General features: G+C 60.2%; 48 protein-coding genes (2 of these 48 only partly in view). 20 read left to right on the top strand and 28 right to left on the bottom strand.

Features of this window, described 5'->3' with window-relative positions; all coding sequences use genetic code 11:
• Window positions 1-705, bottom strand: the start of a protein-coding gene (locus tag BLU01_RS27405) for an EAL domain-containing protein (RefSeq protein WP_092281364.1). 831 nt of this gene lie to the left of the window's left edge; only the first 705 of its 1536 coding nucleotides appear in the window; the start codon lies at window positions 703-705; its stop codon lies beyond the left edge, outside the window.
• A 363-nt stretch (window positions 706-1068) separates the two neighbouring features.
• On the opposite strand from BLU01_RS27405, the gene hppD reads away from it, so the two are divergent.
• On the top strand, window positions 1069-2145 hold the full coding sequence (hppD, locus tag BLU01_RS27400) for a 4-hydroxyphenylpyruvate dioxygenase (RefSeq protein ID WP_092281362.1): 1077 nt from the start codon (window positions 1069-1071) through the stop codon (window positions 2143-2145).
• A 151-nt stretch (window positions 2146-2296) separates the two neighbouring features.
• On the opposite strand, the gene rarD is transcribed toward hppD, so the two are convergent.
• From rarD to BLU01_RS27385, 3 genes are all read right to left on the bottom strand, one after another.
• The gene (rarD, locus tag BLU01_RS27395; protein WP_092281360.1) at window positions 2297-3184 is read right to left on the bottom strand and encodes an EamA family transporter RarD; all 888 of its coding nucleotides are present in this window, start codon (window positions 3182-3184) and stop codon (window positions 2297-2299) included.
• Window positions 3185-3418: 234 nt separating this feature from the next.
• A complete protein-coding gene (locus BLU01_RS27390; RefSeq protein ID WP_092281358.1) occupies window positions 3419-4432 on the bottom strand; it encodes an aldo/keto reductase in 1014 nt (337 codons plus the stop codon).
• A gap of 188 nt (window positions 4433-4620) precedes the next feature.
• A complete protein-coding gene (locus BLU01_RS27385) occupies window positions 4621-5931 on the bottom strand; it encodes an MFS transporter (protein WP_092281356.1) in 1311 nt (436 codons plus the stop codon).
• Between the two features lie 170 nt (window positions 5932-6101).
• Here BLU01_RS27385 and BLU01_RS27380 point away from each other — a divergent pair, with 170 nt between their 5' ends.
• The 4 genes from BLU01_RS27380 to BLU01_RS27365 all read left to right on the top strand — a co-directional run bounded on the left by BLU01_RS27380 (window position 6102) and on the right by BLU01_RS27365 (window position 11850).
• Complete coding sequence (locus BLU01_RS27380; RefSeq protein WP_092281354.1) at window positions 6102-7214, top strand: sugar diacid recognition domain-containing protein; 1113 nt, start codon at window positions 6102-6104, stop codon at window positions 7212-7214.
• A gap of 295 nt (window positions 7215-7509) precedes the next feature.
• On the top strand, window positions 7510-8649 hold the full coding sequence (locus tag BLU01_RS27375) for a glycerate kinase (protein WP_092281352.1): 1140 nt from the start codon (window positions 7510-7512) through the stop codon (window positions 8647-8649).
• Window positions 8650-8996: 347 nt separating this feature from the next.
• A complete protein-coding gene (locus BLU01_RS27370; RefSeq protein WP_092281350.1) occupies window positions 8997-10622 on the top strand; it encodes a methyl-accepting chemotaxis protein in 1626 nt (541 codons plus the stop codon).
• A gap of 40 nt (window positions 10623-10662) precedes the next feature.
• Window positions 10663-11850 carry a pyridoxal phosphate-dependent aminotransferase gene (locus BLU01_RS27365; protein WP_092281348.1) on the top strand — a complete coding sequence of 396 codons (1188 nt, stop codon included), beginning with the start codon at window positions 10663-10665 and terminating at the stop codon, window positions 11848-11850.
• A gap of 107 nt (window positions 11851-11957) precedes the next feature.
• Here BLU01_RS27365 and BLU01_RS27360 read toward each other — a convergent pair whose 3' ends face one another.
• From BLU01_RS27360 to BLU01_RS27340, 5 genes are all read right to left on the bottom strand, one after another.
• A complete protein-coding gene (locus BLU01_RS27360; protein WP_092281763.1) occupies window positions 11958-12935 on the bottom strand; it encodes a 2-hydroxyacid dehydrogenase in 978 nt (325 codons plus the stop codon).
• Between the two features lie 44 nt (window positions 12936-12979).
• A complete protein-coding gene (locus BLU01_RS27355; RefSeq protein WP_092281346.1) occupies window positions 12980-14278 on the bottom strand; it encodes an MFS transporter in 1299 nt (432 codons plus the stop codon).
• A gap of 107 nt (window positions 14279-14385) precedes the next feature.
• On the bottom strand, window positions 14386-15360 hold the full coding sequence (locus BLU01_RS27350; RefSeq protein WP_092281344.1) for a sugar kinase: 975 nt from the start codon (window positions 15358-15360) through the stop codon (window positions 14386-14388).
• Entirely contained in the window at window positions 15353-16135 is a 783-nt protein-coding gene (locus tag BLU01_RS27345) for a sugar phosphate isomerase/epimerase family protein (protein ID WP_092281342.1), read from the bottom strand. Before BLU01_RS27345 ends, BLU01_RS27350 begins: the two co-directional genes overlap by 8 nt.
• A gap of 146 nt (window positions 16136-16281) precedes the next feature.
• Window positions 16282-17307, bottom strand: a complete 1026-nt coding sequence (locus tag BLU01_RS27340; RefSeq protein ID WP_092281340.1) for a LacI family DNA-binding transcriptional regulator — start codon at window positions 17305-17307, stop codon at window positions 16282-16284.
• 251 nt (window positions 17308-17558) lie between these two features.
• Here BLU01_RS27340 and BLU01_RS27335 point away from each other — a divergent pair, with 251 nt between their 5' ends.
• The 3 genes from BLU01_RS27335 to BLU01_RS27325 all read left to right on the top strand — a co-directional run bounded on the left by BLU01_RS27335 (window position 17559) and on the right by BLU01_RS27325 (window position 23431).
• Window positions 17559-18419: a hypothetical protein gene (locus tag BLU01_RS27335; RefSeq protein ID WP_092281338.1), complete on the top strand. Its 861-nt coding sequence runs from the start codon at window positions 17559-17561 to the stop codon at window positions 18417-18419.
• A 211-nt stretch (window positions 18420-18630) separates the two neighbouring features.
• On the top strand, window positions 18631-20742 hold the full coding sequence (locus BLU01_RS27330) for a hypothetical protein (RefSeq protein WP_092281336.1): 2112 nt from the start codon (window positions 18631-18633) through the stop codon (window positions 20740-20742).
• Window positions 20743-20986: 244 nt separating this feature from the next.
• On the top strand, window positions 20987-23431 hold the full coding sequence (locus BLU01_RS27325; RefSeq protein ID WP_092281334.1) for an autotransporter outer membrane beta-barrel domain-containing protein: 2445 nt from the start codon (window positions 20987-20989) through the stop codon (window positions 23429-23431).
• Between the two features lie 97 nt (window positions 23432-23528).
• Here BLU01_RS27325 and BLU01_RS27320 read toward each other — a convergent pair whose 3' ends face one another.
• The 6 genes from BLU01_RS27320 to BLU01_RS27295 all read right to left on the bottom strand — a co-directional run bounded on the left by BLU01_RS27320 (window position 23529) and on the right by BLU01_RS27295 (window position 30916).
• Entirely contained in the window at window positions 23529-24047 is a 519-nt protein-coding gene (locus BLU01_RS27320; protein ID WP_092281332.1) for a hypothetical protein, read from the bottom strand.
• 198 nt (window positions 24048-24245) lie between these two features.
• Entirely contained in the window at window positions 24246-24851 is a 606-nt protein-coding gene (locus tag BLU01_RS27315; RefSeq protein WP_092281330.1) for a LysE family translocator, read from the bottom strand.
• A gap of 51 nt (window positions 24852-24902) precedes the next feature.
• Complete coding sequence (locus tag BLU01_RS27310; protein WP_092281328.1) at window positions 24903-25742, bottom strand: AraC family transcriptional regulator; 840 nt, start codon at window positions 25740-25742, stop codon at window positions 24903-24905.
• A gap of 77 nt (window positions 25743-25819) precedes the next feature.
• Window positions 25820-26461, bottom strand: a complete 642-nt coding sequence (locus BLU01_RS27305) for a DUF1345 domain-containing protein (protein ID WP_092281326.1) — start codon at window positions 26459-26461, stop codon at window positions 25820-25822.
• 183 nt (window positions 26462-26644) lie between these two features.
• The gene (locus BLU01_RS27300) at window positions 26645-29743 is read right to left on the bottom strand and encodes an efflux RND transporter permease subunit (RefSeq protein WP_092281324.1); all 3099 of its coding nucleotides are present in this window, start codon (window positions 29741-29743) and stop codon (window positions 26645-26647) included.
• Window positions 29744-29758: 15 nt separating this feature from the next.
• Window positions 29759-30916 (bottom strand): efflux RND transporter periplasmic adaptor subunit, encoded by a 1158-nt coding sequence (locus tag BLU01_RS27295; RefSeq protein ID WP_092281322.1) that lies wholly within the window; start codon window positions 30914-30916, stop codon window positions 29759-29761.
• A gap of 269 nt (window positions 30917-31185) precedes the next feature.
• Between BLU01_RS27295 and BLU01_RS27290 the strand changes: the two genes are divergently transcribed.
• Together BLU01_RS27290 and BLU01_RS27285 are read left to right on the top strand one after the other, a co-directional pair.
• Window positions 31186-31887, top strand: coding sequence for a response regulator transcription factor (locus BLU01_RS27290; protein ID WP_092281320.1), 702 nt, complete (start codon window positions 31186-31188; stop codon window positions 31885-31887).
• Between the two features lie 4 nt (window positions 31888-31891).
• A complete protein-coding gene (locus tag BLU01_RS27285; RefSeq protein ID WP_092281318.1) occupies window positions 31892-33193 on the top strand; it encodes an ATP-binding protein in 1302 nt (433 codons plus the stop codon).
• 1117 nt (window positions 33194-34310) lie between these two features.
• Here BLU01_RS27285 and BLU01_RS27280 read toward each other — a convergent pair.
• From BLU01_RS27280 to BLU01_RS27270, 3 genes are read right to left on the bottom strand one after another with little or no spacing between them, the layout of a single operon-like run.
• A complete protein-coding gene (locus BLU01_RS27280) occupies window positions 34311-35087 on the bottom strand; it encodes an anti-sigma factor family protein (RefSeq protein WP_092281316.1) in 777 nt (258 codons plus the stop codon).
• On the bottom strand, window positions 35084-35581 hold the full coding sequence (locus tag BLU01_RS27275) for an RNA polymerase sigma factor (RefSeq protein WP_167370458.1): 498 nt from the start codon (window positions 35579-35581) through the stop codon (window positions 35084-35086). Before BLU01_RS27275 ends, BLU01_RS27280 begins: the two co-directional genes overlap by 4 nt.
• A gap of 54 nt (window positions 35582-35635) precedes the next feature.
• On the bottom strand, window positions 35636-36166 hold the full coding sequence (locus BLU01_RS27270) for a tetratricopeptide repeat protein (RefSeq protein ID WP_092281314.1): 531 nt from the start codon (window positions 36164-36166) through the stop codon (window positions 35636-35638).
• 214 nt (window positions 36167-36380) lie between these two features.
• On the opposite strand from BLU01_RS27270, the gene BLU01_RS27265 reads away from it, so the two are divergent.
• Together BLU01_RS27265 and nudC are read left to right on the top strand one after the other, a co-directional pair.
• Complete coding sequence (locus BLU01_RS27265; RefSeq protein WP_092281312.1) at window positions 36381-37193, top strand: crotonase/enoyl-CoA hydratase family protein; 813 nt, start codon at window positions 36381-36383, stop codon at window positions 37191-37193.
• Between the two features lie 6 nt (window positions 37194-37199).
• Complete coding sequence (gene nudC / locus BLU01_RS27260; RefSeq protein ID WP_092281310.1) at window positions 37200-38030, top strand: NAD(+) diphosphatase; 831 nt, start codon at window positions 37200-37202, stop codon at window positions 38028-38030.
• Here the strand turns inward: nudC and BLU01_RS27255 are convergent.
• Window positions 37998-38777, bottom strand: a complete 780-nt coding sequence (locus BLU01_RS27255; RefSeq protein WP_092281308.1) for a TSUP family transporter — start codon at window positions 38775-38777, stop codon at window positions 37998-38000. The genes nudC and BLU01_RS27255 overlap by 33 nt on opposite strands.
• 100 nt (window positions 38778-38877) lie before the next feature.
• On the opposite strand from BLU01_RS27255, the gene sfnG reads away from it, so the two are divergent.
• The gene (gene sfnG, locus BLU01_RS27250; RefSeq protein ID WP_331716160.1) at window positions 38878-39957 is read left to right on the top strand and encodes a dimethylsulfone monooxygenase SfnG; all 1080 of its coding nucleotides are present in this window, start codon (window positions 38878-38880) and stop codon (window positions 39955-39957) included.
• 116 nt (window positions 39958-40073) lie between these two features.
• Here the strand turns inward: sfnG and BLU01_RS27245 are convergent, their stop codons facing one another.
• Together BLU01_RS27245 and BLU01_RS27240 are read right to left on the bottom strand one after the other, a co-directional pair.
• Complete coding sequence (locus BLU01_RS27245; protein ID WP_092281306.1) at window positions 40074-40553, bottom strand: nuclear transport factor 2 family protein; 480 nt, start codon at window positions 40551-40553, stop codon at window positions 40074-40076.
• A gap of 57 nt (window positions 40554-40610) precedes the next feature.
• Entirely contained in the window at window positions 40611-41171 is a 561-nt protein-coding gene (locus BLU01_RS27240; RefSeq protein ID WP_092281304.1) for a TetR/AcrR family transcriptional regulator, read from the bottom strand.
• Between the two features lie 193 nt (window positions 41172-41364).
• On the opposite strand from BLU01_RS27240, the gene pssA reads away from it, so the two are divergent.
• Window positions 41365-42708 carry a CDP-diacylglycerol--serine O-phosphatidyltransferase gene (gene pssA / locus BLU01_RS27235; RefSeq protein ID WP_092281302.1) on the top strand — a complete coding sequence of 448 codons (1344 nt, stop codon included), beginning with the start codon at window positions 41365-41367 and terminating at the stop codon, window positions 42706-42708.
• 219 nt (window positions 42709-42927) lie between these two features.
• Here pssA and efeO (BLU01_RS27230) read toward each other — a convergent pair whose 3' ends face one another.
• From efeO (BLU01_RS27230) to efeU, 4 genes are read right to left on the bottom strand one after another with little or no spacing between them, the layout of a single operon-like run.
• Entirely contained in the window at window positions 42928-43752 is an 825-nt protein-coding gene (efeO, locus tag BLU01_RS27230; protein ID WP_092281300.1) for an iron uptake system protein EfeO, read from the bottom strand.
• Window positions 43753-43799: 47 nt separating this feature from the next.
• Window positions 43800-45098, bottom strand: coding sequence for an iron uptake transporter deferrochelatase/peroxidase subunit (gene efeB / locus BLU01_RS27225; RefSeq protein WP_092281298.1), 1299 nt, complete (start codon window positions 45096-45098; stop codon window positions 43800-43802).
• A 19-nt stretch (window positions 45099-45117) separates the two neighbouring features.
• Window positions 45118-46317: an iron uptake system protein EfeO gene (gene efeO, locus BLU01_RS27220; protein ID WP_092281296.1), complete on the bottom strand. Its 1200-nt coding sequence runs from the start codon at window positions 46315-46317 to the stop codon at window positions 45118-45120.
• An 8-nt stretch (window positions 46318-46325) separates the two neighbouring features.
• Window positions 46326-47165 carry an iron uptake transporter permease EfeU gene (efeU, locus tag BLU01_RS27215; RefSeq protein WP_092281294.1) on the bottom strand — a complete coding sequence of 280 codons (840 nt, stop codon included), beginning with the start codon at window positions 47163-47165 and terminating at the stop codon, window positions 46326-46328.
• 249 nt (window positions 47166-47414) lie between these two features.
• Between efeU and BLU01_RS27210 the strand changes: the two genes are divergently transcribed.
• The 6 genes from BLU01_RS27210 to BLU01_RS27185 all read left to right on the top strand — a co-directional run bounded on the left by BLU01_RS27210 (window position 47415) and on the right by BLU01_RS27185 (window position 54397).
• Window positions 47415-48431 carry an AraC family transcriptional regulator gene (locus BLU01_RS27210; RefSeq protein ID WP_092281292.1) on the top strand — a complete coding sequence of 339 codons (1017 nt, stop codon included), beginning with the start codon at window positions 47415-47417 and terminating at the stop codon, window positions 48429-48431.
• A gap of 277 nt (window positions 48432-48708) precedes the next feature.
• On the top strand, window positions 48709-50373 hold the full coding sequence (locus BLU01_RS27205; RefSeq protein WP_092281290.1) for an AMP-binding protein: 1665 nt from the start codon (window positions 48709-48711) through the stop codon (window positions 50371-50373).
• Window positions 50374-50389: 16 nt separating this feature from the next.
• Window positions 50390-51157 (top strand): SDR family NAD(P)-dependent oxidoreductase, encoded by a 768-nt coding sequence (locus tag BLU01_RS27200; protein WP_092281288.1) that lies wholly within the window; start codon window positions 50390-50392, stop codon window positions 51155-51157.
• Window positions 51158-51170: 13 nt separating this feature from the next.
• Window positions 51171-52364, top strand: a complete 1194-nt coding sequence (locus tag BLU01_RS27195) for an acetyl-CoA C-acyltransferase (RefSeq protein WP_092281286.1) — start codon at window positions 51171-51173, stop codon at window positions 52362-52364.
• A gap of 118 nt (window positions 52365-52482) precedes the next feature.
• Window positions 52483-53610, top strand: a complete 1128-nt coding sequence (locus tag BLU01_RS27190; RefSeq protein ID WP_092281284.1) for an acyl-CoA dehydrogenase — start codon at window positions 52483-52485, stop codon at window positions 53608-53610.
• A gap of 13 nt (window positions 53611-53623) precedes the next feature.
• Window positions 53624-54397 (top strand): enoyl-CoA hydratase, encoded by a 774-nt coding sequence (locus BLU01_RS27185; protein ID WP_092281282.1) that lies wholly within the window; start codon window positions 53624-53626, stop codon window positions 54395-54397.
• 212 nt (window positions 54398-54609) lie between these two features.
• Here BLU01_RS27185 and BLU01_RS27180 read toward each other — a convergent pair whose 3' ends face one another.
• The 3 genes from BLU01_RS27180 to BLU01_RS27170 all read right to left on the bottom strand — a co-directional run.
• Window positions 54610-55761, bottom strand: coding sequence for an acyl-CoA dehydrogenase family protein (locus tag BLU01_RS27180; RefSeq protein WP_092281281.1), 1152 nt, complete (start codon window positions 55759-55761; stop codon window positions 54610-54612).
• Window positions 55762-55764: 3 nt separating this feature from the next.
• Entirely contained in the window at window positions 55765-56871 is a 1107-nt protein-coding gene (locus tag BLU01_RS27175; RefSeq protein ID WP_092281279.1) for an enoyl-CoA hydratase/isomerase family protein, read from the bottom strand.
• A gap of 305 nt (window positions 56872-57176) precedes the next feature.
• Window positions 57177-57671, bottom strand: partial view of an HPP family protein gene (locus BLU01_RS27170; RefSeq protein ID WP_092281277.1) — the 3' portion only. It continues 201 nt past the right edge of the window; 495 of the gene's 696 nt are visible here — the last part of the coding sequence; its start codon lies off the right edge, out of view — the gene reads right to left on this strand; it ends in the stop codon at window positions 57177-57179.

The following is a 57671-nucleotide window of genomic DNA, read 5'->3' as shown; positions in this document are numbered from 1 at the left end:
CGGTGGGTACTCGCTGCTTATATAACGCCAGGTTTCGCCTTCGGGGAAACCGGCTTCCACGGTAAACGCGTAACGCTCCGACACCCGCGTGCTTTGCGCTACGGGTAACGCGGGCAGGGCACCTTGACGCACTTTGCCATCAGCGGATAACCAGTTGTTGCCGACTTGCAGTAACAGCAAAGTCTGCCGGCCGATCATGCGCAAGACGTTGCTCAGGTGATAACCGTCGAGTGTGGTCAACGCGCCTTTTTTGCCGTCGCTGAGGCGATACACCAGTAGCGCAGTGTTCGGCGTTACCGGGTTGCCATTCATCAACCACAACTGGCCGTGGGTGTAATCGCCGGCGTTGACCGCTTCCTGGTAGTCGCCGAACAGCGAGCTGCAATATAGGTTGTTGTCCCACACCAGATTGGTCGAGCGCACAAACGGGCGGCGCGTGACTTGTTCGCGCAATGCCAGTTTCGCGTTTTCGCAGCGGTTGCCGGCCAAGGGCAGCAATACCCGCGCCGCTTCTGCGGTGTTGTCGAGCATCAAGTTGAATTGGCGCAGCGCTTCGTCGGCGGTTCGTTCGGCGTTTTGTTCCAGCGCGCGTCCGGCTTGCATATAAAGGATGGCGCATCCCAGCAGTATCGGCAGCGCGCCGCTCAAAATGGTCACAGCAATGCGGGTGCTGCGTTTGCGGCGGGACTTGACGGTGAGCGGCATGGGCAAAACCTGAGCGGATGAATAAGCATCATAGATGGCGGATGTAGCTTGTGTCGGCAGATTTGCCTGTGCAACAAAGCGCTTGCGCCGGGAGCGCAAAAGGCGATTTGATACAGAAGGCAGACAACCCCTTTTACGCTGTGTAGAATCCGGTTACGCATACAATAATAAATGACTTCTGATACCAGAAGCCTCGCCCGCAAGAGCCTTGGGTCGACAATGAAGAGTTTTGGGTTCCAACTGATCTACGGTGACTTTCTCGCCCGCAGCGTGCGGGGCATCTCCTGTGCGCCACCCGCCATTCTCAGTATTGCTAGCAACTAACGATCCGTTAATTCTAAGAATGATGATGAGGCGCCAACCATGGCAGATTTATACGAAAACCCAATGGGCCTGATGGGCTTTGAATTCATCGAGTTTGCATCGCCGATCCCCAATACGCTGGAGCCGATCTTCGAGATCATGGGCTTCACCAAAGTCGCGACCCACCGCTCCAAAGACGTGCACCTGTATCGCCAGGGCCAGATCAACCTGATCCTCAACAACGAACCAAACAGCGTGGCCTCGTATTTCGCCGCCGAGCACGGCCCGTCGGTGTGCGGCATGGCGTTCCGGGTCAAGAATGCCCAGCAGGCATTCGCCCGTGCTCTGGAACTCGGCGCGCAGCCGATTCACATCGAAACCGGCCCGATGGAACTGAACCTGCCGGCGATCAAAGGCATTGGCGGCGCGCCGCTGTACCTGATCGACCGTTTTGGCGAAGGCAGCTCGATCTATGACATCGACTTCGTGTTCATCGAAGGTGTGGACCGCAATCCGGTCGGCGCCGGCCTGAAGATCATCGACCACCTGACGCACAACGTGTATCGCGGGCGCATGGCTTACTGGGCGAACTTCTACGAGAAGCTGTTCAACTTCCGCGAAATCCGTTACTTCGACATCAAAGGCGAGTACACCGGCCTGACCTCCAAAGCGATGACCGCGCCGGACGGCATGATCCGCATCCCGTTGAACGAAGAATCGTCGAAGGGCGCCGGGCAGATCGAAGAATTCCTGATGCAGTTCAACGGCGAAGGCATCCAGCATGTCGCGTTCCTCAGCGACAACCTGATCGATACCTGGGACCGCCTGAAGAAAATCGGCATGCGCTTCATGACCGCGCCACCGGAAACCTATTACGAAATGCTTGAAGGCCGTTTGCCGAACCACGGCGAGCCGGTCGATCAACTGCAATCGCGCGGGATTCTGCTGGATGGTTCGTCGGAGTCGGGCGATAAACGCCTGCTGCTGCAGATCTTCTCGGAAACCCTGATGGGGCCGGTGTTCTTCGAGTTCATCCAGCGCAAGGGCGATGATGGTTTCGGCGAAGGCAACTTCAAGGCGCTGTTCGAATCGATCGAGCGTGATCAGGTTCGTCGTGGCGTACTGTCCACCGAGTAAGCCGCAACACATATAGAAAAGCCCGGCCAGTATTACTGCTGACCGGGCTTTTCTTTGGCTGATACATCCCCCTGTTGGAGCGAGGCTTGCCCGCGAAGCTTTTTGGCGCCTTCAAGGACGCCTTCGCGGGCAAGCCTCGCTCCTACATTATTTACATAGGCTTGCGGCGCTGCCGGACCAGATGCTTGAACCCTTCAAACACCAGCACCACTACCGCCATCCAGATCGGGATGTAGGTCAGCCATTCCCCGGGCTTGATGCTTTCCCCAAGCAGCAGCGCCACGCCGAGCAACAACACCGGTTCGACATAACTCAGCAACCCGAACAGGCTGAACGGCAGCAGGCGGCTGGCGATGATGTAGACCACCAGCGCCGATGCACTGATCAGACCGAGCAATGGGATCAGCAGCGACAGCCACGGATACTGGTCGAACACGGCGAAACCCTGTTCGCCGCCCCAGACAAACCAGCACGCCACCGGCAGCATCAGGGTCATGTCCATCCACAACCCGCCGAGGTTGTCGGTCGCCAGCCATTTGCGCAGCACGAAGTAGGTCGGGTAACCGACGACCACCAGCAACGTCGCCCAGGAAAAACCGCCGACCTGATACAGCTCGTTGAGCACGCCAAGCGAGGCGAAAAACACCGCGACTTTCTGCAGATAGGACAAACGCTCGCCATAAGCGATGCGCCCGGTCAGCACCATCGCCAGCGGCAACAGGAAATACCCCAGCGACACGTCGAGGCTGTAACCGTTGAGCGGCGCCCACATGAACAGCCACAGCTGCAACCCAAGCAAAATCGCCGAGGCGACCAGGCCGATGAGCAGCTTGGGCTTGCCGATCACCAATTTGACGATGGCGACGGCGCGCCGCCATTCGCCGGACACCAGCATGAACACGGTCATGCAGGGCAAGGTCAGGAGCATCCGCCAGCCGAAGATTTCTACGCCGCTCAATGGGGTGAGCAACGAGGTGTAGTAATACATGACGGCAAACAGCACCGAGGCTGTGACCGATAAAGCGATACCTTTAGACAAACTGTCCTCGCGAGGTTGAACGTGAAACGGGGGGCGGAGGATACGTGGTTTTAGCTTAGAACACTGTTCGATTGATCAACCGTGCTCACAGGTGATCGTTCCTACGCTCTGCGTGGAAATGCTTCCTGTGACGCTCAGCGTCACTTTCCTGAAAGGAACGCGGAGCGTCGCGTGCAGCATTCCCACGCGGAGCGTGGGAACAATCAGTGCTAGCCAGTTGCGGGTCAGTCCGGGTCAGTTTTTGCGAGGGTTGCGGCCGGAGACGAAGTGGCTGATGTCGTTGAAGCCCGGCGTCGAGGAATGCCCCGGTGTCACCAGCGAATTGATAAACGCCTCATCCTCGGCGCTGATCTTCACGGCTTGAGCCTTGGTGTAGGCGTCCCACTGTTCTTCGGTGCGCGGGCCGACGATGGCCGAGGTCACGGCGCTGTTGTTCAGCACCCAAGCGATCGCGAATTCGACGATGCCGACACCACGGGCCTCGGTGTATTGCTGGATTTGCTGGGCGATGCGCAACGACTCGACGCGCCATTCGGTTTCGAGGATGCGCTTGTCCTGCCGGCCGGCGCGGCTGTTCACATCCGGAGTGACGTCCGGCGCGTATTTGCCGCTGAGCACGCCGCGCGCCAACGGGCTGTAAGGCACGACGCCGAGGCCATAAGCGTGAGCGGCGGTGATTTGTTCCGATTCGGCCTGGCGGTTGACGATGTTGTACAGCGGCTGACTGATCACCGGGCGGTCAACGCCGAGTTTGTCGGCGACGCGAATCACTTCGGCGATGCGCCAGCCACGGTAGTTGGACAGGCCCCAATAACGGATCTTGCCTTGGCGAATCAGGTCGCCGATGGCCGAGACCGTCACTTCCAGCGGCGTGTTGTGGTCTTCGCGGTGCAGGTAATAGATGTCGACATAATCGGTGTCGAGCCGCGTCAGGCTGGCATCGATGCCGTTGAAAAGGTGTTTGCGGCTCAAACCGCTGCGGTTCGGCACGCCGTCCACCGGGCCGAAACCGACTTTGGTGGCGATCACCCATTCATGCCGATTGCCGGCGACGGCTTCACCGACGATCTCCTCGGAACGGCCGTTGGTGTAGACGTCGGCGGTGTCGATGAAGTTGATACCCTGATCCCAGGCCTTGTCGATGATCCGCAGCGAGTCTTCGGTGCTGGTCTGTTCGCCGAACATCATGGTGCCGAGGGTCAGCGTGGACACCTGCAATCCGGAATGGCCAAGGGTGCGATAGCTCATGAACGAAGTCCTTTTGTCGGTGCGGAAAAGGCTTCAATCAAATACCAGAATGGTTGCCCGGAGCAACCGGAATATCGACGCGAATCCCTGTGGGAGCCGAGCTTGCTCGCGATAGCGATAGCACAGACACCATCAATCTTGACTGTGCAGCCGCCATCGCAAGCAAGCTCGCTCCCACAAAAGGCAGATCAGACGCGCAGCGTTCGCGTCATCCGCAACGCCAACACACTGCCGCAGACAATCACGCCCGCCAACAGATACAACGCCGCATCCGTCGAGCCGGTGCTGTCCTTGACCCAGCCAACCAGATAAGGGCTCAAGAACCCGGCCATCTGCCCCATCGAGTTGATCAGCGCCAAACCACCGGCCGCCGCACCCGCGCTGAGCAGCGCCGTCGGCACCGGCCAGAACATCGGCAGGCCGGTGAGGGCGCCCATGGTGGCGATGGTCAGACCGAGAATCGCAATCGCCGGCGTCGTCGCGAAGTTGACCGCGATCAGCAAACCGACCGCGCCCATCAGCATCGGCACCACCAAATGCCAGCGCCGCTCCTTGCGCAGATCCGCCGAACGACCGACCAGCAACATGAACACCGCCGCCAGCAGATAAGGAATCGCACTCAACCAGCCAATCACCAGGTTATCGCTGAAACCGAGGTTCTTGATGATCGATGGCAGCCAGAAGTTGATCGCGTAAACGCCGCTCTGAATGCAGAAATAAATCAGCCCGAATGCCCAGATCGCCGGGTTCTTGAACACCGCCGTCAACGAGTCGGTGGTGGTTTTCGGTTTGTTCGCCAAGTCTTCTGCGTGGTCGGCTTCCAGCACCGAACGCTCGAACGGCGTCAGCCACTTGGCATTTGCATAACTGTCGCTGAGCAGGAAATAGGCGAGGGCGCCGAGAATCACCGTCGGAATCCCTTGCAGCAAAAACATCCACTGCCAACCGGCCAAGCCACCTTGGCCAGCGGCGAAGTGGTTGAGAATCCAACCGGAAAACGGGCTGCCGAGCAGACCGGAAACAGGAATCGCCGACATGAACAGCGCCATGATCCGGCCACGGCGGAACGTCGGGAACCACTGCGAGAGATACAGCACCACGCCCGGGAAAAACCCGGCTTCGGCCGCGCCAGTGAACAGGCGCAAAGTGTAGAACTCGGTCGGCGTGGTGACGAACAGCAGGCACGTCGAGAGCGTGCCCCAGACGATCATCATCAGCGCGATCCAGCGCCGTGGGCCGAATTTGCTCAGCGCCAGGTTGCTCGGCACGCCACACAAGACGTAGCCGATAAAGAAGATCCCGGCGCCGAGGCCGTACACGGTCTCGCTGAATTTCAGCGCGTCGAGCATCTGCAACTTGGCGAATCCAACGTTCACCCGGTCGAGGTAGTTGAACAAGTAGCAGATGAAAATGAAGGGGATCAAACGTAAGGTGATGCGCTTGTAAACGGCGCTTTTTTCGTCAGCATTGGTCTGGGTAGCGGCTGCGCTCTGTGACATGGCGGGCTCTCTCTTTATTATGATTTTTTGCGATGCAAAGGGTAACGTTGATCGCCCCGTGAGTCTCGGCCACCGCTTGGGTGATTGTCTTTGTGCCTGAGCACAGCGTTTGCCGGACAAGCCTGTGCGGGTGAACAACCCGTCCCACCTCGTTTTCAAGGATCTGCGCAATGTTTGAACTCGATCACGACCTGGCCCAGGACATCGTCGACCGGGCCATGGCCATCCTCCCGTACAACGTCAATGTCATGGACAGTCAGGGGCTGATTCTGGGCAGCGGCGAACCGGAGCGGATCAACACGCGCCACGAAGGCGCGCAATTGGTCCTGGCCAACGGGCGGGTGGTCGAGATCGACGCGCAAACCGCGATACACCTCAAAGGCGTGCAACCGGGGATCAACCTGCCGCTGTTGCTTGATCAGCGCCTGATCGGCGTGCTCGGCATCACCGGCGAACCCGAGCAATTGCGCACCTACGCCGAACTGGTGCGCATGACCGCGGAAATGCTCGTCGGCCAGCGCAATCAGCAGGCCGAGCAGCAATGGCGCCGGCAACGTTGCGATGACCTGCTGGCGTTGCTGCTGACCGATGCCGGGGACTCGCCGCGCTTGGTCGATGAAGCGCAGCAACTGGGGCTCAAACCACAATTGACGCGGGTGCCGTATCTGTTCGAATTGGGCCTGGAGCACGGGCCGGGGCAGACCGTCGAAGCGCTCAGCGCGTGGTTGATCAGCCGTTATCCGGACAGTTGGTGCGTCAGTTCGGCGAAATCTTCGCTGCTGTGGTGCCGGCCGGGGAATCAGCCGATCGAGCACGAACGCTTGCTGGAAAAACTCGATGGCCTCGGTTGGAACATCCTGCGCATTGCCGTCGGTGGCCAGGCTGATGGCTTGCCGGGGTTGCGCCGCTGCTATCGGCGCGTTGCCGATCTGTTGGCATATGGCCGCGACGTGCTGCCGCGCTCGCGGTTGCTGACGCTGAACCGTTATCGATTGCCGGTGATGCTGTGGCGGCATCGCAACGACGATGCGCTGGATGAATTGCTCAAGCCATTGCGCAAAGTCATCGCCAAGGACAACAACGGCCAATTGCTCGCGACCCTGCGCAGTTGGTGTGATCACGACGGGCAGAGCCAGGCCTGTGCCGATGCGCTGGGGATTCACCGCAACAGTTTGCGTTATCGCATGGAGCGGATCGCCGAGTTGAGCGGGGTCGATCCGTTAAGGCTGGACGGGATGTTGGCGTTGTACCTCGGGGTGCAACTGCTGCCGCAGACGGATTAAACAAGTGATTTCAAGGACGCCATCGCGAGCAAGCTCGCTCCCACAGGGGAATGCATTGCAAATGTGGGAGGAGGCCTGCTCACACAGGGGACTGCATTGCAAATGTGCGAGCGAGTTCGCTCCCACAGGGAACGCGGCGCTCTTGTGGGAGCGAGCTTGCTCGCGATGGGGCCAGCCCTGCCATCGCGCAACTTTGTATAAATGAACAATAAACACCATCCCAACTTGTGCACCGGACAGGGGCCAGCGCTGCAGGCAACTGGCAGCATGGAGGCACAAGAACTGGAGAATGCTCATGAAAATCGTCATCGCCCCCGATTCGTTCAAGGATAGTTTGAGTGCGCAGGGCGTGGCCGATGCCATTGCGCTAGGTCTGGCCGAGGTGTGGCCGGACGCGCAGTTGATCAAATGCCCGATGGCCGACGGCGGCGAAGGCACGGTCGAATCGGTGCTGGCGGCGTGCGAAGGCGAACTGCGCCGCACTCAGGTGCGCGGCCCGCTGGGCATCAGCGTCGAAGCGGCGTGGGGCTGGTTGCCGCACAACCACACCGCGATCATTGAAATGGCCGAAGCCAGCGGCTTGCAACTGGTTGCGCCGGGCCAGCGCGATGCGTGCGTCAGCAGCACGTTCGGCACCGGTGAGCTGATCCGCGCGGCGCTGGATGCCGGCGCGCAACGGGTGATCCTCGCCATTGGCGGCAGCGCCACCAATGATGCCGGTGCCGGGGCGATGCAGGCGCTCGGTGTAAAACTGTTCGACGCGCAAGGGCAAATCCTCGCGCCCGGCGGACTGGCGTTGGCGCAACTGGCGCGCATCGACCTCAGTGACATCGATCAACGCTTGAGCGCGGTGCGTTTCGACATCGCCGCCGACGTCAACAATCCGCTGTGTGGGCCTCACGGTGCTTCGGCCATCTTCGGTCCGCAGAAAGGCGCTTCGCCGAGTCAGGTCGAGCAACTGGATAAAGCGCTTGGGCATTTCGCCGATTTGTGTGCGCAGGCGTTGGACAAAGACGTGCGCGACGAGCCGGGCAGCGGCGCGGCAGGTGGTTTGGGTTTTGCCGCGAAAGCTTTCCTCGGCGCGCAATTCCAGGCCGGCGTTGAGGTGGTTGCCGAGTTGGTCGGGTTGGCTGACGCCGTCGAGGGCGCCGATCTGCTGATCACTGGCGAAGGTCGTTTCGACGCGCAGACCTTGCGCGGCAAAACCCCGTTCGGCGTGGCGCGAATCGCTCGCGAGGCCGGCGTACCGGTCATCGTCCTCGCCGGGACCTTGGGCGAGGGTTATCAGGCGTTGTATGCGCACGGCATCGACGCTGCGTTCGCCCTCGCCAGTGGACCGATGACTCTGGAACAAGCCTGCAGCGAAGCGCCGCGACTGCTGCGCGAACGCGCCACCGACATCGCCCGCGTCTGGAACATCGCCCGTAAGGCCTGAACCGGATCTGCCGCCACTGGCGCGCAAATCCAGCACAAACCCTGTGGCGAGGGAGCTTGCTCCCGTTCGGCTGCGCAGCAGTCGTCATCCCGCCAACGCGGTCCTCTGAAGGGAACGCAAGCTCAGGTGTCGCGGCTGCTGCGCAACCCGACGTGAGCAGTTCCCTAGCCTCACTGAAATATATTTCGATTCCCGCCGCAGAAAACCTCAAGCCCCGCCGATAACCCTCATAGGCGCACACAAACCAAATACAACACTGGCGCCACGCTTTTGCGGCCGGCGCCTGCCTGCCCGATTTAGCGACTATCGCAAGGATGCTCGAAGCTCACCCACCCGAGAGTCATCCTATGTCCTTGCGTAATCTGAATATCGCGCCACGAGCCTTCCTCGGTTTCGCGTTCATCGCCCTGTTGGTGATCGTGCTGGGTGTGTTTGCCGTCAGCCGGATGTCGATCATCCGCCAGTCCTCCGTCGACATGGGCAGCACGCAACTGCCGAGCGTCAGCTACCTCGGCAACGTCACCGAAAACATCCTGCGCATGCGCATTCTGTCCTTCCGGATTCTGGTCAACCGCGAGCCGGCGAGCCTGCAGGAGGCCGAAGCCCGTATCGGCGTGCTCAACGACAAGGCGCGCAAGGCCCAGGCCAGTTACGCCGAGTTGCCGGCGGGCAAGGATGAGAAGGCGCTGTACCAGACCTTCAGCACTACGCTCGACAACTACATGCAGGCCCAGCGCGAAATGCTCGACCTGTCGCGGCAGAACAAGGTCGATGAAATGCGTGTGTTGATCAACACGCGGATCAAGGACGGCACCGACCTCATGGGCGAACAGCTGAACAAACTGGTGGCGTTCAACCTCCAAGGGGCGAAAGCGGCTGGGGTAATTGCGGAGAATAACTACAACACGGCGGTCAACGGCATCGTGATCGTTTCGGTGGTGGCGGCGCTGATGACCGTGTTGCTCGCATGGCTGCTGACCCGCAGCATCGTCACGCCGTTGAACCGCGCGGTGCAGGCAGCCGAAACCATTGCCGGCGGCAACCTGACCAAAACCATCGAAATCGACGGCAAGGACGAACCGGCACGTTTGCTCGGCGCGTTGGCGGCGATGCAGGCCAACCTGCGCAAAACCATCGAGCAGATCGCCGGGTCCGCGACCCAGTTGGGCGCTGCCGCCGAAGAACTGAGCACGGTTACCGAAGAAGCCTCGCGCGGGCTGCAACAGCAGAACAACGAAATCGAACAAGCCGCCACTGCCGTCAACGAGATGACCGCAGCGGTCGAAGAAGTCGCACGCAATGCGGTGTCGACCTCCGAAGCCTCCAGCCAGTCCACCCAGGCCGCTCGCGAAGGGCGCAACCGCGTGGTCGAAACTGTCGAGGCGATTCAGGTCATGACCCACGACGTGCAAAACACCTCGGTGATGATCGAAGGCCTGGCGACTCAGGGGCGTGACATTGGCAAAGTGCTCGACGTAATTCGCGCCATCGCCGAACAAACCAACCTGCTGGCGCTCAACGCGGCGATTGAAGCGGCGCGTGCCGGTGAAGCCGGGCGCGGGTTTGCGGTGGTGGCGGACGAGGTTCGCGCATTGGCCCATCGCACCGCACAGTCGACCCAGGAAATCGAAAAAATGGTCGCCGGGATTCAGAACGGCACTGGCGAAGCGGTCTCCTCGATGCAACAAAGCAACCAGCGCACCCAAAGCACGCTGGAGATGGCTCGCGCTGCCGGCGTCGCGCTGGAGCAGATCACCCAATCGATCCATTTGATCAACGAGCGCAACCTGGTGATCGCCAGTGCTTCGGAAGAGCAGGCGCAAGTCTCGCGCGAAGTTGACCGCAACCTGGTGAACATCCGCGACCTCGCCACTCAGTCCGCTGCCGGCGCCAACCAGACCAGCGCCGCAACCCACGAATTGTCGCGCCTGGCGATGGATTTGAATGCGATGGTGGCGCGTTTTGTAATTTGAGATAGGGTTGTGTCAGGAACACGCGCGACAGGAGAGTTACATGCGCTATTCAGCCCTGACCCAACGCATCGCCGGAGACGGAGCGGCGGCCTGGAAGATTCATGATCGAGCGCTGGAGATGCGCGAGCAGGGCATTGATGTGTTGCTGCTGTCGGTCGGCGATCCGGATTTCGACACGCCGAAACCGATCGTCCAGGCGGCCATCGACAGCCTGTTGGCCGGCGACACGCATTACTCGGACGCGCGCGGCACTCGCGCCTTGCGCGCCAGCATCGCCAGCCGCCACCGTCGGCGCAGCGGGCAAGCGGTCGAGGCTGAGCATGTGATCGTGTTGCCCGGCGCGCAATGTGCGGTATACGCGGTGGCGCAGTGCTTGCTCGATCCGGGCGACGAGGTGATCGTCGCCGAACCGATGTACGTGACGTATGAGGCGGTCTTTGGCGCCTGCGGGGCGAAAGTGCTGCCGGTGGCGGTGCGCCCGGAGAACGGTTTTCGCGTCGATCCGGCCGACGTCGCGGCGCTGATCACCGCCAGAACCCGCGTCATTCTCATGAACAGTCCGAACAATCCTTCCGGCGCCAGCCTGTCGTTGCCGATCTGGCAGGCGTTGGCGGCGCTGTGCATTCGCCACGATTTGTGGCTGATCAGCGACGAGGTCTACAGCGACTTGCTGTACGAAGGCGAGCACATCAGCCCGGCGCATCTGCCGGGCATGGCCGAGCGCACCGCAACCATCAACAGCCTGTCGAAATCCCACGCCATGAGTGGCTGGCGCGTCGGTTGGGTGATTGGCCCGAAACTGTTGGCCGAGCACTTGATGCATTTGTCGTTGTGCATGCTCTTCGGCATTCCGGATTTCGTCCAGAAAGCCGCGCAAGTGGCGCTGGACGGCGACTTGCCGGAAGTGGCGATGATGCGCGAAGAATATCGTCAGCGCCGCGATCTGGTGTGCGCGCGGCTGGGTAATTGTCTGGGGATTCGGCCGATCAAACCCGATGGCGGGATGTTTGTGATGGTCGATATCCGCCAGACCGGGTTGTGTGCGCAAGGCTTCGCCGAGCGCTTGCTTGATGGTTATGGTGTGTCGGTGCTGGCCGGTGAGGCGTTCGGGCCGAGCGCGGCCGGGCATATCCGGATTGGCTTGGTGGTGGATCAGGTGAAGTTGGCGGATGCGTGTCGGCGGATAGCCCTGTGTGCGGCGGACTTGCTGGAAGCGCGGCGGGCTTGAGGGCCTCATCGCGAGCAAGCTCGCTCCCACATTGGATCTGCGGCGTACACAAATTCGCTGTGGGAGCGAGCTTGCTCGCGATAGCTGCCTGACAGGCAGCAGATTTCTCAAGCCTTCCACGCCCCGGCATTCACCAGGTTCACCGGGCGTTCACCGGCCAACGCCATCAGCAGATTGTCCACCGCACAGGTGGCCATCGCTTCGCGCGTTTCGTGGGTCGCCGAGCCGATATGCGGCGTCGCGACCACGTTGTTCATTTGCATCAGCGGCGAGTCAGCATTCAGCGGTTCACGCTCAAACACGTCCAGCCCCGCCGCGCGAATCTGCCCGGAACGCAGCGCTTCGACCAGCGCCGCTTCGTCCACGACTTTGCCCCGGGAAATATTGATGAAAATAGTCTCCGGGCGCATCAACGCAAACTGTTGCTTGCCGATCAAACCCTCGGTTTCGGCAGTCAGCGGCAATGTCAGGCAAACAAAATCAGCCTGTTGCAGCAACTCCGGCAAGCTGCGGTATTGCGCGTTGAAAAGCTGTTCCACTGCCGGTTTCGGCGAGTGGCTGTGATAGATCACCGGCATGCCAAAACCGAAATGCCCGCGCTGCGCCAACGCTTCACCGATCCGCCCCATGCCGATAATGCCAAGCGTCTTGCCGTGCACATCAGTGCCGAACTGCGCCGGGCCGACGTTGCGTTTCCATTCGCCGGCGCGAACCATGTTCGCCAGCTCGACCACACGCCGGGCGCTCGCGAGGATCAGCGCAAAACCGGTGTCGGCAGTGGTTTCGGTGAGCACGTCCGGGGTGTTGCTGAGGAGGATTCGGCGCGCGGTCAGGTACTCGATGTCGTAGTTGTCGACGCCCACCGAAACACTGGCGATCGCTTGCAGGTTGGGCGCCAGATCCAGCAGTTGCGCGTCGAGCTTGAGGCTGGCGCCAAGCAGTCCGTGGGCGCGGGGCAGGGCGTCACGCAACTGCGCGAGGCCATCGGCGTTGAGGTTGTCGATCAGCGTGACGTCGGTCTGCTCATGCAGGCGAGCCATCAGCAACGGCGAGAGTTTCTTGTACAGCACGACCTGCTTTTTCATCGTCATGTTTCTCACTCAATGCAATCAATTCAGTTCAATTCAATTCAGGAATGCGCCGCCACCGGGCTTTTCGCGGCAGTCTTGGCAACGGTGCGGTCACTCGCGCCGGGCTTGAGGAAAATCGTCAGCACTACGGAAAGCATCAGTGCGCCGCTCATCAACAGGTATGAAGCGCCGGGCGAACCGGTGGTGCTGTTGAGGTAACCGACCAGATACGAACCGCCAAACGACCCGAGCGCGCCCATGCTGTTGATCAGCGCCATGGCGCCACCGGCGACGTTGGCCGGGAGGATTTCCGGGACGATCGCAAAGAACGGTCCGTAAGGCGCGTACATGCAGGCGCCGGCAATCACCAGCAAGGTGTAGGACCACCAGAAATGCTCGGCGCCCAACGCGTAGGAGCCGTAGAACGCAATCGAGGCGATCAGCAGCGGCGGCCAGACAAACCGTTTGCGCTTCTGCAACTTGTCCGAGCCCCACGACACCACGAGCATGCCAATCACCGCCGCCAGATACGGCAGCGCCGACAGCCAACCGGCTTCGACCATGTCCATCTGCAAACCGGATTTGAGGATCGACGGCAACCACAGCACAAAGCCATAGACGCCGATGCTCCAGCAGAAAAACTGCAAGGCCAGCACGATGACTTTCGGCGAGCGGAAGGCTTCGGCGTAGTTTTTCACGGCTTTGATGCCGACCTGTTCGGCAGCCAGGACGCTTTCCAGATCCTGCTTTTCCTCGTCGCTGAGCCATTTGGCTTGCGCCGGACGGTCATCCGCCAAGCGCCACCAGATAAATGCCCAGAGCACTGCCGGCAAGCCTTCGATGATGAACATCCAGCGCCAGCTGAAATGCTGCACCAGGTAGCCGGAAACCACCGACATCCAGAGCATGGTCACCGGGTTGCCGAGGATCAGGAAGGTGTTGGCGCGTGAGCGTTCGGCGCGAGTGAACCAGTGGCACAGGTAAACCAGCATCGCCGGCATCACCGCGGCTTCGACCACACCGAGCATGAAGCGGATGACGATCAGCCAGTAGGCGTTGGAGACGATGCCGGTGAGGGTGGCGAGGCCGCCCCAGAGGATCAGGCTGACGAAGATCAGCTTCTTGACGCTGTGTTTCTGCGCGTAGATCGCGCCCGGCACCTGGAAGAAAAAGTAGCCGAGGAAAAACAGCGCGCCGAGCATCGACGACAGTCCCGGCGTGATCATCAAGTCTTCGGCCATCCCGGAGGCGGCGGCGAACCCATAGTTGGCGCGGTCCAGATACGCCAGGCTGTAGGTGATGAACACGATGGGCATGATGTACCACCAGCGGCGGGCGGCGAGTGTTGGAGTTTTCATGATGGTGCTCCTGAGCTTGTTGTTTTTGTCGCAGCAGGTAACGGGTCAGATCTTTAGTGAATGTACCGGCACCTTCGCGGGCAAGCCTCGCTCCTACAGGAATTGCGCTAACCCTGTAGGAGCAAAGCTTGCTCGCGATCGGCGGTGGAGAATTCAGCAGACATCTCAATCCTTGTAGGCAACCCTTCCATATCCCCACGGCTCTGCACCGCGCGGCTGCCAACCCAGTTGGCGCGTTGCACGGCTTCGGCGAAGCTGTGGTTTTCCAGCAGGGCGCTGATCATGCCGACGGCAAATCCATCGCCGGCACCGACCGTGTCGACCACGGTTTGCACCGGCACACCGGCAACAAAACCCTGATCCAGTTGCGTGCGGTAATAAGCACCGTGCGGCCCGAGTTTGATCGCCACCGCCTCGGCCCCTTGGTCGAGGTAAAACGCGGCGATGTCGGCCGGGTCGTCAAAACCCGTCAGCAAACGGCCCTCGCTCAACCCCGGCAACACCCAGTGGGCGAGGGCGGCGAGACGGTTGATCTCGGTAATCATCTGTTGCTCGGTGGCCCACAGGCTCGGGCGCAGATTGGGGTCGAACGACACGCTGCGCCCGGCGTCGCGCATGCGCGTCATCAGCTCCAGCGACATCTCGCGGGCGCTGGCCGAAAGCGCCGGAGGAATGCCAGTGGCGTGCAAGTGCCGGGCGTTGAGCAGTTCAGAGTTGATCGACTGCACCGACATATGACTCGCCGCCGAACCGCGACGGAAATACTCGACCCGCGGATCGCTGCCATCGTCGGCGCGCGACTTGAGCTGAAAACCGGTCGGGTGAGCGAAGTCCACCGCCACATGCCGACAGTCGAGGCCTTCGTTCTCCAGTGTGTCGATGACAAAACGTCCGAGGGAATCGTCGCCCACGCGGCTCAGCCACGCGACATTGAAACCCAGCCGCGACAGGCCAATGGCGACATTGCTGTCGGCGCCGGCAATGCGTTTGTGAAAGTGGCCAACCGCAGCCAGATCGCCATTTTGCTCGGCAACAAACATGGCCATGGTTTCGCCAAACGAAAGGATATCGATCTCAGACATGCGCGTTCTCCAGGCGTGATTGACCGAGGCCGGCGAGGATCGCCACGTGTTCGCGGGTCAGTTGCACCAGGTCATCGCCCTGCAACGGATACTCCGCCGCACGCATCACGCCGTGTGCCATGTGCCGCAGCAATTGTTCCCACAGGTGCAGGTCAGCGGCGCTCGGCGGGATGGCAACCAGCTTGCCGTCCGCGCGGCGCGCGACCGCTTTGCAATGCACGTAACCGACATGCCGACCCAGCAATCGCGCAGCGCTGGCGGCAGACTGATCCTGCCATTGCCAGTTGCCAATATCGAAAGTCATTTTGATCGGCAGATTGTGCTGTTCGACCTCATCGAAAAACCGCTGAAACGGCTCGATGCGCCCTCCGTGCAAGGTCTGGTCGTTCTCCACCAGCAGCTGCACCGGGCTTTGGCTCAACAGGCGGGCGAGGGCTTGCAGGTCATTGTTGTCGGTGAAATAGCCCAACGAGACTTTCAGCCATTTGGCGCCGAAACCCTTGGCGCGTTGCAGCGTCGTCAGCAGTTGCGGATTGGGTTTTGAATGGCCGGCCAGCCACAGTTCGATCGGCGAGGAATAGACACTTTCCAGTGCCTGAGCCTGAGTATCGGCGGCCAGTTGCGCGGGGTCTTCGTCGGTCAGCAGCTCTTCGCGCCATTCGATGCGCGACGCGCCGGCAGTGGCCAATACATCGACGAAACTGCCTTGGCCGCGTTGGCGCACAAGGTCGGCGCCATAGCTGGACAGGCTGATGGAAACGGCGGGTTTATTCATTGTTATCTGCCTCTGAAACCGGTTTCATTTTTGTTCAAAAAAAAGGTTGGGGTGAGGTTTATGGCCTTATCGCGAGCAAGCTCGCTCCCACATTTGGACTGCGTACCCCTCTGGGAGCGAGCTTGCTCGCGATGGCGTCAGCCCATTCACTGCAAATCCCCCCGCGTCGAGCCGCGCACAATCAACTGCGCTGCAAAATCCAGGGTCCGCGCCGGCCCGACATCACCGCGCAGCCGTTTGAGCAGGCACTCGAACGCACTCGCGCCAATCTGCGCCGTCGGTTGCGCCAGCGCAGTAATGCCGCTGCCCACCAACGGGTACCAATCCAGATCATCCAGTGCAATCAGGCCAACATCGCCGAACAAATCGCAGCCCAATTCGCGCAACGCGTGAGTGCAGGCCAGCGCCGCAATTCCGTTCGCACAGAACAGCGCTTTCGGCCCATGGCCGGCGGTATCGAGGAAGGTATTCAAACGCGAGGTCAGGTCGCTGGCGGTTTCGACAACGGCCCCGCGCAGCGCCGGACGCTGCTCGATCTGCGACTTGAAACTGCTGACGCGCTCGATCCGCGAACTGGTGCCGTCGAACGGTTCGGTCACCATCAGCACGTCGCGATAGCCGCGCTCTTCCAGGTGGAAGAGGGCTATTGCGACCGCTGCCGGGTTGTCCAGTCCGACCAGGTCGCTGTCCAGTTGCTCGACTTTGCGATCGACCAATACCAGCGGCATCTCGCGATGCAATTCGCGCAGTTCGTCGCGGTGATGGCCCAGGGTGTTCACGATCAGGCCTTCGATGTTGTAAGAGCGCAGCAACGCCAGGTGCTGACGTTCCTGTTCGTCATCGCGATCGGTGTTGCACACCACCAGGCTGTAGCCGTGGCGCCGGCAAGCGGTTTCCACGCCATGCATCACGGCAATCGAATAAGGGTTGCGGATATCGGCCACCAGCATGCCGATCAACCGCGTGCGCCCACGTTTCAAACCGCGGGCCATCTGATTCGGGCGATAGCCCAAGGCGCTGATCGAATGCTCGATGCGCTGGGCAATGGCATCGGAAAGCAGGGCGCGGTCGTCGCCGATGAAGCGCGAGACACTGGCCTTGGACACGCCGGCGTGCTCGGCAACATCAAGCATGGTCACGCGGCTGCGCTGGGCGGCGGAGAAATCGTTCACGGTGGCAGACCTTGTTATTAGTGCTTGTTATCAGTGCGGGGAGTCAGACGTGACGTGGCTGAAACCGGTTTCAGGAAAACCCATAACTACCATCGCCGTCAACCGCGGTTTATCGCGCTGTCGCGCCAGCAACTGACCTTTCCCGACAGACGGTTAATTAACCTGTCAGATCTGACAGTAGGCAGCTTTGCCATACGAGTGCTTAATTTCCCTCAGGCGACTTGCATGCTTATCAACAAGGGAAGTTCCAGATGCCGGGATCCAAGAGCCGAAAATCAGCCGTTGCCGCGAGTGCATTGGATATCGGTATTCTGCTGAACGCCCCAGGCGTAGAGGGCGTCGATCCAGGTGACGCCTCTGGCACACTGCCAATTGATGCCCCTACAAACGGGCTAGTAGTGAAAGTACCGCGCTGGCCAGCGTTCCCGGGTGTCCCGGATGTTGAACACACCGTAAATATTTATATTGTGGGAAGCGCAGTTTCAGTCGCCCGTCGTGCTTACAGCATCGTCGATGATGCAGCTGAATTTTATATCCCGGTGGCGGCGCTGGCACTACCCAATCGTCCGTCCTTTGAAATTATCTACATCGTTCGAACGCCAAATCCGACAACCTCACCGCCACGCCGCCTCACGTTCAAAGTTGCTGAGCCACCGACAGTGCTGAAAGAACCGGTATTTCCGGATGCCAGTTTGTACGGTTACATCATCTGCCGGAAAAATAAGCCGTCAGGTCCGGAATCGCTGTTTATCTGGGAAGGCATTCGGATATTTATCCCGTTCGATACGCGGTTTCAAGAAAACGATGTCGTCACATTGGTCTGGCAAGGATGGGCAACTCTGAACATTGCACCTCCCGCACTGACAGTTCCAGCGTCGTTTACGGTAACAGTCACTGCGGCAGATATTCGCGACAGAAACAGTTTGCGCATTGTTATTCAGCCATTTGTAACTTGGATCAAACCGATGACGGCTAATCATTCCGCATCGGCAACTTACACTTTGCTGCGCAGGGGTGCTGCAATTTTCAAATCCAGGACTGGGTTGGTAAAGCTGGATCGTAAAATTCCCGGCGAGTCCGGATTCTGCGAAAATTCAAGTTGGATGAAGTAACTTTGTAAATAGGAAATCGCTCGGACGCAACAGCCAAGACTAATAGTCGCGAAGTTTCTGGATGATTTAAATCTGCTGTCGCTGGATCGCTCGGCTGCACGGATTATTTGGAAACTGTTGTTTTAAAAGCATCGCCTGCAGACGTTTAGGTACACCGTAAAAGAAACACTTGTTGTTTTCATTAATTTGCCACCGCGTTGGAGAAGGGAAGATGACTGTTATCGAAAGTGAATTTGAAATGCACCCGACTGCATCACTTGATGCACCCGTGCCGAGCTTGCCGGATGGCCGTGGGCCTGATGCCGACATCATTCCAGTGGCTACGATTGCCCCAGGCAGGGATCTCATACTTAAGATCTCGACAACCACCTGGCCCAATCCAAATGATGCGGATACGTTCGTTGTTCAGGCCTCAAGAACCCTGCCACCGCCAAATCCGGAAAACACCGACTTCCTCTATCGTTCCCGGCGTTTTGAACTAGGCCCCTTGGTTGACCGTCCTGCCGAAAGGGATTTCATCGTTCCCGCGGACTTGTTGGGCGAAGATCTGACCCCCGACGGACCGACGCCGCTGTGGGTTCGCTGCGTTATGTATCGCAAGAACCAGAACGCATTATCGTCTCCGGTCATCAGAGTTTTCATTGACCGCACTGCGCCTTTCCAGGCGAAGCCGACACGCGGCGGCGCAATTCCCGGTACTGTGCCCGGGGTCAAAGGGATTCCTGTTTCAACATCGCCAAACTCCCAACCCGGTGTGACCATCGATAACACGTGGATGGCGCTCCCAAACAGCGTGGATGGGTTGATCCAGATGCCGGATATCGGCTATGCCAATCGCCAGGACACTGACCGGCTCACGTTGTATGCAGCGAGCAACCGCACAGATCCTCCCGCCGTAGCACCGATTCATGACGGTCCGCTGCCGGCCAATGGCCGGGTGCTGGTTCCGCTGGATGTCATCCGGGCTGCGACTTCCACCGGCAGGTTGCATATGTGGATGCGATGGACCGACGTCGCGGGCAATTTCAGCAACTATCTGGCCGAGTACCGCAACGTTTCCCTGCAGCCGCTGCCGGTCTTGGCCGCACCGATTGTTCTGCTGGCCGCAACGCCTGTCGACAACCTGATCGACCTAAATGACGTACGCCAGCCGCAAGGTATCCAGGTGCGCGTCAATCGTCCGACCAACGCGCTCAGCACAGACACCATCAGTCTGTCCTGGGGCGGCCAGGCCGCAGAAGACCTCGATTTCCTCGGCGCCTCCTCACTGCTGTTTACAATCCCATGGTCGAAACTGACAGCGGAATATACCGCTAACCAGAGTGGTACCGATTGGGTGGTCCCAACGACGGTCACGGCGCATTTGATGCGCGGTGGGGCGTCCGTCAGTAATGCGCTCGTCACCGTTGATACAGATTACTCGGTACCTGGTGTTCCCTACCCGATTGACCTGATCAATCCACCGGCCGATGTCAATGCCGAGCTGAAGCCATTGATCGTACGCGGCCAGGCTCCGGTAACGGACAATGTGCTGGGTCCGCAGGACATCAATCAAGACGCCATCATTTTTATTGACTTGACGCCTGTAAGCCCAGGCACTTGGCCGGACCCGGAGCCGAACGACCAAGTCACCGTTTACTACCGTGGCGCTGCCGGTGTAGTGGTGGTGAACTCAAAGGTTCTGGACGTCAGCGATGTAAATACTACGATCGATTTGGAGTTGCCTTGGCACATTGTCGACAACGGTGGTTTGGGTACCAGACAAATGTGGTGGGAAGTGGAGAACGCCAACCGCAATAATAAACAGAAGGCTGGCGAGACCAACATTACCGTCGATACGGTTGTCCTCGATCTTCCTGCGCCAGTGTTGGTTCGCGACCCTAACGATGACAGGGGTGATGATCTTATTGTTTGTGAAACACTGTTCAAACTTGCAAGACGCGCTGCCAGATTCCATATTCCCGCCAGCGTCGATCTTCCGATTAATACTGAAGTAACCTTCCAATGGCGCGGTTATCAGGGCCCCGGCCATACACTGCCTTCCCCTGCTAATACCGAATTCATCGAAATACGCCGAGTGACTGCTGCAGAAGTATCCACTGGTATGACCTTCGATGTCGGGCCCTATGATCCGGTTGTTCGAAATGTCCCTCCGGTGCCACCCGCCAATCCACCTGCTGACGAGGAATACACCGGTTATCTTGATGTCTGGTATTCCGTGGCGGGAGGTAGCTCTCTTCATGCCGACTACCGTATCAATCTAGTCAACGGTGCCTATCTCTATTGTGAGACGGAAGCTGGCTGGATGCCTGTAGCGCCTTGACATGTGAAGTAAATTAACCGAATGCAAGGGGGAAAGGTTTTCTATCCCCCTTGCACTCTTGGCTCTATCAGTATTCTTTCCGACTCAAATTGGATGAAAATCGCCGAAAAAAAAGGATTTGTCCTACATAGCAAGCATGAAGTTCTAGGTAACCTTCCGCTCCGTTTATGACTCTGCGCTGACGGATGAACCATCTGTTGTTTTCATTTCTTCCCTGTAACAGGGAATATTCTGAGTAGTTACCATGAATAATGAAATTAAAAATCCTTCAAGGTTTTACAAACCCGTCAGCATGGCGTCGTGTCTGTCTCTATTAATCCTGACGACAGGAAACGTTTGTGCGAGATCACTTGATCCAGGCGAAACAGAAACAGTTACGCCCGGCTCTGCACCCGAAGCCTGGTACATCCCCCCCGCAGCAGTACTTAATTTAAATGGCGCTGATGCGCTGGAAATTGAAGTGGGTAGAGGCACGCTTAATGCTCAGAGCGCCACGACCGCGCAAATAGACGCTTTCTCAGGCGCAACGGTAAACCTGACCGACTCTACGGTTGTCAATACAACAACCAACGCGGCTCTGAGTTTGCTGGACAGCCGCGCTACGATTACAACAAGCAGCTTGAACAGCCAAGGATATGCGCTGACCCTGGCGCGAGACCTTCGACCGGTCTCCATCGGCTCTTCTGCGACGATTACCAATAGCACGCTGACCGGAGAACTCGGCGGCGGGGCTGTCACTTCTTTTAGTTCTTTGAATCTGATCGGTAGCCGATTGGAAGGCACCGGTATCTTGGCCAACGGCCTGGAATTGGCCGGTGGTCACGCAAACGTCAGCGCTGCCAGTCAAATCGTCGGCAGCATTCATGGCGTGGAGTTCCAGGAAGACTCGATGTTCGCGCCGACTGAGTTAACCGCGCAAAGCCACTTGACGTTGGACAACTCCAGCGTGCAAGGACGGACGGGCGCCGCGATCAGCGTGGATTTCGCTACGCCTGCGGGTCAAGCCGTATTGATCGACGTGCTCAACGGCTCCTCGCTCATCGGTGGCAATGGCCATTTGCTGGAAGTTGTCGATGGCGCAGCCGCTCGATTACAGGTCGACAACAGCAAGCTCGCGGGTGATATCGATGTTGCCGCCGGTGGCTCTGCCAGTGTGCAACTGCGAAATAGCGCGAACCTTGTCGGTAACCTGATCAATGTCGATTCGGTCACCGTCGATTCAAAAAGCCTGCTGACCGGCAACGTGCAAGGCACGGGCGCCGGGGTGATCGCACTGGATCAAGGCGCGGTCTTCCAAGGGGCTGTGAGCGGTGTGAGCGATATGTCGGTAAACCGTGGCGCCCAATGGAACATGGTCGGCAGCAATGCCTTGACCTCGCTCAACATGGACGCAGGCAGTGTGCGCTTTGGTTCCAGTGAGGCGTTCAATCGACTTGATGTCGCCCGTCTTTCCGGCAATGGTCAATTTCTGATGGACACTGACCTGGCGACCGGCCAGACCGACTTTTTGAACGTAACGGAATCCGCCACCGGCAGTCATCAGTTGCTTGTCGCAGCCACCGGAAGCGAACCGGTGACAGGGGCGCCGGTGATGATCGGTAACATTGCTGCAGGTGATGCAGTATTCACCCTGCAAAATGGCCAGGTCGACGTGGGTGCTTATGCCTACAAATTGATGAGAGAAGGTGAAGGGCTTTTCCTGCAGCCGGACAAGGAAACCCCAAGCACCGGTACGCAATCGGCTTTGGCTATCGCGGGCACGGCACCCACCGTTATCTATGCGGAAATGACCACCCTCAACACGCGTCTCGGCGATCGCCGCATGACGGGCAACCAACCCACCGCGCAATCGTTTGACGCCCTCGATGCTGATGGCAAAAAATCCTCCTATGGCCTGTGGATGCGGACTTACGGCAATAGCTACAACGTCAAAAACTCGTATGGCGATGGCTACAAGCAAAACCAGACGGGCGTTTCCATCGGCGTGGATGCACCGTTGCCGATCGGCGATGGCCAATGGCTGATCGGCGCTTTCGGTGGTTACAGCAAGACCGACTTGAACCTGAAGCGCGGCAGCGCGGGCTCGATCGACAGCGTCTACCTGGGCAGTTACTTGACCTGGTTCGATCAGCAAACGGGTTACTACGTTGATACGGTAGCCAAGATCAATCGCTTCAATAACGACGTCAAAGTCAGCATGAGTGATGGAACACAAACCAAGGCTGATTTCGACAACATCGGCGTCAGTGCTTCTGTTGAAGTCGGCAAACACATCGTGTTCAACCGAGGTTATTTCATTGAGCCTTCGGTACAAGTGGGTGCGGCAATTGTCGAGGGCAAGGACTATGCACTGGATAACGGCCTTGAAATAACCAACGATGAGACCCGTTCATTGCTGGGTAACGTCGGGCTGGCGGTAGGGCGGGAAATTGTTTTGGACGACGGGAGTAAACTTCAGCCACGCCTGCGCGCTGCTGTGACTCACGAGTTTATTAACAACAACCGAATCAGCGCCAATGGCAGCGATTTCAAAAACGATCTATCGAGTACTAACGTTGCACTGACCGGCGGACTCAACTACGCACCTGCCGCCGGCAACTGGCAGATCTATGCAGAAGTGGGGACAAGCAGGGGCACTACAGTGGACCAGGAAATAGGCGGGAACCTGGGCGTCAGTTTCAACTTCTGAGAAAAGCCATCGTGAGTTAACGTATCTATCAATTAAATCGGGGTATAAAAAAAGGAAGCTTTTAAGCTTCCTTTTTTGTATTCGTCACCCGCGATTTTCAGCTAACCCTGCGCACGATCACATTACCTTCGGCAATGAAGCTGCCACTGATAGGGAAAGGGTCGTTGCCATTTTCACCGCCGGAGCCGAATTGCCCGTTGAAATAGCCCTTGATGGAGGTTTCATCGATGCTCTCGATGACGAGCGAGCCTTGTTCCGAGCGGTGAGCATTACCACTCATACGATTCGGGTAGTAAGTAACTGTCACTTCGCCGTCCTCTTCTTCTTCGTGCCCACCAATCTGAAACGTGCCGCTGACGGGTTTGCTGAAGAAGATGACTTCCAGCGAGTGGGTCACGCCGGCCTCGGTATGATCGGCTTTGATGCGCCAGATTTTCTGTGTCGGATAGTCCAGCACTTCAATGAGCGGTCTCATCGTGGCATTGAAAGTAAACGGCGCAGGAATTTTGCTGGTGGGGTTGCGCAGTTTGTTGTCTAAATTGACGTATGCACTGAAAAACGGAGTTGCCGGGGCCTGATACGATGTCACAGTTGACTTATTCGCTGCCGAACTCATGGTTTAATCTCCAGACTTAGTGAGCATAAGGTATCCAAAGACTATTAATCCTAATCCTGGATGGCTCATGGAAGCTTAAATGCCGCAAGCTTGTAAACTGACAGAGTTGACAGTTTACAGTCGCTGTTTTCTGTGTTTTTTATCAAGCGCCGATAATGGCTTTTTATTCCGTAAGTGCATAACATCGTCATTCGACTATCAATAAAAACTCAGCCAGGCGGACGCCAGTAACAGTAATGCCATAAAGTGATTGAAACGGCGTTGCAGTTTCGACGATCCGAAGTATCGCTGAGTGCCTGAGCCCAATATCGCCCAACTTGTCAGACACGGCAGCGAGACAGCGAAAAAAATCCCCGACAACACGACCACTTGGATTTGACGGTCATTGCCATTGCCGGCAAACACGCTGACCACTGCAATCGCCATCATCCACGTTTGGGGATTGACCCACTGCAGCGCAGCCGCGCCCCAGATACTGAGCCTTCTCTGCGGCTGCAGATGATCAAACACCTGTGCCGGCGCCTTGTATATCTGCCAAGACAGATAACTCAGCCACAGTGCGCCAATCCACTGCATCGCCCGATGCAACACCGGGTATTGATCGAAGGTCTGGCCGAACCCGCTGCCGACCAGTAATACGAGCACGGCTGCACTGGCGCAAGCAGCAAAAACAATCGGCAGCGCCGCCCTGAAACCAAAACGCGCACTGTTACTCAACACCAGAATATTGGTCGGCCCCGGCGTGATCGACGCGACGAACGTAAAAAGCAAAAACGGCAGCAGGGTAGGGAAGGTTGAAAGCATGACCGTGTAGCTCCAGTGAATGATCGATAGCCGATCTTCACCAGCCAAGGGTCACGCGTCTGGAAGATTTGAGCAGCGCTTGCGGTACATCGCCGGGGTCAGTCCATAAGCGCGGACGAACCAGCGGCCCATATGGCTTTGATCGGCGAAGCCCAACTCCATCGCCACTGCCGCCGGTTGCGCGCCGCTCGCGAGCAAACGCCGGGCCTTGGACAAGCGCAGTTGCACCAGATAAGCGTGCGGCGCCAAACCGTAAGCGGCCTTGAACGCGCGGGTCAGACGAAAGCGATCGACACCGGTGACCATGGCCAGTTGATCGAGGCCAATGTCCAGATGCGCGTTGGCGTGCAGGTATTCGCGGGCCTTTTGCGCGACCAGCGGCAGGCGTGGGTCTTGGCTGTAACGGGTGCGCCAATGCAAGTGGCTGGTCAGGCGTTCGAGCAAGCCGTCGAGGGCCGTCTGCCTGACGATTTTCAGCTCGCCACCGTGCAAGGTCTGAAACACCTGGCTGGTCGCCTGGGCCAGCCGCGGGTCGGCGGTCAGGGTGTTGGCGAAGCTCAGTTGGCTGTTGAGCGGGGCGTTGTCGAACAGCGCGGCGAGTTCGCGCTCAAGCCATTGCGGGTCGAGGTAGAGCATGCGGTAGGTGAAACCGTCCTCGGTGGGCGCATCGCCGTCGTGAATGTCGCCCGGTTCGAGCAGAAACACCTTGCCCGGCGTGCTTTGATGCCGCGCCCGCCGACAATTGAATTGCTGCACGCCTTGCTCGGTCACGCCCACCAGATAACTGTCATGCCAGTGCGGGTCGTAGGCGTGGCCCTGGAAGTGCGCGCGCAGGGTTTCGATGCCGGTGTCGGCGTCCTGCGCCAGGTCGATCCAGTTATGCGAGGTCATGGCTGCACCTGTGAGGCGGATGGCTGGCTGAGTGAACACCGGCGACGCGGCTGATGCCTAGAACGTTTGTGCAGCGCTCAGTTGAACAGCCCGGCGGCAATGTTGATCGAAAAACCGAGAATTGCCGTGTTGAACACAAAGCCGATCAGCGATTGCGCCAGGACGATCTTGCGAATGCCGCGCGTGGCCACCCCGACATCGGCCGTCTGCACGGCGACGCCGATGGTGAAGGAAAAGTACAGGAAGTCCCAGTAATTGGGGGTGGTCAGGCCTTCGGCGAAGCGCAGCGCCGGCTCTTTGCCGTCCCAGGTATAAAACAGCCGCGCGTAATGCACGCTGAAGATCACCCCGATCAACAGCCATGAACCAATCACCGTCGCGGCAGTGAAGCCGTAATGCAGCAGCTTGCTGGAGGCTTGCAAATCCTTGCTGCCGGCCAGTTCGAAGGTAATGGTCGCCAGACTGGCAATCGCTGCGATGCACACCACCAGCAGCACCAGCCCGGCATTTTCATCCTCGATCTCGGCAATGCGCTTGACGTCCGGCGCCTTGGCGCGCTTGGCCAGCCACATCATCAGGATCAGGTAGGTCCAGACCCCGGCGTTCCAGCCGATGAGGATTTTGCTGATGATCGAGTCGGCGGGCGCCAGAATGCCGGCCGCGATGCCGAGTGTGGCGGCGGCGGACAAGCGCGGATGAGTGCGGGCGAGGAGGGGCATGGAGGCTCGATGTGTCGGGATGTTGCAACACATTAGCCCAGTGAAACGCATTGTGACTACAACACTGACCTGACGAATTGCAGGAGCGAGGCTTGCCCGCGAAGGCGTCGTGTCAGTCGACATTGATGTGGCTGACACATTGCCTTCGCGGGCAAGCCTCGCTCCTACAGGGGCTTCGGTGGATTATTTGTCTTTGTGGCGTTTGCGCACCAGTTTCATCACCACCACAAAGAACACCGGAACGAACAGCACCGCCAAGGTTGCGGTGATCATCCCGCCGATCACGCCGGTGCCGATCGCTTGCTGGCTCGCCGAACTGGCGCCCGTGGCAATCGCCAGCGGCACCACACCGAGAATGAACGCCAGCGAAGTCATCACAATCGGGCGCAACCGCAAGCGCGCGGCTTGCAGCGTGGCGTCGATCAAATCGTGGCCCTCGTCGTAGAGGCTCTTGGCGAATTCGATGATCAGGATCGCGTTCTTCGCCGACAGACCGATGATGGTAATCAGGCCAACCTTGAAGAACACGTCATTCGGCATCCCGCGCAACGTTACCGCAAGCACCGCACCGAGCACGCCAAGCGGCACCACCAGCAGCACCGAGGTCGGAATCGACCAACTTTCATACAGCGCCGCCAGACACAGGAACACGATCAGCAGCGACAACCCGAGCAGAATCGGCGCCTGACTGCCGGACAAGCGTTCCTGCAACGACAACCCGGTCCATTCCTGCCCCAGACCTGCCGGGCCTTGGGCGACCAGGCGTTCGATTTCCGCCATGGCCTCACCGGTGCTGTGGCCCGCCGCCGGTTCGCCGGAAATGCTGATCGCCGGGTAGCCGTTATAGCGAGTCAATTGCGTCGGGCCTTGGGTCCATTTGGCTTCGACAAACGCGGACAGCGGGACCATTTTTCCATTGTTGTTGCGCACGTTGATCTTCAGCAGGTCCTCGACCTGACTGCGCTGATCACCTTCGGCCTGGACCACCACGCGTTGCATGCGCCCCTGATTGGGGAAGTCGTTGATGTACGAAGAACCGACCGCCGTGGACAGCACGCTGCCGACGTCGGCAAACGACACGCCCAAGGCATTCGCCTGCTTGCGGTCGACTTCAAGCTGAACCTGCGGCGCTTCGGCCAGTGCGCTTTCACGCACGTTCATCAGGATCGGACTTTTCTCGGCGGCTTCCAGTAACTGGGTGCGCGCCTCCATCAACGTTGCATGCCCGAGACCGCCGCGATCCTGCAAGCGGAACTCGAAACCGCTGGAGGTGCCGAGGCCGTCCACCGGTGGCGGCAACACCGCAAACGCCACGGCATCGCGGATCTGGCTCAACGCGCCGTTGGCCCGATCAGCAATCGCGCTGGCCGAGTCATCGCTGCTGCGGTCGGACCAGTCTTTCAACGTGGTAAACGCCAGCGCCGCGTTCTGGCCGCTGCCGGAGAAGCTGAAACCGAGAATCACCGTGCTGTCGCCGACGCCGGGTTCGGTGGCGTTGTGCGCTTCGATCTGCTCGACCACCTTGATCGTGCGGTTCTTGCTTGCGCCCGGTGGCAACTGAATGTCGGTGATGGTGTAACCCTGGTCCTCGACCGGCAGGAACGAGGAGGGCAGGCGACTGAAACAAAACACCAGACCAACCAGCAGCACGCCGTAGATCAGCAGGTAGCGCCCGGTGCGTTTCAACGCGTACGCGACCCAACCTTGATAACGCTCGGTCAGTTGTTCGAAACGGCGGTTGAACCAGCCAAAAAATCCACGCTTTTCGTGATGCTCGCCTTTGGCGATCGGCTTGAGCAGCGTCGCGCACAGCGCTGGAGTCAAGGTCAGCGCAAGGAACGCCGAGAACAGAATCGAGGTTGCCATCGACAGCGAGAACTGCTGATAAATCACCCCGACCGAACCCTGCATGAACGCCATCGGAATAAACACCGCAACCAGCACCAGCGTGATGCCGATGATCGCGCCAGTGATCTGCTTCATCGCTTTGCGCGTGGCGTCCTTGGGCGACAGGCCCTCGGTGACCATGATCCGCTCGACGTTTTCCACCACCACGATGGCATCGTCCACCAGAATGCCGATGGCCAGGACCATGCCGAACATGGTCAGCACGTTGATCGAGAAACCCAGCGCGAGCATGGTGGCAAACGTGCCCATCAACGCCACCGGCACCACCAGCGTCGGGATCAGCGTGTAGCGGATGTTCTGCAGGAACAGGAGCATCACCGCAAACACCAGCAACATCGCTTCGCCCAAGGTGTAGACCACTTTGGTGATCGAGACTTTGACGAACGGGGAGGTGTCGTACGGGATCTTGTATTCGACGTTGGCCGGGAAGTAGCGCGCCAGTTCATCCATTTTCGCCCGCACTGCGGTGGCGGTGTTCAGCGCGTTGGCGCCCGGCGACAGTTGCACGCCGACGGCGGTTGACGGTTTGCCGTTCAGGCGCGTGCCGAACTGGTATTCCTGACTGCCGATCTCGACCCGCGCCACATCACCAATGCGTACCGTGGAACCGTCGGGACTGGCCTTGAGCACGATGTCGGCGAATTCTTCCGGCGTCGACAATTGGCCTTTGACGACGATGGTTGCGGTGATTTCCTGAGTGCTGCGGGTCGGCAAGTCGCCAATGCTGCCGGCCGAAACCTGGGCGTTTTGCGCCACAATCGCGGCGTTGACGTCGGCCGGTGTCAGGTTGAAACCGATCAGCTTCTGCGGGTCGATCCAGATGCGCATCGCCCGCTCGGCACCGTACAGTTGCGCCTTGCCGACGCCGTCGAGACGTTTGATCTCGTTCATCACGTTGCGCGCCAGATAGTCGCTGAGCGCGATGTCGTCGAGCTTGCCGTCATTGGATGTAAGGGTAATCAGCAGGAGGAAACCCGACGAGACCTTTTCCACCTGCAAGCCTTGCTGGTTCACCGCTTGCGGCAGGCGCGACTCGATCACCTTGAGGCGGTTTTGCACGTCGACCTGGGCCATTTCCGGGTTGGTGCCCGGTTGAAACGTGGCTTTGATCGTCGCGCTGCCGAGGCTGCTCTGCGATTCGAAATACAGCAAGTGGTCGGCGCCGTTGAGTTCTTCCTCGATCAGGCTGACCACGCTTTCGTCGATGGTTTGCGTCGAAGCGCCGGGGTAAACGGCATAAATCTCGATCTGCGGCGGCGCGACGTCGGGGTATTGCGCCACCGGCAATTGCGGAATGGCCAGCGCACCGGCCAGCAGGATGAACAGCGCGACCACCCAGGCAAACACCGGGCGGTCGATAAAGAACTGCGGCATAAAAAAGCGTCCTGCTTACTGACCAGTCGCCTGGGCAAGTGGAAGAGGGGTGTTGTCGATCTGGACTTTTTCGCCGGGTCTGGCGTGTTGCAGGCCTTCGGTGACAATCCGGTCACCGGCCTTGAGGCCTTCAGTGACGATCCAGCGATCGTTCTGCACCGCGCTCAGTTGCACCGGTTGCAGCACGACTTTTTCCTCGGCGTCGAGCAGCATCACCTGCGCAACCCCGGCGCTGTCGCGCTGAATCGCCCGTTGCGGCACGCTGATGCCTTGCTGGTCGACCGCTTGTTCGATGCGCACACGCACGAAGCTGCCGGGCAGCAGGTCGAGGTCCGGGTTGGGGAACTCACTGCGCAGGATGATCTGGCCGGTGCCCGGATCGACGCTGATCTCGGCAAACAGCAGTTTGCCCGGCAGTGGATACAGGCTGCCGTCGTCCTGAATCAGCGTGGCTTTGGCTTGATCCTGACCGACTTGCTGCAGATGACCGGAACGGAACGCGCGGCGCAGGTCGTTGAGTTCGCGGGTCGATTGGGTGAGGTCGGCGTGGATCGGGTTCAACTGCTGGATCAGCGCCATCGGCGTGGTTTCGTTCTGGCCGACCAGCGCGCCTTCTGTGACCAACGCGCGGCCGACACGGCCGGCAATCGGCGCGGTGACCGTGGCGTAACCGAGGTTCAGCTTGGCCCGGGTCACGGCCGCCTTGTTGGCGGCGACGTCCGCGGCAGTTTGTCGGGCACTGGCGCGGGCGTTGTCATAATCCTGGCCGCTGATCGCGTTGCCTTCGATCAATTGCGCGTAACGCTGCTCCTGCAATTTGGCCTGGAACGCATTGGCTTCAGCCTTGCGCAACGCGGCCTCGGCGCTGTCGAGGTCAGCCTTGAACGGCGCCGGATCGATGCGGAACAGCACGTCGCCCTGTTTGACGTCGCTGCCTTCGCGGAAAGTCCGCTGCAACACCACGCCAGCCACCCGTGCGCGCACTTCGGCGATACGCGGCGCGGCAATCCGCCCGCTGAGTTCGCTGCTGATCGATACCGGGCCGGAGGTAATGGTTTCGATGCGCACAGTGGCCAGCGGTGGCGCTTCTGCGGCAGTCGAGGACTTGTCACAAGCGCTCAACATCAAGGCCAATGCAATCAGGCTGAGCGTGGCAAGCAGGTTCTTTGACATGTGAGTACCCCAATAATGACCCCCGGCATCCTACGGGGAGCCGAGCACAGTAGCGGTGAAGCTTTGTAGGTGCTGTGTGAAATTGTGTAAGGGTTTTACTCATAGACGTGTGAGGGCGTATATCCTTTGGCGCTTGAAACTTTTTGCGACGGTTGTGCAGCCTTCGCGGGCAAGCCTCGCTCCTACAGGGGAATGCGACAAATCTGTAGGACGAGGCTTACCCGCGAAGAGGCCGGCCGTGTCGCCACAGCACTTTCTGGAAACACCCCATGCCCAACATCCTCCTGGTCGAAGACGACACCGCGCTTTCGGAACTGATCGCCAGTTACCTGGAACGCAACGGCTACAGCGTCAGCGTGATCAGCCGTGGCGATCATGTGCGCGAACGCGCGCGGCTCAGTCCGCCGGATCTGGTGATTCTCGATCTGATGCTGCCGGGGCTCGACGGGCTGCAAGTCTGCCGTTTGCTGCGGGCGGATTCGGCGACGCTGCCGATCCTTATGCTGACCGCCCGCGACGACAGCCACGATCAGGTGCTGGGCCTGGAAATGGGCGCCGACGATTACGTCACCAAACCCTGCGAACCACGCGTATTGCTCGCCCGCGTGCGCACGTTGCTGCGCCGCAGCAGCCTCGGCGAACCGCAAACCGCCAATGACCGCATCCTCATGGGCAACCTGTGCATCGACCTGTCCGAGCGCACGGTGACTTGGCGCGAACAACTGGTCGAGCTGTCCAGCGGCGAGTACAACTTGCTGGTGGTGCTGGCCCGCCATGCTGGCGAAGTGCTGAGCCGCGACCAGATTCTGCAGCGTCTGCGGGGCATCGAGTTCAACGGCACCGACCGCTCGGTGGACGTGGCGATTTCCAAGCTGCGGCGCAAGTTCGACGACCACGCTGGCGAGGCGCGCAAGATCAAGACGGTTTGGGGCAAGGGTTACCTGTTCAGCCGCTCCGAGTGGGAATGCTGAGCTGATGTTCAGAATCCTTTTTCGTCTTTATCTGGTGACCATCGTTTCGTACAGCGCGGCGATCTACCTGGTGCCGGACGTGGTGATCAAGCTGTTCCATGAACGCTTCGTCAGTTACAACCTCGATTATTCGCGCGGTTTGCAAAGCCTGATCGTCCGTCAGTTTCACGCTGTTCCTGAAGCGCAATGGCCGGCGCTGGCGACGCAACTGGACAAGGATTTTCAACCGCTGCGCATCGTCCTCAGCCCTCTTGATGACCCTGACCTGACCGCGCAGGAACGTGAGCAACTGCGCCGCGGCGAATACATCGTGCGCATTGGCGACTGGGGTTGGCGCACTTTGGCGGCGGCGCCGTTGAACGGGCAGTCGGTGGTGCAAATGGTGGTGCCGCCCGATCCCTTGGACGTGAATTTGTTGTACTGGAGCATGAACGTGCTGATCGGCGCGACCATGCTTGCGTGTCTGTTGCTGTGGCTGCGCCCGCACTGGCGCGATCTGGAGCGATTGAAAGGCACCGCCGAGCGTTTCGGCAAAGGCCATTTGAGCGAGCGCACGCAAATCTCCCAGAGCTCTAACATCGGCAGTCTGGCCAATGTGTTTGACACCATGGCCGGTGATATCGAGAACTTGTTGAATCAGCAACGTGACTTGCTCAACGCGGTGTCTCACGAGCTGCGCACGCCACTGACTCGGCTGGATTTTGGCCTGGCGCTGGCGCTGTCGGATGACTTGCCGGCGGCCAGTCGCGAACGTCTGCAAGGGTTGGTCGCGCATATTCGCGAGTTGGATGAGTTGGTGTTGGAATTGCTGTCGTACAGCCGTTTGCAGAACCCGGCGCGGTTGCCGGAACGGGTGGAAGTGTCGCTGGATGAGTTTATCGACAGTATTTTGGGCAGCGTCGATGAGGAGCTGGAATCGCCGAACATTGTCATTGATGTGTTGCTGCATGGGCAGCTTGAGCGCTTCACGCTTGATCCGCGACTGACCGCACGTGCGTTGCAAAATTTGCTGCGCAACGCGATGCGCTACTGCGAAAAACGCATTCAGATTGGCGTTCAGGTGTGCCCGAAGGGCTGTGAAATCTGGGTTGATGACGACGGCATCGGCATTCCCGACGATGAACGCGAGCGCATCTTCGAACCGTTCTACCGCCTCGACCGCAGCCGCGACCGCGCCACCGGCGGCTTCGGCCTCGGCCTGGCCATCAGCCGCCGCGCCCTCGAAGCCCAGGGCGGCACACTCACCGTCGAAAACTCCCCACTGGGCGGCGCCCGATTCCGCTTGTGGCTGCCAACCCCGACTTAATCACCAAAAGCTCACACCAACCCTGTGGCGAGGGGTTTGTGTTGGGCGCGGAATTGGTGGGACCGATGCATGTCGTTCCGATGCGGTGCGAAAACACCTGCCAGCCACACACCCCGTGGCGAGGGGGCTTGCCCCCGTTCGGCTGCGCAGCAGTCGTCAAACCTGCTGATGCTCTGTGGCTGAAGTAGGCTGGGGCCGCTGCGCAGCCCGACGGGGGCGAGCCCCCTCGCCACAGGAGTTGCGTTGGGCGCGGAATTGGTGGGACCGATGCATGCCGTTCCGATGCGGTGCGAAAACACCTTCCAGTCTCACACCAACCCCGTGGCGAGGGGGCTTGCCCCCGTTCGGCTGCGCAGCAGTCGTCGAACCTGCTGATGCTGTTTGGCTGAAGAAGGCTGGGGCCGCTGCGCAGCCCAACGGGGGCGAGCCCCCTCGCCACAAGGGGTTTGCGTTGGGCGCGAAATTGGTGGGACCGATGCATGCCGTTCCGATGCGGTGCGAAAACACCTGCCAGCCACACACCCCGTGGCGAGGGGGCTTGCCCCCGTTCGGCTGCGCAGCAGTCGTCAAACCTGCTGATGCTGTGTGGCTGAAGTAGGCTGGGGCCGCTGCGCAGCCCAACGGGGGCGAGCCCCCTCGCCACAAGGGGTTTGTGTTGGGCGCGGAGTTGGTGGGACCGATGCATGCCATTCCGATGCGGTGCGAAAACACCCGCCAGCCTCACACCCCGTGGCGAGGGGGCTTGCCCCCGTTCGGCTGCGCAGCAGTCGTCGAACCTGCTGATGCTGCGTGGCTGAAGAAGGCTGGGGCCGCTGCGCAGCCCAACGGGGGCGAGCCCCCTCGCTACAAGGGGTTTGTGTTGGGCGCGAAATTGGTGGGGCCGATGCATGCCGTTCCGATGCGGTGCGAAAACACCCGCCAGCCTCACACCCCGTGGCGAGGGGGCTTGCCCCCGTTCGGCTGCGCAGCAGTCGTCAAACCTGCTGATGCTGTTTGGCTGAAGAAGGCTGGGGGCCGCTGCGCAGCCCGACGGGGGCGAGCCCCCTCGCCACAGGAGTAGCGTTGGGCGCGGAATTGGTGGAGCCGATACGATGCTGCTGCACATAGGGGTGGTCGGTCAGGTGCTCAGGCGTTTGTGCAGGGCTTTTGCCATGTCTTGGAGTTCTGCCATCGGGTTGTGCCCGATGAGCATCCACGCGTGTTCGGTGTCAGCCCAATACACCACGTTCATGTTGTGCCGGCGCTCCCGCGCGAATGCTTGGCTGCCGTTGTTGGAGCGGGTGACGCACAGGGCCATCGGGCCGTGCGCCGGGTCGAGGTAGGTGATCTGCGCGATCGGCACGCCGTCGTATTCAAGAATTTGCGCACGCTTGAGCTGAATCCGCGGCAGTGCCAGTTTCGCTGGCACCAGGGTCAATCCCAGACGCGCGTCGAGAGTGCGCAATTGCGCGCGTTGCGTGGCCTCGTCGCTGGGCAAGTGCTCAAGGGTTTGCGGCACATACAGCGACATATAGTCGGCGACCAAGCCGCGCCAATTACTCTTCTTCCGGCTCATCTGCCAACCGAGAAACAACCGATCCGCCAGGACGCCACTGACCACCAACCCCGCAGCCGCCGTCAGAAACCAGCGCCGACTGCGGGCCGGCGGTGCCGGGCTGGGAAGGGTGTCGAGCATTGCGTTCAGGCGTTCCATCGGCGCTTGCGGCAGCAATTCATCGTAAGCAGCCTTGAACGGCAGGCTGCTGCGCGCCAGCCATTGCACGCGCAGGCTCAGCGCCGGGTCATCACTGATCGCCGCATTAATGCTGTTGCGCTGTTCGATGTCGAGTTGGTCGTCGAGGTAGGCCACCAACTGTTCATCCGAAGGCAGCTTCGGCCGTAGCGGCTCGGTCATCGACGTTCTCCATTAATGTTGCTCGGCACGCTGTGCAGCGGCGGGTACTCGGCGAGTTTCAGGCGTGCGGTGGCGAGCCGGCTCATCACCGTGCCGATCGGCACTTGCAACACCTCGGCGACTTCGCGGCAGGACAAACCTTCGACATACGCCAGGTACAGCGTTTCGCGCTGGGTTTCGGGCAGGGCAGCGACGCGGCGAATCACCTGCGCGGCCAGCACATGAGTGTGCGCCGCATGCTCGCCGTCGACCGACAGCGCCACGTCGGCGTCCACCGCTCCCTGGCCGAGACGCACGCGGCGGGCGCGCACTTCATTGAGCCAGATCGAATGCATAATGCTCAGCAGCCAGCGGTCCATGCGCATGCCTGGGACAAATTGCCCAGCGCGTTCCAGCGCCCGCACGCACGTGGCTTGCACCAGGTCTTCGGCGACATGCCGTTGCCGCGACAGCAGCAAGCCGTAGCGCCATAACCGCGCCAGATACTGGCCCAACTCTGCTCGTATTGCCTGATCGCTGGCGATGGCGACCTCCGTCCGTTCGATGTGTCAGGTTTTCGATGAAGTGTTGATGGCTGCGGCAAGGTCCTGATATTCCTCGCACGTGCTGCCGCAGATTGTTTTGATCTGCTGCAACTGCTCCTGCGCCAGGTCCAGGCGACCTTTGATCACGTAAGCCTCGCCGAGGTACTCGCGCACTTGCGCATACTGCGGGTCGAGTTTGACCGATTGCAGGTAATAGCCGATGCCCTCGTCGGTGCGCCCAAGTTTACGCGTGGCATAACCGCGATAGTTCAACGCCTTGGCAGTGTTCGGGTTTTTCAGCGTATCGAGTAGCGCCAAAGCTTCCTCATAACGCCCGTCCTTGGCCAGGCGATAGGCGTAGTCGGTGCGATCGGCGTCCGGCACCACGCTGCTGGTTTGCAGTACGCACTGTTTCAACGTGCTGTCGTACACCTGGCCTTTCGGGCACTCGGGTTTGGCCGGCGCATCGTCGTCACCGTCGGCCAAAACCAGGCAACTGGACAGCGCCGCAACCAGCAGCAGCGGGGCACTCAGCCATGCAAAACGGATAGTCATGATCAAACTCCACGGATTGAGACGTTTCAGATTCAGTCTAGTTTCAATCCTGGTGCTGCATCATCCAGGCCGCGAAGCGGCTGGGGCAGCCGGCCCAGACCCCGTAGCAGTCCCCGAAGCAGTCCCGCATTTGGCCGAACCGCTGCCTTACTCCCACCCGCGATGCCTTGTTATAGTTCCGGCCTCATTTTCTGTCCGGTAAAGGATTTCTGCCATGTCTCAGTACACCGCGTTCACCGTCGAACTCGCCGAAAAAATCGCCCATGTGCAGATCAATCGCCCGGAAAAGATCAATTCGATGAACGCCGCTTTCTGGAGCGAGATCATCGAGATTTTCCAATGGGTCGACGACACCGACGAGGTGCGAGTGGTGGTGCTGAGCGGCGCTGGCAAACACTTTTCCTCGGGCATCGACCTGATGATGCTCGCCGGCGTGGCCAACGAGATGGGCAAGGACGTCGGCCGCAATGCGCGCCTGTTGCGGCGCAAGATCCTCGCCCTGCAAGCCTCGTTCAACGCCGTGGATAATTGCCGCAAACCGGTGATTGCGGCGATTCAGGGGTATTGCCTGGGCGGCGCCATCGACCTGATCGCCGCGTGCGACATGCGCTACGCCGCCGAAGATGCGCAATTCTCGATCAAGGAAATCGACATCGGCATGGCCGCCGACGTCGGCACGCTGCAACGCTTGCCGCGCATCGTCGGGGACGGCATGCTGCGTGAACTGGCTTACACTGGTCGCCAGTTTGGTGCCGAAGAAGCGCGCGGCATGGGCCTGATCAATCGCGTCTACAGCGACCGCGACAGCCTGCTCGATGGCGTGATGGGGATTGCCCGCGAGATCGCCGGCAAGTCGCCGATCGCGATTACCGGCACCAAGGAGATGATCAGCTACATGCGCGACCATCGCATCGACGACGGCCTCGAATACGTTGCCACCTGGAACGCCGCCATGCTGCAATCCACCGATTTGCGCGTGGCCATGGCCGCCCACATGAGCAAACAGAAACCCGAATTTCTGGACTGATTAACCATGACTTCACGCTGGACCACTGCAGTACTGGACACCGATCAACCGGGCGGCTGGGCCGTCGCGCGCAGCCCCGAAGGTTTTCTGTTCGACGACAACGGCGCGCTGTTCCCGCGCGAATGGCTCAGGCGCCAGGACCTGTCGATCCTCGCCGAGCACGGCATCGGTCACCTGGATGGCGAGCCGGTTTATCTGCTGGAATTGCGCAGCGTCAGCGAAGTGCCGGGCTGCCAGTGGAAAGGTCTGCGGGCGTTCATGCTTGAGGGCGATCACACCGTCTATAAAGTGCTCGGTTACGCCGCGCAGATCGGCACCTGGTACCGCGAGCATCGGTTTTGCGGTAACTGCGGGCAAGCCACGCATCAGGTTCCGCGCGAGCGGGCGATGTATTGCGAGCCGTGCAATATTCGTTATTACCCGCGTATCTCGCCGAGCATGATCGTGCTGATCACCCGTGGCGATGAAGTGTTGCTCGCGCGTTCGCCGCGTTTTGTCAGCGGCGTCTACAGCACGTTGGCGGGGTTCGCCGAACCGGGCGAATCGGCTGAGGATTGCCTGATTCGCGAGGTTCGTGAAGAGGTGCAGATCGAGGTCAAGAACATCCAGTACATGGGCAGCCAGTGCTGGCCGTTCCCGCACTCGATGATGCTCGGGTTTCATGCCGAATATGCCGGTGGCGAGATTGTCTGTCAGGAAGACGAGATCGAAGACGCGCAGTGGTTCAACATTCACGCGATGCCGCCACTGCCGGCCTCGCGTTCGATTGCGCGTTACCTGATCGACGTCTATCTGGCGCGGCGTTTAGGCTACGCTGAACCAGTGCTGCCAGGCTAACCGCACGGTCAGCCCAAGCACCACGGTGATGAACACCGGACGAATGAATTTCGCGCCGCCGCTGATCGCGGTGCGCGCGCCGAAGAATGCGCCGACCATCACCGACAGGCCCATGCTCAGGCCGATGATCCAGTCCACTTGCCCGGAGAACACGAACACCGACAGCGCCGCGATGTTGCTGACGAAGTTCATGCTGCGCGCCACGCCGCTGGCCTTCACCAGGTCGATGGGGTACATGAGCATGGTGCTGACGGTCCAGAACGCGCCAGTGCCGGGGCCCGCCACGCCGTCGTAGAAACCGAGGCCGAAGCCTTGGGTCGATTGCCACTTTTTCTTGATCGGCGCGTCGCTGTCCAGCGGCGCTTTCGGCGTGCCGCCAAACAGCAGGTAGAGGCCACAGGCGAAAACGATCACCGGCAGCATCTTGTTCAGCCATTCGGCGGGCAGGTAATGCGCAACCACCGCGCCAGTCAACGCGCCGACCAGGGTGCCGACGATGGCATGCAACCATTGCCTTGGGTGAAACAGTTTGCGCCGGTAGAAGGTGAAACTGGCGGTGGCCGAGCCGAAGGTCGAACTGAGTTTGTTGGTGCCCAACACCAGGTGCGGCGGCAGCCCGGCGGTGAGCAAGGCAGGCGTGGTCAACAGCCCGCCACCGCCGGCAATGGCGTCAATGAAACCGGCGATGAAAGCGACAAACGCCAGAATGGCCAGGGTGGTGAGGTCAACGCTGAGTTCGAAAGGCATGGAATAGGCTTATTCGGCGGGGCGCAGAAAGGGCTGCGGGGAAGGGCGGTATCTTACCTAGAAAGCAGGCTTGTTACAGCTGATCGTTCCCAGGCTGAACATGGGAACCATCGCAATGTGGGTTTTGCCCAGATGTGCAGTGTTGCTGAGCCAACAGTGCAGCAGCAAATTGCCCCTGACACACGTTGAATCCGGATGCCTACGAATCCCCTGTGGCGAGGGGGCTTGCCCCCGTTTGAGTGCGCAGCGCTCACCAGATTCTGCGGCCGCTACGCAGCCCAACGGGGGCAAGCCCCCTCGCCACGGTGCTCATACACCTCAGATTTCTGCCGCTGGCACGGTTGCTGCTCTGCTGCAAAGACTCCCGCAAAATCTGGCGGCCAAGCAACTGGCGACCATCGATCAACTGACCAATGGCCGCGTCGCGGTGAACATCGTCAGCGGCTGGTTCAAAGGCGAGTTCCAGGCAATTGGCGAACACTGGCTGGAGCACGACGAGCGCTACCGCCGTTCCGAAGAATTCATCCGCTCGCTCAAAGGCATCTGGAGCCAGGACAATTTCAACTTTCGCGGCGATTTCTACCGTTTCGACAATTACAGCCTCAAGCCAAAACCGCTGGGTCAACCGGAGATTTTCCAGGGCGGCAGCTCGCGCGCGGCTCGCGACATGGCAGCGCGCGTTTCCGATTGGTATTTCACCAACGGCAACACGCCGGAAGGCATCAAGGCGCAGGTCGATGACATTCGCAGCAAAGCAACGGCGAACAATCACTCGGTGAAGGTCGGGGTCAACGCGTTTGTCATCGCCCGTGACACCGAAGAAGAAGCGCGCGCGGTGCTGGCGCAGATCATCGATCAGGCCGATCCGCAAGCCGTGAACGCTTTTGGCGATGCCGCGAAACAGGCGGGCCGGGCATCGCCGGAGGGCGAGGGCAATTGGGCGAAGTCGACGTTCGAGGATCTGGTGCAATACAACGACGGCTTCAAAACCAACCTGATCGGCACGCCACAGCAGATCGCCGAACGGATCGTCGCGCTGAAAGCGGTGGGCGTGGATTTGGTGCTGGCCGGGTTCCTGCATTTTCAGGAAGAAGTCGAGTACTTCGGCAAACGCGTGTTGCCGCTGGTGCGGGAGTTGGAGGCCAAGGCGCTCAACCAGCAGACCGCCGCAGTCGCCTGACCACCCGAGCCCTTGTAGGAGCGAGGCTTGCCCGCGAAGGCGTCGTGTCAGTCAATATCAATGTTGAATGTGACGACGCCTTCGCGGGCAAGCCTCGCTCCTACAGGGGACAGCGTTTACAAACCGAGGTCGGACAGGCCTGGGTGATCATCCGGGCGGCGCCCCAGGGGCCAGTGGAATTTGCGTTCGCTTTCCTTGATCGGCAAATCGTTGATGCAGGCAAACCGGTTGGCCATCAAGCCATTCTCGGCAAATTCCCAGTTTTCGTTGCCGTACGAGCGAAACCAGTTGCCTGAGTCGTCGTGCCATTCATAGGCATAACGCACGGCGATGCGGTTGTCGGTGAAGGCCCAGAGTTCCTTGATCAGTCGGTAGTCCAGTTCCTTGGCCCACTTGCGCGTGAGGAAACCCTTGGCTTCTTCGCGGTTGTGCGCGAATTCGGCGCGGTTACGCCATTTTGTGTCGAGGGTGTAGGCGAGGGACACGCGCTCGGGATCACGGGTATTCCAGCCATCTTCGGCGAGGCGCACTTTCTCGATGGCGGATTCGCGGGTAAACGGTGGCAATGGCGGACGGGCTTCAGCGTTAGTTGACATTGAATGTCTCCTGATCAAGTAAAAGTTAAATCAACGCGGTCGAGCTTGATTAAGTCGTTACAGGTCCAATAACTTTCGCGCCATGCATCGCGCATTATCGGCGGCACTGTGATCACCCATCACAAGCGCAACGGTAATGGCCCCATCGATCAGGATCAGCAGCTGTCTGGCCAACGTCTCCGGGTCGGTAGCGCCATGTTCGGTACAGAGTTCGCACACGTAGTCGAGCAGTTTCTGTTTGTGTTCCCTGGCCACTTGGCGCACCGGGTCTTGCGGGTCACCGGTCTCGCCGCTGGTGTTGGTGAACGCGCAGCCGCGAAAGCCTTCGGAGTCAAACCAGCTGCGCAACACGGTGAACAGGTTAAGCAAGCGATCCGCCGGGCTTGATGCCTTGTCGACTTCGCTGCGAAACCAGTGCATCCAGCGCACGTCGCGGCGTTGCAGGGCGGCAACGGTCAGCTCCTCCTTGTTGGCGAAGTAGCGGTAGATGCTTTTTCTGGAGACGCCGGCGGTTTTCACCAGAAGATCCATGCCCGTGGCGGCGATGCCACTTTTGTAGATCAACTTTTCGGTGACATCCAGAATGATGTCGCGGGTAGTGCTGGTCGATTGGTTCATGTGGCGAACAGTAGAACGATCGTTCTTCTTGGTCAAGCGGGTTTTTTGTCAGTGAAATTGCCTTCGCGGGCAAGCCTCGCTCCTACAGGAATAAAACCGCTTGATCGTTCCCACGCTCCGCGCAGTGGGCAGACCCGAACGAATCCATGGTGTAAGCTCTCGGGTTCTTCGGAATCGACCTTTTGCGAGCCCTATGCCGTCGCTTTTCAAACGCTCTCTGCTGCCTAAACTGCGCAGTTTTCCGCTGACCGCCGATGCCGTCACGATTCTCTCCGGCGCCGCCGAATACCGTCGTTGCCTGCTGGAAAAAATCGCCCAGGCGTCCCGGCGCATCTACATCGTCGCGCTGTACCTGCAACAGGACGAAGCCGGCCAGGAAATCCTCGATGCCTTGCACGCCGCCAAACTCGCGCGTCCGCAACTGGACGTGGTGGTGGTGGTTGACTGGCTGCGCGCCCAGCGCGGTTTGATCGGCGCCGGCAAGCAGCCGGGCAACTCGGCGTGGTACCAGGAAATGACCCGCACCCACGCCAGCGAAGTGCCGGTGTACGGCGTGCCGGTGCAGACCCGCGAGCTGTTCGGCGTCTTGCATTTGAAGGGTTTTGTCATCGACGATTGCGTCATTTACAGCGGCGCGAGCCTGAACAACGTCTATCTGCACAAATTCGACAAGTACCGCTACGACCGTTATCACCTGCTGCAGAACAGCGATCTCGCCGATTCCATGCAGCACCTGGTCCAGCACGGTCTCGTCGCTTCCAAAGCGGTGCATCGCCTCGACCTGCCGAACCCGCCGACCACGCGCAGCCTGCGCAACGACATCGGCGACCTGCGCAGCCGCCTCAAGCATGCGAGTTACGACATCACCTCGGGCACCACGGCGAAGGACGGTTTGTCCGTCAGCCCGCTACTCGGTGTCGGCAAGAACAACCCGCTGAGCCGGGTGATCTGCGAACTGATCGCCAGCGCCAAGTTTCAGCTGACCATTTGCACGCCGTATTTCAACCTGCCGCTGCAAGTCACCCGCGAGATCAACCGCGCGCTGGCCCGTGGGGTGAAGATCGACATAATCGTCGGCGACAAGACGGCCAACGATTTCTACATTCCGCCGAGCGAGCCGTTCAAAGTCATCGCCGCGCTGCCATACCTTTACGAAATCAGCCTGCGGCGCTTCGCCAAACGCCATCAGCGCTACATCGACAGCGGCCAGTTGAACCTGCATTTGTGGCGCGATGGCGACAACACCTACCACCTCAAGGGTATGTGGATCGATGATCGCTACACCTTGCTCACCGGCAACAACCTCAACCCACGCGCCTTCCGCCTCGACCTGGAAAACGCGCTGCTGATCGACGATCCGAAACAGGAACTGCGTGAAGCGCGCAGCAAAGAGCTGGCAGAGATTTTCGAGCACACGCGCCGGGTGGAGCGCTATCTGGAACTGGAAACCTTGCCGGACTACCCGGCGGGCGTGGCGAAGTTTCTCAAGCGGGTGAGTCGGGTGAGGATTGAGCGGTTGTTGTATCGGATTTTGTGAGGGGCGGCGCAGTCGGGTTGATGTGCTGAATGTGGGAGAGGCATCGCGAGCAAGCTCGCTCCCACAGGGGATTTCTAAACGCGGGGATCAATTTGGAACATGGATTGATTTGCTGAATGTAGGAATGCCTTCGCGGGCAAGCCTCGCTCCTACAGGGGGACGCGATCCCTGTAGGAGCGAGGCTTGCCCGCGAAGGGGCCCGACCAGGCGCCGCAAAAACTAATTCAGCCCCAACTTCCCACGCAACGTCGACAAATCCTCAGCCAAGGTATTCACCGGGCCAACCAGCGCTTTGCGGTCGTTTTCCTTGACCTTGTCGTAGGTTTCAAACCCGCCATCTGCGGTTTTGTATTTCGCCAGAATCTTGTTCACCGTCGCAAAGTTCTTGTCGACTTTGGCAATGAACGCCGCGTCCTGCTGCTCGATCTGCGGGTGGAACAGGTCGACGATTTTCTTCGCGCCGTCGATGTTGCCCTGGAAGTCGTAGAGGTCGGTGTGGCTGTAGCGGTCTTCTTCGCCGGAGATCTTGGTGGCGGCGACTTCTTCGAGCAGCGCAGCGGCGCCGCCGACGACTTTCTCCGGCGGGAAGGTCAGGCCGGCGACGCGCGCCTGCAAGTCCTTCACGTCTTTGTTCAAACCGTCCGCCAAGGCATCGAGGCCTTTGGTGCTTTTCTCCGAGAACAACGAATATTCGATGCGATGGAAACCGTTGAAATCCTCGGCGGTCACGCCTTTTTCGTGGTCGTCGACGCGCGAATCTATAGACGCGTCGAGGTCACTGAACAGCTCGGCGATTGGCTCGATCGATTCATAAAACACCCGGGTCGGCGCGTAGAGCTTTTGCGCGGTAGCAAGGTCGCCGCTTTTCACCGCGTCGGTGAACTGTTGGGTGTGGCTGCCCAACTCGTCGAGTTTCTCGATGACGTAGATCTTGTAGTCCGAAACCGGCCCCACCAAATCCAGCGGCGCCGGTGCCGCGAAAGCTGAAAACGGAGTGTTGAGCAAGCCAAGGGTCAGCATTAACGCGAGGGGCGACTTTTTCATGGGACGGTTCCGTGTTGGGGGATTGTGGGGGCGTAGTCGAGGCGTTGTCAGGTATTGGTCGCAGGTTGTGCAGCGGCGAGCAGCGAACGACCGATAAAGTCCTGATCGCCCGTGACGCCCGGCAATGTGAAGAAATACCCGCCGCCCACCGGCTTCAGGTATTCCTCCAGCGGCTCGCCGTTGAGCCGGGTTTGCACGGTGATGAAGCCTTTTTCCAGATCCGCCTGATAGCAGATGAACAGCAGGCCCATGTCGAGCTGGCCGTTCTTGTTCACACCGTTGGAATAGTTGAACGGCCGGCGCAGGATCAAATTGGTCTGGGTCGCGGCAGTGCGCGGGTTGGCCAGGCGAATGTGCGCGTCGAGCTTGGTCAGCTTGCCTTCGGGGTCCTTGGCGTAGTCCGGGACTTGGGTTTCATGCGCGCCGCCCATCGGTGCGCCGGTGCTCTTGATGCGGCCGAGAATGCTTTCCTGTTCCTGCAACGGCGTGCGATCCCAGCGCTCGACAAAATTGCGGATGATCCGCACCGCTTGATAGCTGCCATTCGCTGCCCACGTCGGTTCGTCGCTGCCGGGCTGCACCCAGACCAGTGCGTCCATGGCTTTCGCGTCGTTGGAATCGGGGTTGGCCGAGCCATCACGAAAACCGAGGAAATTGCGCGCACTTTGCGCCGGCGCTCCAGGTTTGCTCGGTGCTTGTGGCGGCACGCTGCCTTCCTGCTTCCAGCGCACCAGCAGCAGGTCCGGGAGGTTTTTGACGATGTCGCGCAAGGCGTGGATGTTGGTGTCGGTGGTATTCGAGCAGAACTGCAGGCTCAAGTCGCCGTGGCAGCAATCGGCGTCCAGCGCATCGTTGGGGAAACCGACCATGCGGCTCAGGCGTTTCGGTTTGGCGCTGGCCAGGCCGAAACGCTCGTCGAACAGCGACTCGCCGACCGATACGGTGATGGTCAGATTGTCCGGCGTCACCACCGGGCCGAGAATGCCCGAGTCCACCGGCGGCAACTTCGGATCGACCTGTTCCACCGTGCCGCCGGTCATCAAAAACGCGATGCGGTCGTTGAGTGTGCGGAACAAGCGTTCGAGGTCTTCGCGGTCGCTGGCCAACACATCGAACGACACCAGCATGCCCGACGCCGGGCGCGGCGTGACGATGCCGGTCTGGTGCTTGCCGTGGAACGCGTGGCGGTCTTCGGTCTTGTCGCTTTTCGGCGCCTCGGTGACTTGCGCCGGGCTGGCGGCCATTGCCGGGCAGCTCAAAGCGGAGCCGGCCAAGGCCACCCCGGCGGCGCCCATGCCCATCAATACGCGGCGACGTTGCGCGGAAAACTGCTCTGTGTCTTTCATCAAGTAATTCGTCTTCTGCTTACAGGCCGGACAGGCCCAGGGCTGGATCGATGCCGTCGAGTACGTCGGCCAGAGCCTTGGCCTTGTCGGCGATGTGTTGGCGCTGCGCGGCGCTGACCGTGGCGTAACCGGCGTAGCCATCGTTGCTCTTGAGGCCGCTGAGTTGGGCGTCGAATGCTGCGAGCGCGCTGTCGATTTTCGGCAGCAAGTCAGCGGCGGATTTGCTCAGCAAGGGCCGCAACAGATCGACGACTTTGTGCGCCGCGTCGAGGTTGGCGGCAAAACCATTAAGGTCGCTGTGGCTGTAGCGTTCTTCTTCGCCGCTGGCCGCGCGCACTTCGGCAATGGTCTTGAGATTGCGCACGACGATGCTCACCAGTTGCTCCGGCGGCAGCGATTGCGCGAGCAGTTGCTGTTTGAGCGTGGTGACGTCGCTGGTCAGTCGCTGCGCCACCGGCGTCAAACCGTCGAGGCTGCGTTGCTGGAACAGCGCGTATTCGAGGCGATGGAAACCGACAAACCCCGGATCCTGCTCGCGTTTCTCGAAATAATCGGCGCGCGCATTGATCGCGTTATCCAGTTCCGCCAGGCGCTGCGCGGCCGGGGCGATCCGTTGATACGCCGCGCGGGCCGGCAGGTACAGCGCTTGCGCCTGGCTCAGATCGCCCGCAGCAATCGCCTGTTCCAGCGCGGTCACGGCTTTGATCAGCGCGCTGCTTTGGCTGCTCAGGTACACGCGAAATTCCGACAACGGGCCGATAAACGCGACCATCGACGGACGCGCCTTGGCTGCGGCATCGGACGCGGCGGTCGGCGTCACGTGCAGGGTGCCGCGCGGGTTGCTGAGCAAACCGCAAGTGATCGCGTAATCGCCGGGGACAAGGTTGGCGTTGATCACCTGGCTCAGGCCGGGCGCAATGTTCTCGCGTTCTTCGACCACCAGCACGCCATCGAGAATTTCCCATTCAACAGCGCGATCCGAGCGATTGACGATGCGAAAACTCGCGCGCCCGGCCGGGACCGTCAGCGCGTTCGGCTCGCAGTTGTGGGGATGAATGTTCACCACCACTTCGTCATGGTTGATCTGGCGCTTGGCCGCGGCCATTTTCGAGGCGTAGTAGAACAGGCCACCGGCGGCGATCATCACGATCACCGAACCGGCCACCGCCCAGCGCAGTGCGCGGGGAGGCGAAGCCACGGGAGGAGTAGGCGTTGACATGAAAGCCCTTACTGACTGGAAACGGAAGGTGATGGTTTGGCGGGCGCGGCGGCCGGGAGGAAGAACATCACCAGCGCCACCACCAGGTAAATCAGGTAAGCACCGAGGGTGCTGACGGTCGGCGCGTCCTGATAGCCGAACATGCCGGCGAGTACCGCGCCGACCGGGCCGTCCATCGGCAGCGTCGCGCTGAAGTCGAACAGCACGGTTTGCAGGTGATTCCACACCCCGGCTTCATGCAGCGCCTGCACCGAGTTGGCAAAAATGCCGGCGGCGACCACGAGGATGAACAGGCCGGTCCAGCGGAAAAACGCGCTGAGGTTCAGGCGCATGCTGCCGGTGTAGATGAGGAAACCGACGATAATCGCCAGGATCAGCCCGAGCAGGGCGCCCATCGGTGCCGCCGCGCCTTCGCTCTGCTGGAATACCGCGAGCAGGAAGAACACCGTTTCCAGGCCTTCGCGGGCCACGGCGAAAAACACCATGGCGATCAGCGCCGTGACCTGGTGTTTGGAACCGGCCAAGGCGTGGTCGAGGGACACGTGCAGCGAATGCTTGATCGACCGCGCGACTTTGCGCATCCAGAACACCATCGAGCTGAGAATGCCCACGGCCACCAGACCGACGATGCCTTCGAACAGCTCCTGCTGTTTTTGCGGGAACTCGGCGCTCATCAACTCCAGGCCACCACCGACCAGCAGCGCCAGCGCAGCGGCGAGGAATACGCCGATCCACACCGCTGGCATCCACTCGCCACGCCCGGTTTGCTTGAGGTAACTGGCGATAATGCCGACGATCAACGCCGCTTCAATACCTTCGCGCAACATGATCAGAAAGGGGACAAGCATTCGGCACCGTTGAGGAGATAGTTAGGTAGCTAAGTTGTAACATAATGACACTCATTCTCACATGAGATTGATTGACTTTGGCTGAACCTAAGCTGAACGAGCCAATGGATCACCTTGACCCTGTAGGAGTGAGCCTGCTCGCGATGACGGCATGACAGGCAAAAACAACGCTGACTGACGCTGCGCAATCGCGAGCAGTGGATTGAGCTAATATGCCGACCATTCGCACAACAAGGCTCACCCCGCGCAATGTCGGAAAAAGACACCATCGCTATTCAACTGGTGCGTGAAGCGCTGTTGCAAAGTTGCGCGCCGGGGGCGGCGACTGAGGAAGTGTTGCTCAAGGTCGGCATCGATCCGGCGTTGATGGCCAGCGCGCAGGGCCGGGTGCCGGCCACCGCCTATGCGCGTTTGTGGCGCTTGCTGGCGCGGCGCGGCGACGATGAGTTCTTTGGCATGGACCCGCGCAAACTGAAATCCGGCAGCCTCGAGTTTCTGTGCCGCAGCGCCATGCTCCAGCCGAGTTTGGCTGCAGGCCTGACCACCGGCCTGAGTTTCCTCTCGTTGATGCTCGAACACCTGCCCGCGCAACTGGTGCGCCAGCAAAGCCTGGCGGAAATCATCTTGCTCGAAGACGACCAGGACCCGCGCCGCGCCTTCACGTATTTCACCTATTGGATGATTGTCCACGGCGTCGCGTGTTGGCTGGCGGGGCGGCGGATTCCGATTCTGGCCATCGAACTGCGCTGCCCGGCGCCGGACTTCTGCGATGACTATCAGGTGATGTTTTCCGAGAACCTGCGCTTCGACCGGCCACGCACGCGGATGATTTTCGCCGCCGATTGCCTGGATGTGCCGATCAAGCGCAGCGCTGAAGAACTCAAGCGTTTCCTCGCCCAGGCCCCGGCGAATATTCTGGTCAAGTATCGCGATCCGGAAAGCCTCGCCAGCCGCATCAAGCATGATCTGCGGCAGTTGCCCGCCGAACAATGGCCGGAAACGGAGGCGTTGGCGCAGCAATTGTGCATGTCGGCCTCAACGCTGCGCCGGCGTTTGGCCGAAGAAGGGCAGACCTGGCAAGGCTTGAAGGACAGCGTGCGTAAGGAGTTGGCGATAGTCTGGCTGGCCGAGCCGTCGATCAGCTTCGCCGAAATCGCCGCACGCCTGGGATTTGCCGATGCGAGCTCGTTTTACAAAGCGTTTCGAAAATGGTCGGGGACTAATCCGGGGCATTACCGGAGTTTGATTCTCAACGACGCGAGTTGATCCGGGTTTTTGTGGTGAGTCAGCAGGCCTCATCGCGAGCAAGCTCGCTCCCACAGTGGACTGCTGCGGAACACGCAAATTGAATGCAGCCACAAACCATGTGAGAGCGAGCTTGCTCGCGATGAGGGCATCACAACCGCCGCACCCTCCGAACCTTGGCCAAACCAGTCACGCAACTTGATAGCTTTGACCATTGCCCCACACCCCGCGCAGCGCGAGTATTCCTCTGTTGATTACGGTTCCCCCAACCTAATAAAAATACAGAGGGATTCTGGCGATGCGCGATTACTTGTCTGCCGTTTCACAGTTCGATTACCAGCACACCGTTGGCGCCGCGCTCGCGGGCGATCTGAGCGCGCTCAACGCCTGCGTCGAGTGCTGCGACCGCCACGCGTTGCCGGGGCGTATCGCGTTGTTCTGGGAGGGTCGTGACGGTGCCAGCGCGACGTACACTTTCAGCGACTTGCAGGACAAAGCCGCGCGTTTCGCCAATTTCCTCCTCGCCCAAGGTGTGCGCAAGGGTGACAAAGTCGCCGGGCTGCTGCCGCGCAATATCGAATTATTGATCACCGTGTTCGCCACCTGGCGCATCGGCGCGGTGTATCAGCCGCTGTTCACCGCATTTGGCCCGAAAGCCATCGAACATCGCTTGAATACCTCCGGCGCCAAAGTGGTGGTCACCGACGCAGTCAATCGGCCGAAACTCGCCGATGTCGCCGATTGCCCGACCATAGCCACCGTTGGCGGTCCCAAGGGACAAGGCATCGTCCGTGGCGATTACAGCTTCTGGGCCGAACTGGCGAATTATCCCGCCGCGTGCGAACCCGTCATGCTCAGCGGCGAGGACCCGTTTCTGCTGATGTTCACGTCGGGCACCACCGGCCCGGCAAAAGCGCTGTCGGTGCCGCTCAAAGCCATCGTCGCGTTCCAGAACTACACCCGCGATGCCGTGGATTTGCGCCCCGAAGATGCATTCTGGAACGTTGCCGATCCGGGCTGGGCCTACGGCATCTATTTCGGCGTCACCGGGCCGCTGGCGATGGGGCATCCGATCACGTTTTACGATGGCCCGTTCACCCTCGAAAGCACCTGCCGGGTGATCAACAAATATGGCATCACCAACCTCACCGGTTCGCCGACCGCCTACCGTTTGCTGATCGCTGGCGGCGACGAATTCGCCCGCTCGATCAACGGCAAACTGCGCATCGTCAGCAGCGCCGGCGAGCCGTTGAACCCGGAAGTGATTCGCTGGTTCGCCGACAACCTCGGCGTGGTCATTCACGATCATTACGGCCAGACCGAACTGGGCATGGTCCTGTGCAACCACCATGGCCTCGAACACCCGATCCACCTCGGCGCCGCCGGTTTCGCCTCGCCGGGGCACCGCATCGTTGTGCTCGATGACGACCATCAGGAACTCGGCGTCGGCCAGCCGGGCATCCTCGCCATCGACCGCACGCAATCGCCGATGTGCTGGTTCGGCGGCTACGAAGGCGCGCCGACCAAGGCGTTCGTCGGCAACTATTACCTGAGCGGCGACAGCGTCGAGTGGAACCCGGACGGCAGCATCAGTTTCGTCGGTCGCAGCGATGACGTGATCACCACGTCCGGCTATCGCGTCGGCCCGTTCGACGTCGAAAGCGCATTGATCGAACACCCGGCGGTGATTGAAGCGGCGGTGGTCGGCAAACCCGACGCCGAGCGTACCGAACTGGTCAAAGCCTTCGTCGTGATCGGCGCGCAGTACCGCGCCACGCCGGAACTTGCCGAAGAACTCAAGCAACACGTGCGTAAACGTCTGGCCGCGCACTCGTACCCGCGTGAAATCGAATTCGTCAGCGATTTGCCGAAAACCCCAAGCGGCAAATTGCAGCGCTTTATCTTGCGCAACCAGGAAATCGCCAAGGCTCAAGAGGCCGCGGCTCACAAAGCTTCTGCTTGAATCGAAGGAAAATAAGATGCAGATCGAAAACAAGGTTTTTCTCGTCACCGGCGGCGCATCCGGCCTCGGTGCCGCCACCGCTGAAATGCTCGTCGCGGCGGGCGCCAAAGTGATGTTGGTGGACATGAACGCCGAGGCTGTTGCGGCGCAGGCACAACGGCTTGGTCATGGCGCGCAAAGCGTGGTCGCGGACATCAGCAATGAAGCCGCCGCTGAAGCTGCGGTCGCCGCGACGGTGCAAGCCTTCGGTGGCCTGCACGGTCTGGTGAATTGCGCCGGCATCGTGCGCGGCGAGAAAATCCTCGGCAAGACTGGCCCGCATGCGCTGGCGAGTTTCAGCCAGGTGATTAACGTCAACCTGATCGGCAGCTTCAATATGCTGCGCCTGGCCGCAGCGGCCATCGCCGAAACCGAAGCGAACGCCGACGGTGAGCGCGGCGTGATCATCAACACCGCGTCGGTGGCCGCCTACGACGGGCAGATCGGCCAGGCTGCGTACGCCGCGTCGAAAGGCGCGATTGTCAGCCTGACCTTGCCCGCCGCTCGTGAACTGGCGCGTTTCGGCATCCGCGTGATGACTATCGCACCGGGCATTTTCGAAACGCCGATGATGGCCGGCATGACTGAGGAAGTCCGCGCTTCGCTGGCCGCCGGTGTGCCGTTCCCGCCACGTCTGGGCAAACCCGCCGAATACGCGGCGCTGGTGCGGCATATCATCGAAAACAGCATGCTCAATGGCGAGGTGATCCGTCTCGACGGCGCCTTGCGCATGGCCGCCAAGTAAGGAGAACTTTGTCATGACTCTTGCCAACGATCCGATTGTTATCGTCAGCGCCGTCCGCACTCCGATGGGCGGCTTCCAGGGCGAACTGAAAAGCCTCACCGCACCGCAACTCGGCGCCGCAGCGATCAAAGCGGCGGTCGAGCGTGCCGGTATCGGCGCCGATGCGGTTGAAGAAGTGCTGTTCGGCTGCGTGCTGTCCGCCGGCCTCGGCCAGGCCCCCGCGCGGCAAGCGGCACTCGGCGCCGGGCTGGATAAATCGACCCGTTGCACCACGCTGAACAAGATGTGCGGTTCGGGCATGGAAGCGACGATTCTGGCCCACGACATGCTGGTGGCCGGCAGCGCCGAAGTGGTTATCGCCGGCGGCATGGAAAGCATGTCGAACTCGCCATATCTGCTCGATCGCGCCCGCAGCGGTTTTCGCATGGGCCACGGCCGGGTGCTCGATCACATGTTCCTCGACGGCCTCGAAGACGCCTACGACAAGGGCCGGCTGATGGGCACTTTTGCCGAGGATTGCGCCGAGACCAACGGTTTCAGCCGCGAAGCGCAGGACGCTTTTGCGATCGCCTCGACCACCCGCGCGCAGCAGGCGATCAAGGACGGCAGCTTCAAGGACGAAATCGTCCCGCTGAGCGTGATGGTCGGCAAGGAACAGGTGCTGATCAGCAACGACGAACAACCGCCGAAAGCCAAACTCGACAAGATCGCCGCGCTGAAACCGGCGTTCCGCGACGGCGGCACGGTGACAGCGGCGAACTCCAGCTCAATCTCCGACGGCGCCGCAGCGCTGGTGCTGATGCGTCGTTCCGAGGCACAACAGCGCGGGCTCAAGCCTCTGGCGGTGATTCACGGCCACGCGGCGTTTGCCGATACGCCGGGGCTGTTCCCGGTGGCGCCGGTCGGTGCGATCAAGAAACTGATGACAAAAACCGGCTGGTCGCTGGATGAAGTCGAGTTGTTTGAGGTGAACGAAGCGTTTGCGGTGGTCAGTCTGGTGACCATGAGCAAACTGGAAATCCCCCATGAGAAGGTCAACGTGCACGGCGGCGCCTGCGCGCTGGGCCATCCGATTGGCGCGTCGGGCGCGCGGATTCTGGTGACATTGCTTTCGGCGCTGCGCCAGAAAGGCCTGAAACGCGGCGTTGCAGCAATCTGCATCGGCGGCGGCGAAGCAACGGCCATGGCCGTGGAATGCTTGTACTAACGCTGCCACCTCGTAGGAGCAAGGCTTGCCCGCGATGACCCTCTAGAGGACGCCATCGCGGGCAAGCCATGCTCCTACAAGAGCAGGATGCATTCAGCTCATTTTTTAAGGATTCACCATGATTCCCAATGACGAACAATCACAAATCAGCGAAGCCGCCCGGCAGTTTGCTCAGGAGCGGCTGAAGCCGTTTGCCGCAGAATGGGACCGCGAGCATCGCTTTCCGAAAGAGGCCATCGGCGAAATGGCCGAGCTGGGCTTCTTCGGCATGCTGGTGCCGGAACAGTGGGGCGGTTGCGACACCGGTTATCTGGCTTACGCCATGGCCCTGGAAGAAATCGCCGCGGGCGACGGCGCCTGCTCGACGATCATGAGCGTGCACAACTCGGTGGGTTGCGTGCCGATTCTCAAGTACGGCACCGACGAACAGAAACAACGCTTGCTCACACCACTCGCCAGCGGCGCAATGCTCGGCGCGTTTGCGTTGACCGAACCGCAGGCCGGTTCCGATGCCAGCGGCCTGAAAACCCGCGCGCGGTTGGAAGGCGATCATTACGTGTTGAACGGCTGCAAACAGTTCATCACGTCCGGGCAGAACGCCGGGGTGGTCATCGTGTTCGCCGTCACCGATCCGGGCGCGGGCAAACGCGGGATCACCGCGCTGATCGTGCCGACCGATTCACCGGGCTACAAAGTCGCGCGGGTCGAAGACAAACTCGGCCAGCACGCCTCGGACACCTGCCAGATTCTGTTTGAAGACGTCAAAGTGCCGGTCGCCAACCGCTTGGGCGAGGAGGGCGAAGGTTACCGCATCGCCCTGGCCAACCTTGAGGGCGGACGCGTCGGCATCGCCGCGCAATCGGTGGGCATGGCCCGCGCCGCGTTCGAAGCCGCGCGCGATTATGCCCGTGAGCGCGAAAGTTTCGGCAAGCCGATCATCGAACACCAAGCGGTGGCCTTCCGTTTGGCTGACATGGCGACGCAAATCGCCGTCGCCCGGCAAATGGTGCATTACGCAGCAGCACTGCGCGACAGCGGCAAACCGGCGCTGGTCGAAGCCTCGATGGCCAAGCTGTTCGCCTCGGAAATGGCCGAAAAAGTCTGCTCCAGCGCGTTGCAAACCCTCGGCGGATACGGTTACCTCAACGACTTCCCGCTGGAACGAATCTACCGCGACGTGCGCGTGTGCCAGATCTACGAAGGCACCAGCGATATTCAGCGCATGGTTATTTCGCGCAATCTTTAATAAGGAATTCTGTATGTCTTACGAAACGATTCTCCTGGAAACCCAGGGCCGCGTCGGTCTGATCACGCTCAACCGGCCACAAGCGCTGAATGCCTTGAACGCGCAACTGGTCAGCGAACTGAACCACGCTCTCGATGGCCTCGAAGCCGATTCGAACATCGGCTGCATCGTGCTCACCGGTTCGAAGAAAGCCTTCGCCGCTGGCGCCGACATCAAGGAAATGGCCGAGCTGACGTATCCGCAGATCTACCTCGACGACCTGTTCAGCGACAGTGATCGGGTGGCCAACCGCCGCAAGCCAATTATCGCTGCGGTCAACGGTTTTGCCCTTGGCGGTGGCTGTGAACTGGCGCTGATGTGCGACTTTATCCTCGCCGGCGACAACGCCCGGTTCGGCCAGCCGGAAATCAACCTCGGCGTGCTCCCGGGCATGGGCGGCACCCAGCGCCTGACCCGCGCGGTGGGCAAGGCCAAAGCCATGGAAATGTGCTTGAGCGGGCGGTTGATCGATGCAGTGGAAGCGGAGCGTTGCGGGATTGTCGCGCGGATCGTGCCGGCGGATGAATTGCTCGATGAGGCGCTGAAAGTCGCGACGTTGATTGCGAAGAAGTCGTTGCCGATCGCGATGATGGTCAAGGAAAGCGTCAACCGCGCGTTTGAAGTGAGCCTGTCGGAAGGCGTGCGCTTCGAGCGCCGAGTGTTCCACGCGGCGTTCGCGACGCAGGATCAGAAAGAAGGGATGGCGGCGTTTATCGCCAAGCGCGAGGCTGAGTTTCAGGGCAAGTGAGGTAGCTTCTGAGCGGACGTCATCGCGAGCAAGCTCGCTCCCACATTCGATCTCTGGTGAACACAACATCTGTGAACACCGGAGATCCGTGTGGTGAACACAACATCTGTGAACACTGGAGATCCCTGTGGGAGCGAGCTTGCTCGCGATGCTTTCAGGCCATCACAGCAGATATTGTTGAACGTTCCCACGCTCCGCGTGGGAACGTTCATTCAGACCAGATAGTTTTTCAATTCGCGAGCAATCACCATTCGCTGGATCTCGCTCGACCCTTCGTAAATCTGCGTGATCCGCGCATCCCGGTAATAACGCTCTACCGGGTAATCCTCCAGGTAGCCATAACCGCCATGAATCTGGATCGCCGAAGAGCAGACCTTTTCGGCGATTTCCGAGGCAAACAACTTCGCCTGCGAAGCTTCCGACAAACACGGTTTACCGGCGCTGCGCAGCCGCGCGGCGTGGAGGACCAGCAACCGCGCCGCGTTCAGCCGTGTGTGCATGTCGGCGAGCATGTTGGCGATGCTTTGGTGTTCATTGATGGTCTTGCCGAACTGCACTCGATCGCGCGAATAGGCCAGCGCCGCTTCAAACGCCGCACGCGCAATGCCCAGTGCTTGCGCGGCGATGCCGATGCGCCCGCCTTCAAGGTTGGACAGGGCGATGGCCAGGCCTTTGCCGCGCTCGCCCAGCAGATTGGCTTCGGCAATCGTGCAATTGCTCAGCGTCACCGCGCAGGTGTCGGAGGCGCGGATGCCCATTTTGTGCTCGGTGCGGTCGACGATAAACCCCGGGGTATCGGTCGGCACCAGAAACGCCGAGATTCCGCGTTTGCCCAGGTCCGGGTCAGTCACCGCGAACACAATCGCCAGTTTTGCGCGTTTGCCGTTGCTGACAAACTGCTTGGCGCCGTTAATCACCCACTGGCCGTCGCGCAGTTCGGCGCGGGTGCGCAGGTTGTGCGCTTCGGAGCCGGCTTGCGGTTCAGTCAGGCAAAAACAGCCAATCGCCTGACCACTGGCGAGGTCCGGCAACCAGGTTTTTTTCTGTTCTTCAGTGCCGTAATTGAGCACCGGGCCGCAACCCACCGAGTTGTGAATGCTCATCAGCGCGCCCGTGGCGCCATCACCGGCAGAAATCTCTTCCACGGCCAAGGCATAGGCAACGTAGTCGACATAAGTGCCGCCCCATTCTTCCGGCACCACCATGCCCAGCAAGCCCAACTCGCCCATCTTCGCCACCAGACCGTCGTCGATCCAGCCAGCCTTTTCCCAGGCTTGCGCGTGGGGCGCGATTTCGCCACGGGCAAAGTCCCGGGCCATGTCGCGGATCATCACTTGCTCTTCGCTTAATTCGATATCGTGCATGACTCAGTTCCCGCTCTGCGCAAAACCACTGAAGAAACTCTCGACGTGCTCGGCGTGCAGCGCCTGCAAGGTCGGCGGGTTCCAGCGCGGTTGTTTGTCTTTGTCGATCAGCAAGGCGCGCACGCCTTCGATCAGGTCGCCACGGTCGAACCATTGACGGTCCAGGTGCAGCTCGAGGGCGAAGCATTGTTCCAGGCTCAACTTGCGTCCGCGCCGGAGCATTTCCAGGGTCACGCCCATGGCCAGCGGTGAACGGCTTTCCAGCAGATCGGCGGTGGACTTGGCCCATTCGTGGCTGTTGGCGACCGTCACTTCGCGCATTTGCTCGACCATGCTCGCGACATCCGGCAGGCCGAAGAAGTGGTCGATGGCCGGGCGCAGCGCACTCAGCGGCGCGTCGGGCAATTGCTGCGCGGCGATTTTCGCCAGCGCGCCTTGCAGGTCCTTGAGTGGCGTTTCGTGCCATTCCAGATGATCGAGTAGCTCATCGAGCTGACCCAGTCTGGCGCTTTCCAGGTACCAGTCGGCCAAGCCGCAATACAGCGCGTCCGCCGCGCGAATCTGCACGCCGCTGACGCCGAGGTAAATCCCCAGTTCGCCCGGAATGCGCGACAGAAAGTAGCTGCCGCCGACGTCGGGAAAATAGCCGATGGCCACTTCCGGCATCGCCAGTCGGCTGCGCTCGGTGACCACGCGCAGGTCGGCGCCTTGCACCAGACCCATGCCGCCGCCAAGGACAAAACCGTCCATCAGCGCGAGGACCGGTTTGCGGTAGTGGTGGAGTGTGAGGTCGAGGGCGTATTCCTCGACGAAGAAATCTTCGTGCAGCGTGTCGCCGTTTTTGTAGCTGTCGTACAGCGAACGAATGTCGCCGCCGGCACAGAAGGCCTTCTCGCCGGCACCGCGTAACACCACGGCGTTGACCTGCGGATCTTCGGCCCAGGCGTCGAGTTGGCGTTGCAGGCGCCGGACCATGTCGAGGGTGATCGCATTGAGGCCGGCGGGGCGATTCAGGGTCAGGTGACCGATATGGTTGCGAACCTCGGCCAGAACGGCATTTTGCATGGCATCCATGGCTTTGATCTCCTTAGATGAAACCTGAGCAGTCATCGATAACTCCCTGCTTTTATTGTTCTTTTATATACGCGCTCGCGCGCGAGCGATGCCGGATCGTAACAGTGCAATTTTGCGATGTACAACCGGGATACGTGCAGGTTCTTTCTGCATTTTTACCTTAGCGCAAAATCCGAAGATCGCCCCTGAACACTTTTGCGACAGCCACGGAAAACCCTGTGGGAGCTGAGCTTGCTCGCGATTTCAATCTTTCAGGCACATCGATGGTGTCTGAAAGGACGCTATCGCGAGCAAGCTCGGCTCCCACAGGAGTCGGGGGGTTAGTGAAGTATTGCGGGGTGTCAGGTTCTGCTGCTGAGCACTTCGCTGATGCTGCGGCGTTTGGCGTGCAGTTCGCTGGCGTGGATCAGTTGTTCGAGGTCTTCGGGGGTGACGTCAATAAAGGCTTCCATGTCCGCCAGGGCCCGTTTCAAATCCTCGGCGGTGATCGCCTGACTGTCGGCCGAAGGCAGCACTGGCGCGGGTTCCGCCGGGCGTTTTGGATAACGAATCCGCGTCAGGTTGTTGTACGCCAACGCACTCAGCAGCATCGCTGCCGCACTGAGCATCACCGGCGCGAGGGCTTTCCAGTCCAGCGCGATAGTCGCCGGGTCGGCCAGCACCAACAGCAGCGCCAACGCTCCGGCCGGCGGATGCAGGCAACGCAACCAGCACATCAAGACCACCGCCATTCCCGCCGCCAGACACGCGCTGCCCAACGTGCGCCCGAGCACATGCGCGACCAGCAGCGAGACCACGCCGGCGCTGAAATAGCCGCCGAGAATCGACCACGGCTG

Origin of the sequence: Pseudomonas prosekii (assembly GCF_900105155.1) — a bacterium.
Classification (GTDB): domain Bacteria; phylum Pseudomonadota; class Gammaproteobacteria; order Pseudomonadales; family Pseudomonadaceae; genus Aquipseudomonas; species Aquipseudomonas prosekii.
The sequence above is the reverse complement of the archived record's forward strand: the minus strand, read 5'-3'. Positions and strand labels throughout refer to the sequence as shown.

Excerpts from the sequence above, each read along its gene's own strand:
- hppD (WP_092281362.1), top strand. The coding sequence starts at position 1,069 with ATGGCAGATTTATACGAAAACCCAATGGGCCTGATGGGCTTTGAATTC.
- BLU01_RS27390 (WP_092281358.1), bottom strand. The coding sequence starts at position 4,432 with ATGAGCTATCGCACCCTTGGCCATTCCGGATTGCAGGTGTCCACGCTG.
- BLU01_RS27385 (WP_092281356.1), bottom strand. The coding sequence starts at position 5,931 with ATGTCACAGAGCGCAGCCGCTACCCAGACCAATGCTGACGAAAAAAGC.
- BLU01_RS27380 (WP_092281354.1), top strand. The coding sequence starts at position 6,102 with ATGTTTGAACTCGATCACGACCTGGCCCAGGACATCGTCGACCGGGCC.
- BLU01_RS27375 (WP_092281352.1), top strand. The coding sequence starts at position 7,510 with ATGAAAATCGTCATCGCCCCCGATTCGTTCAAGGATAGTTTGAGTGCG.
- BLU01_RS27370 (WP_092281350.1), top strand. The coding sequence starts at position 8,997 with ATGTCCTTGCGTAATCTGAATATCGCGCCACGAGCCTTCCTCGGTTTC.
- BLU01_RS27365 (WP_092281348.1), top strand. The coding sequence starts at position 10,663 with ATGCGCTATTCAGCCCTGACCCAACGCATCGCCGGAGACGGAGCGGCG.
- BLU01_RS27360 (WP_092281763.1), bottom strand. The coding sequence starts at position 12,935 with ATGAAAAAGCAGGTCGTGCTGTACAAGAAACTCTCGCCGTTGCTGATG.
- BLU01_RS27355 (WP_092281346.1), bottom strand. The coding sequence starts at position 14,278 with ATGAAAACTCCAACACTCGCCGCCCGCCGCTGGTGGTACATCATGCCC.
- BLU01_RS27350 (WP_092281344.1), bottom strand. The coding sequence starts at position 15,360 with ATGTCTGAGATCGATATCCTTTCGTTTGGCGAAACCATGGCCATGTTT.
- BLU01_RS27345 (WP_092281342.1), bottom strand. The coding sequence starts at position 16,135 with ATGAATAAACCCGCCGTTTCCATCAGCCTGTCCAGCTATGGCGCCGAC.
- BLU01_RS27335 (WP_092281338.1), top strand. The coding sequence starts at position 17,559 with ATGCCGGGATCCAAGAGCCGAAAATCAGCCGTTGCCGCGAGTGCATTG.
- BLU01_RS27330 (WP_092281336.1), top strand. The coding sequence starts at position 18,631 with ATGACTGTTATCGAAAGTGAATTTGAAATGCACCCGACTGCATCACTT.
- BLU01_RS27325 (WP_092281334.1), top strand. The coding sequence starts at position 20,987 with ATGAATAATGAAATTAAAAATCCTTCAAGGTTTTACAAACCCGTCAGC.
- BLU01_RS27320 (WP_092281332.1), bottom strand. The coding sequence starts at position 24,047 with ATGAGTTCGGCAGCGAATAAGTCAACTGTGACATCGTATCAGGCCCCG.
- BLU01_RS27315 (WP_092281330.1), bottom strand. The coding sequence starts at position 24,851 with ATGCTTTCAACCTTCCCTACCCTGCTGCCGTTTTTGCTTTTTACGTTC.
- BLU01_RS27310 (WP_092281328.1), bottom strand. The coding sequence starts at position 25,742 with ATGACCTCGCATAACTGGATCGACCTGGCGCAGGACGCCGACACCGGC.
- BLU01_RS27305 (WP_092281326.1), bottom strand. The coding sequence starts at position 26,461 with ATGCCCCTCCTCGCCCGCACTCATCCGCGCTTGTCCGCCGCCGCCACA.
- BLU01_RS27300 (WP_092281324.1), bottom strand. The coding sequence starts at position 29,743 with ATGCCGCAGTTCTTTATCGACCGCCCGGTGTTTGCCTGGGTGGTCGCG.
- BLU01_RS27295 (WP_092281322.1), bottom strand. The coding sequence starts at position 30,916 with ATGTCAAAGAACCTGCTTGCCACGCTCAGCCTGATTGCATTGGCCTTG.
- BLU01_RS27290 (WP_092281320.1), top strand. The coding sequence starts at position 31,186 with ATGCCCAACATCCTCCTGGTCGAAGACGACACCGCGCTTTCGGAACTG.
- BLU01_RS27285 (WP_092281318.1), top strand. The coding sequence starts at position 31,892 with ATGTTCAGAATCCTTTTTCGTCTTTATCTGGTGACCATCGTTTCGTAC.
- BLU01_RS27280 (WP_092281316.1), bottom strand. The coding sequence starts at position 35,087 with ATGACCGAGCCGCTACGGCCGAAGCTGCCTTCGGATGAACAGTTGGTG.
- BLU01_RS27270 (WP_092281314.1), bottom strand. The coding sequence starts at position 36,166 with ATGACTATCCGTTTTGCATGGCTGAGTGCCCCGCTGCTGCTGGTTGCG.
- BLU01_RS27265 (WP_092281312.1), top strand. The coding sequence starts at position 36,381 with ATGTCTCAGTACACCGCGTTCACCGTCGAACTCGCCGAAAAAATCGCC.
- nudC (WP_092281310.1), top strand. The coding sequence starts at position 37,200 with ATGACTTCACGCTGGACCACTGCAGTACTGGACACCGATCAACCGGGC.
- BLU01_RS27255 (WP_092281308.1), bottom strand. The coding sequence starts at position 38,777 with ATGCCTTTCGAACTCAGCGTTGACCTCACCACCCTGGCCATTCTGGCG.
- sfnG (WP_331716160.1), top strand. The coding sequence starts at position 38,878 with ATGGGAACCATCGCAATGTGGGTTTTGCCCAGATGTGCAGTGTTGCTG.
- BLU01_RS27245 (WP_092281306.1), bottom strand. The coding sequence starts at position 40,553 with ATGTCAACTAACGCTGAAGCCCGTCCGCCATTGCCACCGTTTACCCGC.
- BLU01_RS27240 (WP_092281304.1), bottom strand. The coding sequence starts at position 41,171 with ATGAACCAATCGACCAGCACTACCCGCGACATCATTCTGGATGTCACC.
- pssA (WP_092281302.1), top strand. The coding sequence starts at position 41,365 with ATGCCGTCGCTTTTCAAACGCTCTCTGCTGCCTAAACTGCGCAGTTTT.
- efeO (WP_092281300.1), bottom strand. The coding sequence starts at position 43,752 with ATGAAAAAGTCGCCCCTCGCGTTAATGCTGACCCTTGGCTTGCTCAAC.
- efeB (WP_092281298.1), bottom strand. The coding sequence starts at position 45,098 with ATGAAAGACACAGAGCAGTTTTCCGCGCAACGTCGCCGCGTATTGATG.
- efeO (WP_092281296.1), bottom strand. The coding sequence starts at position 46,317 with ATGTCAACGCCTACTCCTCCCGTGGCTTCGCCTCCCCGCGCACTGCGC.
- efeU (WP_092281294.1), bottom strand. The coding sequence starts at position 47,165 with ATGCTTGTCCCCTTTCTGATCATGTTGCGCGAAGGTATTGAAGCGGCG.
- BLU01_RS27210 (WP_092281292.1), top strand. The coding sequence starts at position 47,415 with ATGTCGGAAAAAGACACCATCGCTATTCAACTGGTGCGTGAAGCGCTG.
- BLU01_RS27205 (WP_092281290.1), top strand. The coding sequence starts at position 48,709 with ATGCGCGATTACTTGTCTGCCGTTTCACAGTTCGATTACCAGCACACC.
- BLU01_RS27200 (WP_092281288.1), top strand. The coding sequence starts at position 50,390 with ATGCAGATCGAAAACAAGGTTTTTCTCGTCACCGGCGGCGCATCCGGC.
- BLU01_RS27195 (WP_092281286.1), top strand. The coding sequence starts at position 51,171 with ATGACTCTTGCCAACGATCCGATTGTTATCGTCAGCGCCGTCCGCACT.
- BLU01_RS27190 (WP_092281284.1), top strand. The coding sequence starts at position 52,483 with ATGATTCCCAATGACGAACAATCACAAATCAGCGAAGCCGCCCGGCAG.
- BLU01_RS27185 (WP_092281282.1), top strand. The coding sequence starts at position 53,624 with ATGTCTTACGAAACGATTCTCCTGGAAACCCAGGGCCGCGTCGGTCTG.
- BLU01_RS27180 (WP_092281281.1), bottom strand. The coding sequence starts at position 55,761 with ATGCACGATATCGAATTAAGCGAAGAGCAAGTGATGATCCGCGACATG.
- BLU01_RS27175 (WP_092281279.1), bottom strand. The coding sequence starts at position 56,871 with ATGACTGCTCAGGTTTCATCTAAGGAGATCAAAGCCATGGATGCCATG.